We start from the raw sequence: 57,671 nt of genomic DNA, 5'->3' as shown, positions 1-57,671 counted from the left end.
AGGTTTTTCCTGCGCTTTGATCGGCCAAAATAAGCGTGATGGGCAAGTCGTGATAATTGAGTTCGAGTTTTAGGTCTGCAAAATGGGTGATGTGTCTGAAATGAACCGATGTAATTTTCATAGCGCACCTTCTGCAATTACCCCACCGCTTTGCGTAACGATGTCGGCATTTTTATTTTCAGTTGTTGTACCAAATCGTAAATATGATGAATGTTTAAACTGACTTTAGCACGTGTGCATGCCACGTACAGCAATCTTAATTCTTCATCACTAATTTTATGTTCTTTGTCGTTCAGTTTAAATTGGTAATCGTCTTCAATCTGTACCCGATTCCATTCTAAACCTTTGGCTTTATGCGCTGTCGAAATAATATAGTCGGCTTGGTCAATCGGGCTGATTTTAGCCAGCGCCTGTTTGAGCGGATTAGTGCCGTGATCATCGACCAGTTTGACTAAAGGCTTAATGTCGCTGCCATCGTTGGTTTCACAATATTCATGTACATCATGCCAGGAGTTAAACCATGCCAGTTCAGGAACATCGGTCACACGTTTGCCTTGTTTTAGCATCGCGGCAGCATCCACAAAGCGGTTTAAACGCACATGGTCGGCTTGCAGACTAACTTTATCGCCGTGCACCAAACCTGCTAGTAGTAGTTCCATGGCACGGGCGTTGGTGCGGCATAAAATGGCATCGCGCATTTTGGTATGCGGTTTGTTAACCACTTTGGAATGTAATTCTGGATTGCCTAAGAGTGGCACGGTTTCGTTTAGGCCACCCAAAATGGCATTGGCAGTCAGCGCAATTTCTTCACCAAAACGGAACGATGTGGTTAGCCGTGATTCAGGCAAAGGTAATTGCTGCATGGCATTGATTGCACCACGCCAAGCATAGATTTGCTGATGCGCATCGCCCACATAAATCACTTGAGTATTACGTTGCTTGAGTAAAATGCCCAGCATGAGCGGGTCGGCATCTTGAGCTTCGTCAAACAGCACATAATCGGCAGGAATGTTGGGTTCAGACAAGGCCCAAAGTTTCAGATAAATATCGTGTCCAATGCCTGCCTGATGATTCGGATCAATCGACTCCAGCCAGCGTCGCTCTACAGCAGGATAAAGATGCTTTTGTAAGGTGTCGATGTCATCTGGATGCAACCAACTAGGTGTTTGTAAATGTCTTGGGGCAGGGTATTGCGAACTTGTCGAGCAGAAATGACTCACGGCATTGGCCACCAAGCTGGCTAAACGACTTGGCATCAACACATATTTTTCATAGCGTCCGCCCATCATGCGTCTAAGGGTAATCGGTTCTAAACGATATTCTTTGGCAATAAAACTTGGACTTAAACGTGGCAGGCGTAATTTGTCGGTGACTCCACGTGGAACGCTACGATAAGCAAGCGAGTGAAAAGTACGACAATCGACCTGACGATGAAATTTACTTTGTGCTTCTGCGGCAATGGCTTTGTTAAATGCCAAGTACATGCCACGCCGTTCAGGCATAGCATCGCTGATCATTTGTAAGGTGGTTGTTTTACCTGTGCCTGCATAGGCAATCACTTTAAAAGATTTGCCCAGACGAGCATTATCTATAGCAGTAGCTTGCTCATAGGTCGGGCGAGGCTTGGTGATCACAGACACAGATTAGGGTTGGCTTTTAATGTCAGTGGCTACGGTTGGCTTTTTCAACCAAGCCTGATAAACCTTGACGACGAGCCAATTCATTCAATACCACTTGCGGTTCAATATCGAAATAACCCAACATGACAATGCTGTGGAACCATAAATCGGCCACTTCATAAATCAGGTCATTTTTGTTGTTGGCATTGGCTTCGGTGTTGAAATCTTTGGCTGCAATAATCGCTTCCACGCTTTCTTCACCGACTTTTTCCAAAATTTTATTCAAACCTGTATGGTACAGCTTGGCTACATAAGATGAGTCAGGGTTGGCGGTTTTACGCTCGCTCATCATTTGCCCTAAATAAGCTAAAACTTCAACCTGTTCAGCTTGTGCTTTAGATTGGCTCATGGCTAAGGTGTGGGCATTGGCGGATTGTTCACCATAGATTTGATTCGGGTCTTTCAGTTGCGCATCTACAATTTCCCAACCATTCGCGGTGAGTTTACGATAAAAACAAGATTCACGTCCCGTGTGGCAGGCAATTCCACCATGTTGTTCAATTTGTAGGATAATTACATCAGCATCGCAGTCCAGACGAATTTCATGTACGGTTTGGAAGTGTCCTGATTCTTCACCTTTGTGCCACAATTTATTGCGCGAACGTGAAAAATACACCGCCTGATTTTTTTCGGCAGTTCGTGCCAAGGCTTCACGGTTCATCCACGCCACCATCAATACACGTCCTGTTTGATGATGCTGTGCAATGGCAGGCACTAATCCTTGTTCGTTAAATTTTACTTCATCGAGCCACTGCAAGTTATTCATGAGTTGTTCACCAAAATTAATTGAAATTGTATGGACGCTATTTTCTGAGCGCACAATTTTACATCGTCCCTATAGTGTACGTGATTCAGGACAATTTACCTAAATTATCTTGCCGGATTTGTACTATGAAAGCGTTTGCATAAATTGAGGGAAGTTTTGTTTTTCCACCATTTCCAGAAATTCATCGCCCAAACGCTGACTTTCTGCCACCGATTGTTTCCATAAGCGAACGCGCTGTGCTTGATCTAAACCTTTTAAAGTGAAGTCTTTTCGATCTGGCAAACGGCCTAAAGGCAAGCTACTTAAATATTCTGCCGAAGGTGACAGCAAGAGTGTACGGGCCTGATTTTCAGGATTGGCTTTACGATGCTTCAACATTTTATCGAACCAGCCTGGGGTAATGCTGTCGGTAAAGTGTGGATACAGCACGATACCCTGACTTTGATAAGGCAAATCTAGATGGTAATCAATTAATCCACCATCCCGATAACTGCCTACGGGCGCATCAGGAATGTCACGAATTGCAGACATTACCCCAGGAATAGACGCTGAGGCGAGCAACCACGGTGTGACATTTTTTTCATTTAGGGCTTGGTAATGGGTGACAAAATCATCTTTTACCATAAACTGCTGACCTTGTGCAGGTTGGCTGATGACACGTTGCATAAATAAGCGGTTATGTTTACGCGCAATGGCATTGCTGCCAATAATTCCTGCCGCAGACGCAAGCAAAGGCAAGGCTTGGTCACTTTGGAAAATATGCTGAGCTTTGACTGAAATGACCGTAAGGTGATAGTCAGGGTGTTGAATCAGTTGTTGTTGCTGTCCCTGAATCAGTTCAAACAGCATGTTTTGACAAATCTCGGCGACTTCTTGACGCGACATTTTTTTATGAAAATACAAGTTGGTGTATAAATCGGACAGGCGTTCGGTACCTTGTTTTGCACCCCAAGCTAAAATACTGGCAAAGCGCCAACTGCCAATGGAGGAACCGACCACAGTGCGGCGTTTAGGGGCTTGGGCAAAAAACTCACCAAAAATTGCTTGATCTAACCCTTGAATGCCAATGCCTTTGGGACCACCTGCTGCGCCAGGAATAATATCGACGTGTTGGGCGTGTAAGCCTTCTTGTTCAATCAGTTGGCGTGCCAGATGTCCTGCGCGAATACTGAGTGCAGGGGCACGTTTATGCAAAATCTGAGTCATGCTTGATCTATAACGCTACAAATGTGCATTAATTGTAGGCGTGGTGATTTTTACAACAATGGCGAGAGGTGTCACTTAATGACTGGTGAGTCATGCTGTGGTTTTTAGGCTGAGTCAGGGCGAATCAGCACAAAAAAAAGCCTATTTTAAACAGGATTTTAGTGTTTTTTATCAATTTATCAATTCATTATCAATACGTATGGCTTTATTTTGCCATACGCCAAATCGCCAAGAAACTTGCCAACGCGATTAAAACAATAGAGATATACCACGGTGCAATAATCGAAATGGAGAGGAAAATTGCCATAATGCTGCCAAAAATCCAGCTGCGTTTTTGCTGATGTTCCATTTGTAGACGCATGCTTTGTAATTCATGCAATTGTTTGGAATGCCAAGCCGATTGGTTTTTTAAACCATTTAAACTGTCAATCATTAAACTTGGTAAGTCTTGCGCACCCAACAACAGGTCGGGAATTTGCTGCCCAATTTCTTTAACATTTTTGACTGGATTCATGTTGGCTTTAATCCAATCCGTTAAAATTGGTTTTGCCAGTTTCCAAATGTCCAGTTCAGGGTATAAGTCTGTACCCAAGCCTTCAACATGCACCAAGGTTTTTAGTAGTAGCATTAGTTGCGGTGGAATTTCCAAATGGAAGCGACGTGCAATATCCATGACTTGAATCAGGATGCCTGCAAAGTCCAATTCATGCATCGGTTTAGACACCATTGGCCCGACAGTGCGACGCATTTCGCGGGCGAGGGCATCTTGATCTGTGCCTGGTGGGATCCAACCTGCTTGGTGCACCACTTGAATCAGCTGCATAAAGTTGCTATTCATTACCGCCAGCAACATACGTGCTACGGTCATTTGGTCATGCTTGGACAGCTCGCCCATAATCGCACAATCTAGCGCAATAAAGCGCGGATTGTTCGGATTGATGGTTTCCACAAAGACGTTGCCAGGGTGCATATCGGCATGGAAAAAGTTGTCACGGAACACTTGGGTAAAGAAAATCGTGAGGCCTTTTTCTGCCAAATCGGCGCGATCCATACCCAAACGATCAAAGGTTGCTGTGTCGGAAATCGGCACACCTGTAATGCGCTCTGCCACCATCACATCTTTACTGTCCATATAGACTTCAGGCACGTACATCATGCTTGAGCCTGTAAAGTAGTGACGCATGCGGCGCGTGTTGTCGGCTTCTAAGGTCAAATCCAGTTCGTTGAGAATAATTTGACGATAGTCCTGAATAATTTCAGATAAATGTAGAGCGCGTGCTGCTTCTAGACGTTTTTCCAGTGCTGCGCCGAGCCATTCCAAAATTTCAAAATCTTGCAGAATTTGCTGGCGAATATCGGGTCGGGTGACTTTAACTACGACTTCACGACCATCATGCAAGGCAGCGGTATGGACTTGCGCAATAGAGGCTGCTGCTAAAGGCTGTTCATCAAAACGGGCAAACAGGGTGTTGATATCTGCCTTGAGGGATTGTTGAATTCGCATTTGTGCCACGTCAGACCCAAATGGTTTGACACGGTCTTGCAGCAACACCAATTGCTGTAAAACCTCAGGTGGGATCAGGTCGCGACGTGTAGACAACAACTGACCAAGTTTAATAGCCAGTGGTCCCATGTCCTCTAAAGCCTCTTTGAGCTTCAGCGGGTTTTTACGTTCTTTACTTGACCAAGCGGCAGGATGCATGCGAATAAAACTGAGTGCATGGCGTGCCTTTTCTGGTAGTTCTTCCGCAGGAAACAACGTGTCGAGTCTATAGTGCGCGGCAATGCGCCAAAGTTCGAGTAAACGTGAAACATGCGGAATCATAAAGACTTATTCCCTAGGGTTGGGTGGAGTTTAAGGTGTCAGCAGCGGTATCTGGCTGTGCATCAAGCTGCGCTTGTAACTGTCGAATTTTGGCTTCGGCACGGTCTAAATTTTGTTGAAAAATGCGCGTGTCTTGTTGTAAGTCATCCATTTGCCAACGTGGGGCAAATAGACCACTGTCTTCTTTTAGGGCATCTTCAGCAAAGAATAAATGACTGTGCAGACTACGTTTTAAATGTTTCGGCGCAAGCTGAATTTTGCCAATTTCATGCGCCAAAGCAGGGCCAATCCACGGGCTTAAATGTGCGGCCAAGTCTGGTTCAGCCTGTTGCATAATGCGCTGAATATCTTGCAAAAGATGATAGTCACCTTGCAGGGGAATATTGCCCACTTCATCTGACAGCAACAGTTTGAGCAATTGCACCACATTCTTCACATGCAAGGTGGCCGTTGCAGGACTGATATTTTGCGCTTGATCAAACGGGCGTTGTTCAAAAATAGAAGGCTGCTCGCTGTGACCTGTTGCAGTAGGTTCTAAACGAACTTTGTTGTCATCAAAAAAGACATCTACAGAAAGCTGTGGTGAATCGAGCACCACACGCAACATTTTGCCGTGCAGTTGGTTGAGCTGGATGCGAGTAATCGCATCCAAATCAATCATATGATGAATTAGTTTCTCAACTGCACCGAGGGCAAGAATTGACCACATTGCGGTACGCCTTAGAGTTTAAAACCACGGTGAACGGCAACAATACCAGCTGTCAAGTTGTGGTAATCACAGTTTTGGAAGCCTGCGTGTTCCATCATGCCTTTTAAGGTGCGTTGATCTGGGTGCATACGAATAGATTCAGCCAAGTATTTATAGCTTTCTGAGTCGTTTGCGACAATTTTACCCATTAGCGGCAATGCTGTGAATGAATATAAGTCGTAAAGCTTAGAGAACGGTTCAAATACTGGTTTTGAAAATTCTAAAATCAATAAACGACCACCTGGCTTGAGTACACGGTACATTGCTGCCAAAGCCGCATCTTTATCGGTCACGTTACGTAAACCAAATGAAATGGTCAGCAAGTCAAAGCTGTTGTCTTCAAATGGTTCTAAAGTTTCAGCATTCGCCAACACGAAATCGACATTGGTACAGCCTGCATCAATTAGACGGTCACGCCCAACATTCAGCATAGATTCGTTAATATCTGACAGTACCACATGACCTGTAGGGCCAACTTCACGGCTAAAGACTTTGGCTAAGTCACCTGTACCGCCTGCAATATCGAGTACGCGCTGACCACGACGTACACCAGACATATTAATCGCAAAACGTTTCCATAAGCGGTGAATACCAAATGACATTAAGTCATTCATAATGTCATATTTGTTCGCAACCGAGTGGAAGACTTCAGCGACTTTCTGGGCCTTATCTTCACTGCTAACAGTTTGATAGCCGAAGTGTGTGGTTGCACCGACATTGCCTGTATTGGCACCGCGTGGCAAATTATATTTTGGCACTGAACCTGTGACAGGTGTATCTGTTAACTTTTGTTCTAAAGATTGTTGCTGACCTTGTGGAGCGCCTTGCGGTAGAGGTTCGGTTAAGAATGGACTCACTTTGTCTGTTGGTTGTGCCGACTCGGGAGTAGCGGTAGGCGTTTGATTTTCATTCGACATTGGAGTCACTCCTCAGGATAAAAGACTTAAGGCTGCAGTGCATGCATGATGACAGATTCTAAGCACTTGTACAGTAATCATCATGCAATTGTTATGAATAATATACAGAAAAAATCAAATAGTGCGCTAGCCATGCATGGAATTGTTGGCTATTTCACAGAATGAGGAATTCTTCTGCTTGAGCTGACAGATGGCTTAAAGATCAACTGAGTAAACATGACTACTATTGAAAGGGGTGTAAGTCACCTGCATGTACTTTGGCAATAATTTCCCGCTCTGAGGCAGTAAATTGTTTCACAAATTTCTCTGCAGACTTTAATGGTTTCATGGCTAAAAAGCCATCTTGCATAAACTCATACATAATTTGAAAACTGTATTTTTGCGCTGCGCCTTTACACATTTTAAAAGCGGTATAGACCACAAAAGAGCGCATATATTTATCTAGGTTTTTACCCAGTTCATCTAACATATTTAGTTGCTTTAAGCGCGCTTCGCCCTGATCAAGCTTTAAATAAGTCAGACGCATCATCTCATCATTTAAAGGCATATTTTCAGGATAGTCTTGTAGCAATTGTATCGCGACTTGTTCATCTAACTGCACTGCTAAAATCGCCAAACTCACCCCAGATGTCCCTGTTTTGATTGCATTTTCAGGAATGATTTTTTCAGCTTTGTGTGCATATTTCAGTAGGCGGGCAATTTGACCTGCCAAAGCATCAAAATCTGGGCCGCCATATAAGCGGTTTAAGAAATATTCAGCCATCAAGACATTGTGCTTTTCGGCAAACTGTGTGGCATGGGTGCGTTGCATACGCTGCTTTTGCCATGCTTGCACATCTTGTAAGCGTTGAAAAAGCACAGGGTTTTTATGATATTCAAATTGATAATACAGTTCTAATAGCTCATCTAATGCAGCAAGTTTAGACATAGGGTGTCTCATGATTGAGTTGAATGGGCAAATCTTAATGTGAGTTTGATCTCGTCGCTATGACAAATTGCACAGAATTCCAAACGGCAAAGGTCAGTGTCTGAGATTAATCTACAAAAATATGCGAAAAGTTGTTAAAAAAAGGGTCGATATTCGTATACTGATGCAATAACACAAGAACAGAGCAGATGATGTCAAAAGCAAATACTGAATTTAAACTCATGGAAGAAGAACAACTTTCAGTCGAGCTCATTGAAGCCCAATATGCTTTAAAAAATACCAAAGGTGAAAAAAATGCCAAAAGTTTACTGATTTTAGTGAGCGGTATTGAATTGGCGGGTAAAGGTGAGGCGGTTAAACAATTAAGAGAATGGGTCGATCCGCGTTATTTAAGGGTAAAAGCCGATGCGCCACATCCGTTTAATCCCAAACAGGTATTTTGGCAGCCTTATGCACGTTTTATTCCTGCCGAAGGTCAAATAATGCTGATGTTTGGCAATTGGTATAGTGACTTATTAAGCACAGCCATGCATGTGTCCAAACAAATTGATGACACGATGTTTGATAATTATGTCGAAAAAATGCGTGCTTACGAAGAAGACTTAAAAAACAACCATGTGGATGTCATTAAAATCTGGTTCGACTTGTCGTGGAAATCACTACAAAAACGGCTGGATGATATGGAGCCGAGCGAAGTGCATTGGCATAAATTGCACGGTTTGGATTGGCGCAATAAAAAACAATATGACAACATACAGAAGCTGCGCCAACGCTTTACCGATGACTGGATTATGATTGATTGCGAAGATGAAACCATCCGTGATCAGCAATTTGCACAGCATATTTTACGTGCATTACAGCATTGTCCTGTGCATCCAACCAGCTCTGGCATTACTTGGCAGCCTGCAGAAATTCCTGAAGTTTTGCTTAATCCTGTATCTGAATCGGTCAATGATGATGACTATAAAGCAGAGTTAAAGAAACTCACTAAAAAAGTGGCAGATGCACTGCGTTTTGATAACCGTAATGTCAGCCTTGTTTTTGAAGGAATGGACGCAGCAGGCAAAGGCGGCGCGATTAAACGGATTGTAAAAAAACTGGATCCGCGTGAATACGAAATTTATACCATTAGCGCCCCTGAAGCCTTTGAAATCAGCCGTCCTTATTTGTGGCGTTTTTGGACGAAAATTCTGCCTGAAGAAAAAATCAATATTTTTGACCGTTCTTGGTATGGGCGGGTATTGGTGGAACGTGTAGAAAGTTTGATTAGTCCACTGGAATGGCAGCGTGCCTATGACGAAATCAACCGCTTTGAACAAGACTTAAATGACCATCAAACTGTCGTGATCAAATTTTGGTTAGCCATTAGTAAAGATGAGCAAGAGCTGCGTTTCAAAGCACGTCAGGAAACTGCACATAAGCGTTTTAAAATTACAGATGAAGATTGGCGTAACCGCAGCCGTTGGGATGATTATTTGGTGGCTGCGGCAGATATGCTGCAACGTACCAGTACTGAATATGCACCGTGGCACATCATTCCGAGTAATGACAAAAAAGCAGCACGTTTGGAAATTTTAAGAACTATCTTAAAACAACTCAAGGCAGAATAATCTGCCTTGAGGATGCAAAGTCTGTGTGTTGAGTCAGTTTGATTTGAAAATTAAGCATTCACAACTTTAGCTTGTTTGAGCTGAATGCTTTTTGCCAGTTTATAGCTTTCTTCAACATGCGTTTCGGCAATTTTTTTCATAATAAAATAACCTAAACCTGCAGCCACCATTTGTCCACCCAATGGAATAAACTTGGTGACTTGTTTGGCGATGTACTTGGCTGCGACATTATTCAGGGATTTTTTTACTGCAGTGCGCGCTACGACTAAACCTGAAAATTCCACACCGCGTTTACGCAATTCGCTCCAGTGGACTTTTCGGGTTTCAGGATCGTACACACTGACTTGCTCAGGAGATAAGCCAAAACGTGCATTAATTTCTGGAACCAGTTGCGACAATATGCCCACATCAATCACGACGTCCAAAAATGGCACAGGAATGACGGCTGCACCTGCAGAGAAATAGGCACGTTTTTTGACCAGTTCTAGGCATTCTGCGCGAATCATTTCCAAGTCTAGGCTTGGATCAATGCTATCTGGAATTGTCTCTCTTTTTATCATAGGTACAACCTTAAAATGGCGAATAATTGTATGCTGTTTGCTGAATAAAACCACTTTATTCAAAGCACTTTTTGAAAAAAGTAGGCAATAAAAGTATGCTTGTAAAGTGGCATATACCATTGTAAGTGTATAGCCAATAATCTTTATTTTTTGTTGTACTTGGGGCGAGTGATAGATCAACCGCCTTCTCGTACTTTCTTCTTTAAAATAAATTAAAGGACAGCTTATGGCGATTCATGTCATACAAAGCCAACGTATAGAAATTTTAGTCAATGAAATGCTGAAAACCATACGTCAACCGACATCGAATCCGCTTCAGGTACTACAAACCCAGCATTTTATTGTACCTTCGCTGGCTGTAGAAAAATGGCTAACGGAAAAAATTGCTGAACAAAAAGGCATTAGTGCAAATACTGAATTTCATCATCGTATTCGTGCCTTTCAATGGGCGGCTTATCAGGCAGTTTTAGATGATAAAGATCGGGTTCGTCAGGCAAATATTCCCCGTATTGTGATGCAATGGCGTGTGTTTTATGACTTGCAACCGTGGATTCAACATGAACAAAACCCATTGCCTGCCGAACATGATTTACATGGTTTGATCCAGCGGATTTATGACAGTGCAGAGCAACTGCCACAAGGTTTAGAAAAGCAGCTTAAAAAACAAAATATGCTGTATTGGGTGGCAGATAAAGTTTCACGTTTATTTAGCAACTACATGGTTTATCGTGGTTTTTGTCAACAAGGCTGTGAGGGTGTTTGCCAGTGCCAAAGCAATTGGTTGGCGGTTTGGGGGCAGCAGAAACGTCTGAATTTAAAGCAGCAAATTTATACCCCTAAAAACTTTGCGAGTGAAGAAGAAAAACAAGCAGCATTAGAAATTTACGCATTCACTCAAGCGCAAGCCGAAGAATTAGAGCAATGGCAAAGTTGGTTGTGGTCGCATATTTTCCATGCCGATTTCAAAAAAATGCAGGAGATTGACCAGCAATTTTGGCAAGCCTTGGGCGATCCTGAAAATCCAAATGCATGTATTAACAAATTACCCAAACAGTTGGTGATTTTTACCTTATTAGACTTGCCGCCAAGCCAGTTATTGTTTATTCGCCGTTTGGCGCAGTATATGGATATTTTTATTCTGCATTACAACCCATCGCAAGAATATTGGGCAGACATGGTCGATCCTAAATGGAAATTAAACATGGATGCGCGAATCAAAAGTCGTTTTATTCGTGAGATGGAAAGTCAAAATAAAACGGTAAGTGATGATGATATTACCGCATATATCAAAAAATATAATGGTGAATTTAATGCTGATATTCGCGAGTCACATCATCCCTTGCTAACGCGTTTTGGTAAACAGGCGCGAGATCACTTTTCATTGTTGGCGGCGTTATCGAGTGGTGACGAAGGTGAGTGGTACGATCTTTTCCCTGAAGAAGAGCCGCAACATTTACTTGGTAAAATTCAATCTGATGTGTTGAATTTGGTTGAGCCAACCGCGCAGGCGTACGACTTAGACCCTGCCGATGAGTCACTGCAGATTCATGTGTGTCATTCAAGTTTACGTCAGCTTGAGGTACTCAAAGATCGTTTAATTGCATGGCTAGGGCAAGATGACAGCCGCCAAGCCAGTGATATTTTGGTGTTGAGTCCGAAACTCAAAGAACAAGAGTCTTTAATTCGCAGCGTATTTGCTGCACCGCCAAGTGAGCGTGATCTTTATCAGAAAGGACAACACAAAGCACAGCAGAATCAAGCCGCTTTAGGGCATCAACTCAGTCAAGACAGTGTGTATTTGCCTATTCAAATTGCAGGCATCAGCTCTTTAGATATTCATAATGCATGGCGTGCAGTGGTTGGCCGTATCACGTTGGTACAAGGACGTTTTAGCTTTGAGGAATTTGGCGACTGGTTGAGTTTGGCTGCGACACAACAGCGTTATGCCTTGAATTTAAACAATATCGAGCGCATGAATGAGTTGTTAGCCAATGCAGGTTTTAAACGTGGTTTGGATGCCGAGCATTTAAAACGTAGCCTGAGTGCTGATGATCAAGATTATCGGTTTAGCTTAAAGTTTGCTTTAGATCGTTTGGCTTTGGGTGTTGCAGTGCCAGAGCATTGCGTGGTTCAGCACACTTTAAGTTATGCTGATGTGCAAAGCAGTGATTTTGAATTGATCTTTAAACTGATTCAAATTTATCAGGATTTTGCACAGCGCCGTGATTGGCTGATTCAGCATGAATTGGGGCAAGCCAAAACGGTGGAATATTGGCTCAAGCAACTGATGCAAGACTTGAGTGAGTTTCAAGATGCAGGGGTAGATGTGTTGGCATCCGTGTTTAGTTTGGTGCAAAAACATGACCGTATGTTGACCTTAGCCAGTTATTTTGATGCGCAACCGGGTCAAGATTTGCGCCATTTAAGCTTACCGCTGGATTATATTCTGCAAGAAATCTCTGCCCAGCTCGAAACCCAACTCGAACAAGCCAGTCCATCGGGTGCCATTACCTTTAGCCAAATTGGTGCAATTCGTCCACTGCCATATAAGCTGATTGTGATGTTGAATTTGGACAATGGCTTGTTCCCAAGTCGTGATCAGCAATTGGCTTTCGATTTGATGCAATTATTAAAACCACAACTCGGAGATCGTTCACGTATTGAGGATGATCAGGGGGCGTTTTTAGACAGTTTATTGTTGGCGCAAGACAGTGTTTGGTTATTTTATAACGGTTTTGATGTCAGCGATGGCGAGGTGCGTGATCCATCCGTGGTGGTGCAGGAATTTGTGCAGCATTTGGCATTGATTGTGAAACATCCCGATGGCGCTAGCGATTCACGCTTAAATTTGAATGGTGTTGAGATTCCTGCACAATTGAAATCTTTATATTATTTACATAGTTTGCAACCTTTCGATCAGCTACGTTTTGCCGAAAGCCGTGAAGTTCGCTTTAAAGATCAATGGTATCGGGTTGCCAAACAAATGCAGCAAGAAACCACACCACGTGAAGCATGGTTTGGTGAATATCCATTATTGCCGCAAGACGTGGTGGTGTTAGACAGCATGCAATGGATTCGTGATGTGTGTTTCCCTGCGCGTGCCTATTTAAAAGCGATTGGAGTCGAAAACTTACAGTCCGACACTGCAGTAATGAACCACGAACCGTTGATTTTAAATGGTTTGGAAAAATATAGTGTGCGTGATTTTTTACTGCAACACGGTGAGCAAGATGCAGAAATCTTGTTGCAAGATACCTTGCCTGTGGGCAAAACCTTAAATGCCACGTTTAAAACGGGACTGCAAGAACAGCAATATTTACGTGACACACTCCAGCAGTTTACAGATGAAGCAACCACAACAACGCAACAGCTTTGGAAAATGAATCCGCATTTGCATATTCGCATTCAAGTGCCTGAACAGCCGACAAAGCTTTGGTGTAGCGTGGTGGCAGCAAGTGCCAGACCAAAAAAATATGCCGAAGTATGGTTGGAATATCTGTTCTGGGTGGCTTATCAGAACACAGAACAGCAAGATTTAGAACGGATTGTGGTGTGTAAAGATGCAGTGATTCATTTTGCCAATATCAATGCACAGCAAGCACACGAGTATTTAGCCCAATGGTTTGAGTTCTGGAAACATGCACAGCAATATCCTGTGTTATTGCCTGCGGCTTTAGTTTTAAAAATGACAGATAAAAAAGAATTTGAAATTCAGTGGGATGAAGCTCAGCCCGATCAGGTTTTGAATATGGAAAGTTTTGTAAAATATTGGCATGGCGGCGCTAGGAGGAGCTTTATTGATGAAAATGAGAAAAATCACCCAGACTGGTCATTTATTTTTCAAGACAGTGAAACTGAACCGTTGTTGATTGAGGCGTTTCAGCAATATAGCCATCGACTGTATCAGCCCATCATTGAAAATTATGAATCTGTGAAAAATCTTCAAAAACAAGGGGAATCTGCGTGAACTCATCTTGCCCATTCCCAATTTGTTATGACCCAATTCAAGAGATGCAATTTAAAGGCTTACATTGGATTGAAGCATCGGCAGGTACGGGTAAAACCTATACTTTATCGAGTTTGATGGTGCGAATTTTCCTGAAAGATTATTTGCCTAATCAGGTGATTGCGACCACATTTACCCGTGCCGCAGCAGCCGAGCTCAAAAGTCGTATTCGTGCACGTTTACTTGAAACCCAACAATATATCGACCAGTGTTTAAACCAGTCTTTAGATCAGCGCGCCCTTGCAGAGAAAATTGCACAACTACAAGATCCTTTACTCAAACATGTTCTGCAGGAGTATCGCTTAAAACTGGACTATGCCAGTTCACGTTTGAAGTTGGTGATTGCACAACTCGATGAATTATTTGTAGGAACGTTGGATAGCTTTAGCCAAAAATTATTGCGTGAATTTTCCTTTGAAAGCGGCAAAATTGAGCGCGCCAATATTACCGACCAAGCATCGGTCTATAGCGAACAATTGCTACATGATGTGCTGCGAGAATGGATTCAGTCACAGCCTCAGCACGTTGTGGACTATATGCTGTTATGTGGGCGGTTGAAATCGGCAACCGACTACCAGGATCTGGTCAATACCAGTTTGAATTTTGCATCGGCAGAGATTCAGGGCATAGATCAGGCACAATTGGAGGTACAAGATTTAGCAGAGGCGTTGCAGAATTTAACCAGTATCACCATCACGCAAATTGAAGAATTAAAAGAATATTATGATGGTGAATATAGCTTTAATTTTTCCCATTATGTCGCGGGGAGTGACAAGAAGGGGTTGCAGCCACTATTTACAGTGACTTTGCCAAAACTGATTGAAAAAATTAAGCATAATCCTTTAGAACATTATTTTAATTCACATCTTGCTGCATTATTTAATGCGGTCTTTGCACTATATTTGAACCAAGACGGTAAGCTCAGAAAATCAATTTTTAACAAAGCGAAAGCACCATGTACGCAAGAGGTGCAAGATGCTTTTTTTGATCATCCTGTAATCCGAAAAATTAAAGCAGTGGTGGATGCCAAACTTAATTTTGAGCGTCAAATTGAATTGGTGGATACCAATTTAAAATTCTATTTGGTACAACACGTCAAACAGCGTTTACCACAACTTTTACAGCAAAAAGGGGAAACCACTTTTTCCCAACAAATACGCAGCTTAGCCGAAGCTTTGCAGGGAGAACGCGGGCAGCGTTTTGCGCAGTTTGTGCATACCCGTTATCCACTGATTTTGGTGGATGAGTTTCAGGACACCAACCAAGATCAAGACGACATGCTGGCGCAAATTTGGCGTAATCCAAAGTGGTATATGCGCGGTTGTATGATTATGGTGGGCGATCCTAAGCAGGCGATTTATGGTTTTCGCGGTGGCGATATGCTGACCTATAACAATGCCCGTGATGACGTGCTGAAAAAACAAGGTCGCATTTACTCACTCAGACAAAATCATCGTTCAGTGAAAGAGTTGGTCTGTGTGGTGGATGAGCTATTTCAACGCCAACCCGCTTTTGGTGAGAAGGTGACTTATGAACCAGTGATTGCAGGTTCACGTCCTCATCCAGCTTTAATGGATCGGCAACAGGTCAATCCTGCACCGCTGCGTTGGGTGACGGTGGAACATGATCAGGATGAATCCATTCAAATTGCATGGAAAATTCGCGCGTTATTAAATCAAGGTATTGCAGGTGATTTATATTTTGATCATGCTGCAGGCAAAGTGGCTTTGCAAGCTGATGATATTGCCATTTTATCGACCAGTCATCAAAAGCTTGATCAAGCCCAATACGAGCTTGAACGAATTGGAATTCAGGTCAATAGAAGTAGTCAGCGCAGTGTTTTTACAGGCTTTTTAGCCAAAGATGTGGCGGCAATTTTAACTGCAATTTTACATCCTTATGATGAAGCCAAGGTAAAGCGTGCCTTGCTGACACGTTTGTTGGGCTATAACCTGCAACAGTTGATTGAACTTGAGCAACAAGGTTTGGGTCAGTTTATTTATGACTTCGATTGTATTCGTGAAATGTGGGTCAATAAAGGCTTTTTAACCGCATGGAATTACTGTCTGAACTTATTTAAAGTTTGGGAAAACCTGGTGGCAAAACGCAGTTTTGACAATGAACGGCATGTGGTGAATTTACGCCATTTAACCGAATTACTGAGTCGTCAAAGTGAACGCCATCAAGGGGCTTATATGCTGTATTACTGGTATTTACAGCAAGTTGAATCTCCTGCCAAACGCGACTGGGAAATTGAGCGAAAGCTTTCCAATGCGGCAGGCGTGAAACTGATGACCATTCACCAGTCCAAAGGCTTAGAATTTAAAGTCGTGTTTTTGATGTCGGCAGATCAGCAGCCCAAATCTGACAAGTCTGCTTTGGTGTTTGCAACGCAGGAAGCGCAAGGCATTGAGCAACGCATCCTAGCCATTAAACATAAAAACATCGATGCCACAGCAACGCAGCAGCACAGTGAGCGCCGTTTGGCAGAGTTGAATCGGCTTTGGTATGTGGCATTGACACGTGCCAGCTATCGGGTCTATGCAATGCTGAAACAGCCTGCACCAGCGAAAGAAGGTAAAAAAGAGGCGGCACCCAAATCCGCTGGTTTAAATGTTTGGCGTTTAAAAGCGCCAAGTTCAGCAGAAATTGCTGCAGCGTGGAGTTGTGATGAAGCGCCTCTGCCGCAATTGGCGGTAGCATTACAGCTCGAACAAGTGCAAGAAATTAAGATTGAAGCCGCAGATTTTCCGCAGCGTCGCTTTTATCCACGGACCAAAACCAGTTTTAGTGGCTTGGCACAACATTTGCCTGCCGCTATGCGTAGCGATACTTTGGCATTGTCAAGCGAGGAGCAGGCTGCCGCTGCCGATGAAATCAATCAGGAATCTGTTGACGTGGAACAGGAAGTTGTACATGTGGCTCAACCGATTGCATGGATCAAAGCTAATTTTCAGCGGGGTACTCAAGCGGGGAGTTTTTTACATAAACTCTTCGAATATATCGACTTTCAAGCCAGTCATGACAATATTTTAGAAGAAGTTAAACGCCGTTTTCATAACGACAAAGAGTTTAATTCCGATGTGTTATTGGCAGACTTGATGGCAAAACTCGACACTGCCAAAGGCAGCGCGACTGTGCAGGAAGCAGATATTTTTGCGCACATGACCGAGTGGCTGTTGGACGTGTTGAATACTCCTTTGCACGATACTTTCCAGCTTTCAGCCTTATCTACTGCACATTATTTATCAGAGTTTCCATTCTATTTGGCGTTGGCAGATCAGCGTTTATTTATTCAAGCGATTCAGCAATTGTTTGAAGATGTGGGTCGTCCTATTCAAGATTTAAATGAAGCCGCTACTGCTCGTTATCTGACAGGTTCAATCGACTTGGTTTATTTTGATGGTCAGCGTTATCACATTGCTGACTATAAGAGTAATTATTTGGGTGCCGATCAGCGCGATTATGAAAAAACCAATCTTGAACGCAATATGACCCAATCGAGTTATTGGTTACAAGCGGCCTTGTACTTGGTGGCATTGCACCGTTATTTAGGCAGTCGTTTGCAAAATTATGATATTCGGCAACATTTGGGTGGAGCCAGCTATTTGTATTTGCGTGGTATGCAGGGGCAAGCAGGGCAAGGGGTTTGTTACTGGCAGCCAGATGCGGAATTTATTCTGCAATTAGATCAGATATTGGGTTATTTTGAACTTAAAAAATAAGGCTAAGTCAGCTTATCGACTTAATAAAACAATTGCTTATCCTGTGGATAACTTTGAGGATAACTGTGTGGAAAACAAGCATATTCACTTAAATTCAGCGCAAACGCCAATGCAAGCGTGGATGGATTACCTGTGTCAGCCACCGTTTAGCAATGTCGCTTTTGATGCTTCAGCACAAATTTTGATGCAACAGGTACTCGATGCCATCCAGCAAGGGGATAGCTGTATTCCTGCAACTGCAGAGCAAGTAGCGGCATTGCAGCATTTGCACATGAACCTGCAGCGTAGCGCTTTAAATACTGATCCACAAATTGCGCCATTTGTATTTGATGGGCAGCGTTTGTATTTGTATCGCTACTGGAAACTAGAACATCAGGTCGCCAGCGATATTTTACGTATTCAGGCGCAGTCGCCTTTGTCATTTGAATTACAAACCGAGCAGCTTAATTTATTGCAAGATCCACAGCAGCAAAAAGCGTTACAGACTGCGGCAACTCAGAGTTTAAGCATTATTACAGGCGGGCCAGGTACAGGAAAAACCTATACTTTGGCGCATATTATTGCGGTACTTAATCAAGTTTTACCCAATATTCGCATTGCGATGGCGGCACCGACAGGCAAGGCGGCACAGCGGATGCAGGAAGCCTTGCAAAATGCTTTAAATAGTCAAGCTTTACAAGCATTTAATGTTGATGCCTTGCGTCAATTACAACCTGTGACGTTGCATCGTTTATTGGGCTTGGGAAATACAGGCAAGCCACGCTTTCACGCTAAACAGCCTCTACCTTATGATGTGATTGTGGTCGATGAAGCTTCGATGTTGGATTTAAGTCTGTCACAGATGTTATTGGCCGCTATTCCTGCGCAGGCGCGTTTAATTCTGTTGGGTGATGCGAATCAATTGGCCTCAGTCGATGTTGGTACGGTATTGGCCGATTTACAGCAAGTGCCTGATTTGGCAAATAACCGTGTCAATTTAGTGACTACACGCCGTTTTGCCGAAGGGGCTAAAATTGGCGCAATGGCGAAGTTCATTCAGCAAGAGCATTCCCCTGCACAGGTTTTGGCGGCGTTTGAAAAACAGGTGGTTGCTGCAACCCAGTTGCGCAAAATCAATTTAGCACAAATACAGGTCGATGAAGTCCAGCTTCAATATCTACCAAGTCAAGACAGCACAATGTCTGCAACAGATTTGGATGGCTATTATGATCAGCTGATGTATGGTTATCAGGCTTATGTAGCGGTATTAAAAGCACTTACCTTGAGCTTGGAACAATCGAGTACAGCATTTCAAGCGTATGTTACAGATGTCGTGAATGTATTTGATGATTACCGTATTTTAACCGCAATTCGTCATGGTTATTTAGGTCTGCAACAACTGAATGTGCAGATTGAAAAACGCTTGTTGCAACAGTTAAAACAAACAAAACATGGTGACTGGTATATAGGACGCCCCGTCATGATGACCTATAACGATTATCAACTGGGATTGTCGAATGGAGATATTGGCATTTGTTTTATGCGAGCGCAGCATGATCTGCGCCAGTTCGAAGTGTATTTTCCAAGCTTAAACAAATGGGTGCCTGCAACTCGCCTGCCTAAGAATATTGAAACTGCATTTGCACTTACCATTCATAAGTCGCAAGGTTCTGAATTTACTCATACAGCTGTGGTGCTAGATGCTACGGCAAAAAACTTGCTGAGCAAGGAGCTCATTTACACTGCTATTACGCGTGCTAAAAAGGTGGTGAGTTTGTTGGTTGATGCGCAAGCTTTGCAGCAAGCTTTGACTATTCGCACCCGTCGTAGCAGTGGTTTGTTAGCTAGAATTAATGATGTTTTAGATTATTAAGATAAACTAAGCAATAGGTGACTTTGTACGAAATAGCTTACATTGATTCGAGAAATTTGCGCATAGAGATTTCAGTAACTTTTTGAGAAGATGACTTCACACAAAAAGCTCAATAAGGATTTTGAGCATAATCGCAGAATAATAATGATAATTGTCGATAGACAGCGAACTAACAGGACGTGAGTGAAAAGAGGAAACTTACAGCCGCTAAGCCTTGTAGTTTTGGGAGAGACTACAGGGCTTTTTTATGTCTATTGTTTTTGTTGGCTTGTAAAATACAGACAATGCTTAGCTGTTGTAAGAAAAAGCTTACAAATAGATACGAGAAATACGACTTCTTTCACTTTAGTATTATGGCAAAATCTACCACACAAGGACGTGAAACCAAGAACAGGAATGTTCAGAGAAGAAGACGCGAAAACGCGCAAATAATCACAATAAACAAAACAATAAGAATGATAAGACAAGAAACTACAGCGCAAAAACAGCCCGAGCTCTGCTCGGGCTGTTTTATTTTAAGGGCAAAATATTCCAGTAGACGAAAAGTGGTTGGCAAAATATGACATATTATCAATCATATACATTTGTATACTTATTTGCCTTAGATACTTTATACCTAACATGATGTGTATACCCTTAGCATAAATCATATTTGATTGGGATATCTCAAAATTAAAAGCGCTTGTTTGTCGTTCTGTTTTGCAATCGGCACGTTTTTGCCTTAAAATAATGTCCTTGCTGTAGTGATGCACGGCAGTCAATTGAGCAATCAATTGATCGGTATCAAATCTTTTTATTAAGCATCTCGGAGAAATCGAATGGCTTTAACAAACGCAGATCGCGCAGAGATCATTGCTAAATTTGCTCGTGCTGAAAATGACACTGGTTCACCAGAAGTTCAAGTAGCGCTTTTAACTGCTCAAATCAATGACTTACAAGGTCACTTCAAAGAGCACAAACACGACCACCATAGCCGTCGCGGTCTAATCCGTATGGTTAACCAACGTCGTAAGTTACTTGACTACCTTAAAGGCAAAGATGTGACTCGTTACAGCGCATTGATTGCTGCTTTAGGTTTACGTCGTTAATTCGATTTAAGCTTTTATTTTCGGACTATTGCATGTTGAATGCTGTATTACTGAAAACTAAAGTATATCTAGCCTTGGCTAGATCAGTGGAAGGGGCGAATGATTCGCTCCTTCTTTGTGTTTAAAATTCGTGTTTCATTCGAGTGAGGTCGGCTTCTAAGCTTTGTCATTTACCTAAACAATTGTGTTGTGAATGCCAAACCTTAGGGGTCTCCACGAGAATAATTGTTCACAAGAACTAGGAAAAAATAAAACATGTCGATGTTTAATATTATTCGTAAAGAATTCCAATTTGGTCAGCACCAAGTTGTACTGGAAACTGGTCGTGTAGCGCGTCAAGCCAACTCAGTGATGATTACCATGGGCGGCGTAACTGTATTAGTTGCTGTTGTTGCTCAACCAACTGCTAAAGCAGGTCAAGACTTTTTTCCACTGACTGTTAACTATCAAGAAAAACAATATGCTGCAGGTCGTATCCCTGGCGGTTATGGTAAGCGTGAAGGCCGTGCTTCAGAAGCAGAAACTTTAATTTCACGTTTAATTGACCGTCCAATTCGTCCGTTATTCCCAGAAGGTTACTACAACGAAATTCAAGTCACTGCATCAGTTGTATCTTCTGACAAAACGATGGAAGCTGACATTGCTGCAATGTTAGGTACGTCTGCGGCACTTGCGATTTCAGGTACACCGTTCCGTGGCCCAATTGGTGCGGCGCGTGTGGGTTTAATCAACGGTGAATACGTTCTTAACCCAAGTCACGAACAACTTGCTCAATCTGATCTTGATCTTGTTGTTGCAGGTACTGAAGCTGCTGTATTGATGGTTGAATCAGAAGCGAAAGAACTCTCTGAAGACCAAATGTTGGGTGCAGTTCTTTTTGGTCACGATGAAATGCAAATTGCAATTCAAGCAATCAAAGAATTCGCAGCAGCAGCGGGTGCAACAGAGTCAACTTGGACTGCTCCAGAGAAAAATGAAGACCTTCGTGCAAAATTAAAAGAAGCGTTTGAAGCAAAAATTTCTGAAGCCTACACCATTGCCATCAAGCAAGACCGTTATGCAGCACTTGATGCTCTTCATGCTGAAGCAATTGCGCAATTCGTTCCTGAAAATGACGAAACAGGTATTGCTGACGAAGTTAACGAATTATTTGAAGACCTTAAATACCGTACAGTTCGTGACAATATCTTGTCTGGTAAACCACGTATTGATGGTCGTGATACTAAAACTGTTCGTGCAATCGACGTACAAGTTGGCGTGTTAGAGCGTGCACACGGTTCTGCATTGTTTACCCGTGGTGAAACTCAAGCGTTAGTTACCACTACTTTAGGTAATACACGTGATGCCTTAATGGTCGATACTTTATCGGGTACTAAAACAGACAATTTCATGTTGCACTACAACTTCCCTGCATACTCTGTGGGTGAAACAGGTCGTGAATCTGGCCCTAAACGTCGTGAAATTGGTCATGGTCGTTTGGCACGTCGTGGTGTGCAGGCAGTTCTTCCTGCGGCAGATCGCTTCCCGTATGTGATTCGTATCGTATCGGACATCACTGAATCAAACGGTTCATCTTCTATGGCGTCTGTTTGTGGTGCATCGTTATCACTTATGGATGCAGGGGTTCCATTGAAAGCACCAGTTGCGGGTATCGCAATGGGCTTAGTGAAAGAAGGTGAGCGTTTCGCTGTGCTTTCTGACATTTTGGGTGATGAAGACCACCTTGGCGACATGGACTTTAAAGTTGCAGGTTCTGCTAACGGTATTACTGCACTGCAAATGGACATTAAGATCGAAGGCATCACTGAAGAAATCATGGAAGTTGCATTAAACCAAGCTTATGCAGGTCGTATGCATATCTTAAATGCAATGAACCAAGTGATTTCGCGTGCGCGTCCAGAAATTTCAATGCATGCGCCAACTTTCCAAGTCATCAACATCAACCCAGACAAGATTCGTGACGTGATTGGTAAAGGTGGTGCAACCATCCGTCAAATTACTGAAGAAACCAAAGCGGCAATTGATATTGAAGATAACGGTACAGTGCGCGTATTTGGTGAAACCAAAGCTGCTGCGCAAGCTGCTGTTGCAAAAATTCAGGCGTTAACTGCTGAAATCGAGCCAGGTACAATTTACACAGGTAAAGTGATCCGTATTGTGGAATTCGGTGCGTTTGTAAACATCCTGCCAGGTACTGACGGTTTACTTCACATTTCTCAAATTTCAAATGAGCGTATTGCCAACGTTGCAGACGTGTTGAAAGAAGGCCAGGAAGTGAAAGTACAGGTTGCTGACGTAGACAACCGTGGTCGTATCAAATTAACGATGAAAGACATTGAACAAGCGTAATGCTGTATTGATGATCTGAAATAGTCAAAAACCCGTATTCAATCTGAATGCGGGTTTTTTTATGCTAAAAATTTTGTTGCATCGTACTAAAAACATCTTAGACGCATAAAAGCTACATAAATTACAGCATGTATTTGTAAAGAAGCCTGATCCATGCTTAAACTGTGCACATCCTAAAATCCCAAAAAACTTACAAGAAACTGAAAATAGAGTGCCTGTTCTATGCAAAGTTATTATTTTTATCTGCATACCAATCATAAAACCAATATTTATGCGCAAAAACAGCCAATTGAAGGACTTGAGCCTGAATTTATCTGGATTGATTGCACCCGTGATAATGTGCTTAACCGTGCAGAACAATGGCAACAAGAGATTTTTCAGTACAGTCAATTATCGCTTAATGAATATCATGTGCGCGATATTTTAAATATAGAGCATCCTTGTGCGTTTGATACTTTAGATGATTATGACTTATTGATTTTTCGAAAACTGATCACACCTGAAGACCATATTGCCACAGGGCAGCAAGTCGGGGAAAAACATGAACGGGTTTTTGGACTGGCTACCACGCCAATGAGCTTTATCATGACGCCGCAGATTTTGATTACGGTGCGGGAACAGGGCAATAAAGTCATAGAAAGTTATTTGTCACGTGTGGAAGCTGCGATGCAACGCCCGATTGAAGAACAGAATAAAGCACGCAAACTGGCAGCAACACCGTTAGATTTAACGTTGCGTTTACTTAATTTGGTGGCGGATGATTACTTGGATATTCGCATGCCACTGACCCGCCGTGTGGAATATTGGCAACAAGAGTTGTTGCAGGGGCATCGTCGTTTTACCCGTTGGCATCAATTGCTGCAAGAAAATATGGCCTTTCAGCAAGTTGAAAATTTATGTGAAGAGCAAATTGAAGCCTTGCAGGAACTGCGAGATGAAATTGTCGATAACTACCCACATTTACGTGGAAAAAAACGTAATGAACGGCAGGATATTATTTTGGTACGTTTGGATGATTTGACCAGTCATATTGAACGAATTCAAAAGCATACCATTCGTTTACGTTCTGCAGTGCAAACAGCAATTGATCTGCATTTTTCTGCCATTGCCAATCAAACCAATGAAAATATGCGGATTTTAGCCATCATTACCGCAGTTTTTGCACCTTTGACTTTATTCACAGGTATTTATGGCATGAACTTTGAGTTTATGCCAGGTTTAAAACATGCACAGGCCTTCTGGATTATGCTGGGTGTAATGATCATGACCACTTTACTGTTGCTGTATTATTTCTATCGCCGTCACATGGTGGGGCGGGGTGAAAAAAGTGTGATTGATATGCTAGCGCAACAACATAGCGATCAACACATGAGTTTATTTTGGTTTTTAGATTATGAACCAATTAAGCAAACCGTGAAAGGCACTATGAAAGAAGTCGAAAAACTGACTAAACTTAAATAATCCAGAAGATCAACTTGCAGATGTGGTAAAAAATTAGGTTCTAGTCGATACAGATATCACAAGATAATTCGTTGATAAACGTTTTCCACAGACCTCAAAAGTTATCCATAGGGCTTATAAGCTTATCCACAGATTGAACGAGATAGCGGACATTTAGCTCAAGATGGCAGATTTTTGAATGGTCTCTGAACACGGCTTCAGGTTTAAATACGCCATCTTGTTTTGCTTTTTCTTGCTGTGTCCTACATTTGATTGTATTAGGATTTGCAGTTCAGATCTGTATGTGTTTTAAGCCAACTGATCATTTTGTGCATTACGCAGCAAATGATACATTTCATCTTTCAGTCTTAATTTTTTGCGTTTCAGTGCTTCAATGTCATCATTAATTTGATGCACAGGATCAAGCTCTAACTGGCTTATTTCACGGTCTAGCTGCTCGTGATCTTCAAAAATTTTTGAAAAATGTGGATTGTTGTCGCGTAATTCCTGAATTAAATCACGAAACTCAGGAAACATATTTTTAATTTTCTTGTTGCAGTCTTTGGTTTTCATTGTGTCGATCATTCTCATTAAAAAAATTTACGGGCATAGAAAGAAAAACGCTCTAGCAAGGTGATGAATCACACAACTAGAGCGTGAGGATTAACTATGTTGAAAATTCAGATGTTTAACTTGTTTGCGTAAATTTTGCACTTCATCAATCAGGTCAAGCATCATAGCAACAGCTGAAAAACTGGCATCAAAATCACGTTGCAGCCGATAGGCTTGGCGTGCACGGCTGACATCTTCACCAAAAAATTGGTGGATGCGTTCGGCAGGGCGGGAAGGCAGGATGTCATATTCTAAAAGTTGTAAGACCCATTCAGGGCTTTGCCCACACGTTTCGGCAAATTTTTTTAAATCTAACTGGGTAAATTCTTCAATAATTTCTGTGTGCTGTCCGTCTGAAGTGATTTCACGATATAAAATAGTGGTCATGGCATACTCCTTCTGATCGAATTCAAACGAGTTGGTTCGTCTGAAAATGAGGGATTACTTTACATCAATAATTGGTGGATATCCAATAAGCGACTCTCTATAATTTAGCCTGTGTACGCTGTAATAGAATATTTTATTTGTATTCCTTTGGTGAAATTCAGCCAATCCTTTGCTGTACTCGCGCCTGTTATATTGATGTGCCAATTTGGCTTGTGCGTATCGATGTTCTATAGATATTAGTCTATTTTTTGTTCAATGCCATCCATTATTTCAATTTTTTGGATTGAACGGTTGTGTGGTGTTAAAAATGATTGTTTCAAAATTTGGCAATAAAATGGTTCTTAAAAAAGAACCATGTAAATCAATATCTTAGTTTTTGGAATTAGTATTTTACCCAAGTTACACTGCGACCAATCACCGAAACACCTACATAGCCACGTAAGGTGAGGCGCTTACCGTTAGCGCTTAAACGTGCTTTACCTTTATAAACTTTACCGCCAATTGGGTCTAAAAATCATCTTCATAAAATTCAATTTGATTGCTTAGCGTCGCTTTTAAGTGACTTAATGGCACAAGACCTAACAGTGGCTTATCTTTATTTTTACCCGTACAGAGTGCGCAGTTTTCCCAACGCGATGCGCAAGGAATCACACGGAGCTCTATAATTGTAGCGGCATACGCGCCTTATTTATCTTTACTCATGACCACGTCAGACAATGAAAAACCTGTGCGGTAGTCTAATGTTTTTCATTTGCCTAAAAGTGGGTCTGCATTGGCGGTATAAGCTAAACTTGAATAGCAAATCGCGCTGATAAAGGCTAAACGAGAAAGAACAGAGTGTTCATAAAACTAATATCGCACAGAAGAAGTAGCTTAAAGGTATAAAAAATATGGGATTACTTATACCTAATTTATGCGGTATTTTCTCGTAATTTGATGGAATTTTATGAAATTAATGACATGAAAAATAATAAAATAAAAGGTTTTGACGATGGCCGTCAGGCAAATAAAAATGAGCAGCATGGACTGCTCATTTTTAATGAGTTTTTAGGATTGCATCACATATTAATCATGGCATTCACCATGCAATTTAGCTGAGATGTTCTCCAAATAAACTCAATGCTTCTTCGGCACTAAAGCTATATTGTGTGCTGCAGAATTGGCAATCCATAGTAATTGGATTCTGGTATTCCAAAGTTTCACGAACCGCAGAAACGCCAATTTGAATTAAGGCATTCGCACAGCGTTCTTTGGAGCAAGTGCAACCAAAACGCAAGGCTTCTACTTCAGGCAAACGGACTTGTTCTTCATTGTATAAACGGTACAAAATTTCATTGACATCTAAATCAGTTAATTCTTCTGCTTTTAAGGTTTCAGTCAGCATGGTCACGCGTGGCCATAAATCTTCATCGACCCGTTGTTGTTCTTCTTCACTGTTACGCGGCAACAATTGAATGAGCAAACCGCCCGCACGTTCGGCATTGCTTGCCAACACAATACGGGTTGGAATTTGTGCGGATAAATCGTAATACTGTATTAAACATTCAGCTAAATTGCCTTTGTCCAAAGGCACAATACCTTGATAACGCTCACCAAATTCAGGCTCGATATTAATAAACAGTACAGGACTGACCAAACTTTTCAGGACGGTGCTGCTGTCTTCAGCGCTTAAAAAGCGTGGGTCTTGTTCGTAGTCTGCCAACGCACGCACTTCACCCAAGTGGTTACATTCCGCCATGGCCCATTTAAATGTGCCAGATGCCTGAATTTGTAAGCTAATACGCCCTTTAATTTTTAGGGTACTGGCCAGCAGGGCAGTGGCACAAAGCATTTCTCCCAACAACACTTGTACCGCAGGCACATAATCACGTTGTTTCAAAATGGTTTGCAAAGCCTCTTCGAGATGAACTACTTCACCACGAACAGGGCTATCTTCAATAAAAAAGCGTTGGCGTAAATCAGACATAAAATTCTCCATAACCCTGTTTTAATGGTGGCAATATTGTAAAACACAAGTCAGTTTGCTGCATCACGTGTCACATCAATATGACCGTTATGCAAGCCGCGTTTTAAATCGACACCCAAGGGCATTTCACGGTTTTGTGCATCACTTTCAAACAGGTGTTCCAGTTCTGCCAAAGCGTTACGATGGGTTTCATACACTTTTTGTTCATCGGTATAAATGTGCTGCTGTTGTGCCAAGAGTTGTTCATCATAATCACGGAACAACTCAATGCTTTTATAGGCATCTTCTTCATTAATACCCAGATCACGCAAGGCCTGATATGCCATGCCTAAAGAGGATAAATACGTTTCACGCCAAATATAGTTGACGCCCAAATCCCGCAATAAATGCACATGATGCCGATCACGTGCGCGTACCAATAATTTTAGAGTTGGATAATTCAGGCGAATATGTCGTGCCACATTCATTGAATCTTCAATATCATCAATCGCAAGAATAAAGATTTTGGCATATTCGATTCCTGCGGCACGTAAAATTTCAGGTTGAGTGGCGTCACCATAATAGACTTTGCCACCGTGATTTCGCACGAAATCAATTTTATCTATATTGCTGTCGATGGCAGTAAAGTGCAGATGTTGTAAGTACGCCACACGAGCAATAATTTGTCCAAAACGACCAAAACCGGCAATAATCATAGGGTGATGTGTATCTGGAATTTCATCATATTCAGGCGATTTTTCACGTTCTAGGCGGGGAATAATTTGACTGCTCATCAACCAATAAAAAATTGGGGTTAGCACCATCGATAAAGTCACAATTAAGGTCAGTGGTTGCAGCATGGCTTGACTGAGTACGCTTTCACTTTGTGCGACACTAAGTACCACAAAGGCAAATTCACCGCCTTGTGCCAAGCAAGTCGCCAACAACAAACTATTGCGCCAGGAATATTCGAAATAACGGGCAATGGCTGTGAGGCTAATCAGTTTGATGAGCATGAGCAGCAATGCTCCGCCCACAATCAGCCAAGGCATGTTCATTAAAATTGCCAGTTCGGTGCTCATCCCGACAGTCATAAAAAATAAGCCCAGCAATAAGCCTTTGAATGGTGCAATACTGGCTTCTAACTCATGTCTAAATTCGGAATCTGCCAACAACACGCCCGTTAAAAATGCGCCTAAAGTGGTGCTAATGCCCAGCACATCCATAATGCTGACCACGCCAAGCACAATGAACAACCCGACTGCGGTGATCAGTTCATGTGCGCCACTTTTGGACACAAAGCGAAAAAATGGCCGCATGAGATAGCGACTAAATAAAAATAGACCGCTAAAGGTCGCGATGATCGCAGCAAAATAGGCAATGCCATGATGGGTTGACTCTGCACCTGCCAACATGGGAATAATGGCAATTAATGGAATGGCAGCAATATCTTGAAATAGCAGAATGGAAAAGGATTGTTGTCCATAACTGCTGCTGAGTTCCTGCTTTTCTTGCAACATCTGTAGCACAAAGGCCGTGGAGGAAAGTGCCAGTGCAAAACCGATCACCACACTTGAGGCAATGCCTTGCTGTAAGGCAAAAAAAGCCAAGATTGCAAGTAAAACCCCCGTGATCCCGACCTGTAAACTGCCCAAAACAAAAATAGGTTTGCGCATTTGCCACAGCCGTTGTGGACGCAGTTCCAAGCCAATAATAAACATTAGGAACACCACACCATATTCTGCCAAATCCTGAATATCATCGGGGTCACTGGCAATATTGAATACGCTAGGCCCTAGCAAAATGCCTGTAAACAAATAGCCCAATACAGTCGCAATGCCAAAGCGTTTTAGTAAGGGAACCAAAACCAATGATGCGCCTAGAAAAATGGTTATTTGTAACAATAAGGACATGTGGTCATCCAAAGTTTAAAGCGGTGGATTATTGAAATAAGTGCTAATACAGCCCAGTTTCAATTTAGGGTGTTAGCTGAATTCTTGCGGATCTATATCTAAACTTAGTTTCATGCTGGATGGCTTTTCATGCAACATATTTTGCCACCAGTTCCTGATATAAAAATGTAAGCGTGCTCGATCTTTAGACAACAACACCATGTGTGCATGGAAACGTCCTGCTTTACGTTCCATTGGCGCAGGAATCGGCCCCCAAATTTCAATCAATTGTTCTGAATGTTCTCTCAGCCATTGTGCATGTTGTTGTAAAAATTGCTGGTTTAATTCCTGGCTTTTAGATTCACAGCGAATCAAAGCACTGTAACGATAGGGCGGTAATTGTGCAGCTTTGCGTTCTTTTAAAGTTTGTTTGGCGAACTTGCGGTAATCTCCCTCGACCAACGTGGTGAGAAGTGGATGATCGGGACGCACACTTTGCAAATAAACATCACCTTTATGCTCACCACGCCCTGCACGTCCAGTCACTTGCACAATCAGTTGAGCAGTGCGTTCAGGTGCGCGAATATCCACACTAAGTAAGCCTGCATCAATATCTAAAATTGCGACCAAGGTCACATAGGGAAAATGATGCCCTTTGGCCAGCATTTGCGTGCCCAATAAAATCAGTGGTTCACTGCGTTGAATACGGTCATAAATTTTTTGCCAACTACCCACTCGGCTGGTCGAGTCCCGATCTACCCGAATGACATCTACATTTGGAAACAGCTCATTTAAACTGTCTTCGACTTTGGCAGTGCCCATGCCAATAGGTTTGAGCTCTGTATGATTACAGGCAGGGCATTGCTCAGGTTTACGATGAATTGTACCGCAGTGGTGGCAATGCAAATGCGTATAAGGTTGATGATGTAAGGTAAAATTGGCATCACAATTTGGGCATTTGGCTTGCCATGCGCAGCTCTCACAAATCAATACCGGTGCATAGCCGCGTCGGTTTAAAAACACCAAAACTTGTTCTTTTTTAGCCAAGCGTTTTTTGATTTCATCAATCAATTGTTGGCTAATACCGTGCTGTTTTTTGGCAATTTTTAAATCAATCAGGTGGATTTTGGGCATTAGTGCCGTGCCCGCACGTTGATTTAACTCCAGACATTGCATTTTACCTTGATCGACTAAAGCATAGCTGTCAATGCTTGGAGTCGCCGAACCTAAAATAACGGGGCAATTTTCCAGATGGGCACGATACAGTGCAACATCACGGGCATGGTAGCGAAAACCTTCCTGCTGTTTAAAAGACAGGTCGTGTTCTTCATCTAAAATAATCAAGCCTAAATTTGGCAATGGGGTATAAATGGCAGAGCGTGTGCCTAAAATAATGGATGCTTTACCCGTTTGTGCGGCTTGCCACGCTTGCAAACGCTTGGAATCATTTAAACCTGAGTGCAAGAGCGCAATGTGGCAATGAAAACGCGACTGAAAACGGCTAATGGTTTGCGGCGTTAGACCAATTTCAGGTACTAACACCAACACTTGTTTGCCCTGTTTTAGTACCTCATGCATGATGTGTAAGTAAACTTCAGTTTTGCCGCTGCCCGTTAAACCATCTAGTAAAAATGCCTTATATTGTTGTTGTACTTTAAGTACGCTGTCGATGGCTTTTTTCTGATCTGGATTAGGGGTTAAAGGCATTTGTGCCAAAGTCACTGGCATTGGGCTAAAATCTTGGGCTTCCAAAACACATGCGCAAATTTCTTTATTCGCCAAGGCTTTTAGGGTTGCCGTTTCAATGCCTGCCATATTTAAAATATTTTCAGAAGTGCCTGAAGGATGCAGCTTTAAAATTTTATAGGCTTGTTGCTGTTTTTCCGAGCGTGTAATTTTAGCTTCGGCATGTGCATCCAACAATTTCCAAGTACGCGCCAATAAATTATAGGGTTTGGCTTGGCGCAATAAACTTGGCAAGGCGCTTTGCATCACTTCACCAATCGGGAATTGATAATATTGTGCAGACCATGTCAACAAAGTTAAAACTTTAGAGTCTAAAATTGCTTGCTCATCTAACAGTCCGCTAATGGCTTTGAGTTTAAAACGAGGGTCAATTGGAGTATCGAGTGCCAGTTTTTCGACAATAATCCCGACCAAGTTTTGCCGACCAAAAGAAACCAAGACCCGCGCGCCCACCTCTGCTTGCTGATATTGAGCTGCACTGAGCATATAATCGAAGCAGTCGTAAAGATATACGGGCACAGCCACTCGAATACGATAAACAGGCTGTCGGTCTAAAGTTGAATCTGGCATAGAAAAAGTCGTATCGTCCTGTGAAAAATGGCTTCGTGCTCGACTTTGGCATGTGTTAGAGTGAGCACAGAATTTATATCTAAGAATATGAATGATTTTAGTGGTCGGACGCAACCGCGTTGCAAGAAATTTTGGAAAATTAGAGCATTACAATGCCAGCATATCAATTTACTGCCATTGACGCTTCAGGGAAGCAGCAAAAAGGTGTTTTAGAGGGTGATTCTGCACGACAAATCCGTCAGCAATTACGAGACAAAGAATGGATTCCTGTTAGTGTCGATGCCGTTGAACAAAAAGATAAACACAGTGGCAAACAATGGTTTCAGAAAAAAATCACAGCCTATGATTTGGCTTTGCTGACCCGTCAGTTATCGGTTTTAGTGGCTGCTGCGATTCCCTTAGAAGAAGCCGTTCGTGCTGTGGGTAAACAAAGTGAAAAAGCCCATGTACAAAATTTGCTGATGTCGGTACGTTCTAAAGTTCTGGAAGGTTATTCATTGGCCAATGCTTTACAACAATCGGGGCGTTTTCCAGACTTATATATTGCCACCATTGCCGCAGGTGAGCGTTCGGGGCATTTAGATTTAATTCTGGAACAATTGGCAGATTACACCGAAAACCGCTTTGCCATGCAGAAAAAAATTCAAGGGGCGATGATTTACCCCATCATTTTAATGCTGATGTCTTTTGCGATTGTGATGGGTTTAATGACTTATGTCGTACCCGATATTGTTAAAACTTTTGATCAAAGCAAAGATGCCTTGCCGTGGATCACCGTGGCATTAATGAAAGCCAGTGATTTTATTCGTGTTGCATGGCCGTTTTTACTGGTGGCTTCTGTGGTAGGGGTATTGTTGTTGGCGCGTTTTTTACGCACAACTGCAGGGCATTATGCCTTTGACCGTTTAACCTTAAAGTTGCCGTTATTTGCAAAATTATCACGTGGGATTAATGCCGCGCGTTTTGCCAGTACCTTGTCTATTTTGACTCAGTCGGGTGTGCCTTTGGTGGATGCGCTAAAAATTGGTGCTGCGGTCAGTAATAACTGGGTCATTCGTGATGCGGTCAATTTGGCGGCAGAAAAAGTCACCGAAGGTGGTAACTTGGCGACGCAATTAGAGCGGAGTGGTTATTTTCCACCGATGATGGTACAAATGATCAAAAGTGGCGAAGCCTCGGGTGAGTTAGACCGCATGTTGTCACGTGCCTCGGTGATGCAGGATCGTGAAGTGACCACGCTGATTTCAACCTTGTTGGCACTATTAGAACCGTTGATGTTGGTACTCATGGCGAGTATTGTACTGGTGATTGTGATTGCGGTCATGCTGCCAATTGTGAATATGAACAATATGATTTAAATCGTTTTGAAGCATTGTTCTTTAAACTGAACCTAAAATAAATGTCGAATTGATATAAATACATGAGAGAGATTGAATGAAACTGAAGCAACCGAGTAAACAGTCTGGTTTTACCTTGATTGAAGTCATGGTGGTGATTGTAATTTTAGGTGTGTTGGCGGCTTTAATCGTACCGAATGTAATGGGACGTGGTGAAAAAGCCAAAGTCGATACCACGGTAATTACCTTAAAGGGTGTGGCTGGTGCACTCGATCAATACAAACTTGATAATCAAAAATATCCCTCTATGCAAGATGGTGGTTTAGATGCCTTGGTGAATCAGCCTGCTTCGGCTAAAAACTGGTTGCCAGGCGGTTATGTGAAAGGAGGCTATCCGAAAGACAGTTGGGATAATGACATTCAATATGTCATTCCAGGCTCAGAAGGTCGTCCGTTTGACTTGTATTCTTTTGGTGCAGATGGTCAGCAAGGTGGTGAAGGCACCGATGCCGATATTTATTATCAGCCTTAATGGAAATGAAAGATGGGCTAAGTCTGCATATCGTGATTTGTGATTAACTTAGTCAATTTCCATAAAAAAACCGAGCAGTTAATGCTCGGTTTTTTTATGGATGGTCGTTTCTAACCACGATTGAACAGCACAATTAGCGACGTGATTTAAACGATACGTCAACCTGACGTGGTCGATATATCCACCCTAGAACTAACAACAGCAATGAAAAAATCAGCACAGGCCAATCGCTGAGTTGAGTGTACAGTGTTTGACCTTGCATGGCAGGCAGATCACCACGCAGCACAAACTCCTGATCCATTGGCGCTTGTTTGACAATATGTCCATGATGGTCAATAAATGCGGTCACACCTGTATTGGTGGCACGAATAAACCAACGTCCATTTTCTTTGGCACGCATTTGCACCATTTGCAAATGTTGCAACGGCCCTGCAGTACCCGTAAACCAAGCATCATTGGACACCGTTACCAAAAAGTCACTTTGGCTAGCATTGCGACGGGTCAGGTTTGGATAAGCCACCTCATAACAAATGGCTGCCCCTAAATGATGCTGCTTAATTGCAAGTGGTTTTTGCTCAGATGCGCCACGTGAGAAGCCACTCATGGAGGGGTCATTTTGCATCGCAGGCAATACCCAGCTGAGTAAACCTGAAAGCGGAATATATTCGCCAAAAGGCACCAGACGCTGCTTTTTATATAAGCCTTCTGCCGCATCTCCCGTTGCCATAATGCTGTTGTAATACATTGGATGTTGCTGCACTTGTGATTCAGGCAAGTCCCAATACGGAATACCTGTCACCCACGAACTGCCCGTTTTTTCAGCCTGTGTTTTCATGGCATCCAAAAACGGTTGAATATCGGTCTGGAGCATTGGAATGGATGATTCAGGCCAGACAATAATATCGCGTCCCCATTCAGTTCGGGTTAAGCGGGTATAAATTTCCAAGGTCTTGATTTGGTATTCGGTGAGCCATTTTAAGTCTTGAGGGATGTTACCTTGAATCAGAGAAACCGAGAGTGGCTTTTCAGATTTTGCAGTTACAAAACTGAGCTGTGCTGCCCCCCATGCACCCAAGAGTAAAATTGCCGATGGAATGAGCCAGAAGATACGTTTTTTGAGGACTTCAACCAGTGCACAGGCCAGTAGAATGACCACAAAAGACACTCCAAAAATACCAAACAGTGGTGCATAGCTATCCAAAAAGCGTTCAGTGAAGGCATAACCTGCAAACAGCCACGGAAAACCTGTAAAGACCCAAGTTTTTGCCCATTCAAAAAACACCCATAGCGGTGCAAAAGTCAGTGGTGTTTCAGGGAAAAACCGACGATACAACCAAGTTTGTATGGCAGTAAATAACCCCATTAACAGCGCCATAATGACAATCATTAGTACGCTCAAAAGGGCATTGGTGTCGCCATAGACGTGAATAGAGGTATAGAGCCAAAAAGCCCCGACAAACCACAGACCAATCCCATAAGACCAACCAATCAAAAAGGCCTGTTTCGGGGTGCGTTTGCTTAAGGTCGCATACAGCAAAGCCGGAGAAAGTAAGGCAATCCACCAATAATGATAGGGAGCAAGTGCCAAACTAAACACTGCACCAGCCAATAGAGCAATGATTAATGGATAAATTAAGGGTAGTTGTTGATGTTCTGCAGGATTAGACAGCTTGGAAAAAAAAGTCCTCATTGACGTACGGCTCGAATCAGATGAATAGTGCGGGCATCTGCTTCAAGAATGGTGAATTCCCAGTTGCCAATCACAATCACTTGCCCTTGCAAATCACTTACCAAACCAATTTCTTGAAGCAATAAACCGCCGACAGTTTCTACTTCATCGTCAGAAAAATCTGCATCTAAAACATTATTAAAATGTTCGATTGGTGTAAGTGCTTGTACTAACCAAGTATTTGCAGTTGTTGGATCGTTATCGGGGATGATGTATTCTGCTTCTTCGTCAATATTGTCGTGTTCATCTTCAATTTCACCGACAATTTCTTCCAAAATATCTTCTAAAGTAACCAAGCCCGAAGTGGTGCCATACTCATCAATCACTACTGCAATATGTGTTTGGGTGTTTTTGAGCATACGCAATACTTGGTCTGAACGAGCACTTTCAGGCACAAATAACGGCTGACGCATTAAGGCACGAATATCAACTTTGGGGCTTTGTTCGGTCAGTAAAGGCAATAAGTCTTTGGCTAATAAAATCCCCACCACGTTGTCGGGTTGATCAGATGAGAACACAGGAAAACGTGAATGTGCCGACTCGACCAGTACATGCAAAATATCGAGTAGCTCATCATCTTCCTGTAAGCTAATCATCGTGGTACGTGGGGTCATGACTTCACGGATTTTGGTGGCAGGTAAATCTAGAACACCTTCGAGCATTGCCACCGTATCGGGTTCTAAAAAACGACGTGAATCTTGTACTAATTTTAGCAATTCATCGCGGGTTTCTGGTGCTGTGCCTAACCATTTTCTTAGGCCACGCATACCCCACGATGGGCCTGATTCCTCGTGCATGATCTTTCCTAAAGACTCTTTATATCAAAAAAACTTAGCTTAATCATACCTTAGAAAATACAGTTGTCTATTGCTAATCTTGGTAGAAAATGACGGCAATTACGTCACGCAGGTGTGCTGCTTTGCGTATTGGGAACAGATAAAACAAGGCTGCGCTTTATGCTAAACTAGCGCGATGTTTTAATACCGAGTCTGTGCATGTCTGAACTTCCTGTCACACCTAGCATTCAACTGAATACTCGCGGTTTGCGTTGCCCTGAACCTGTGATGATGTTGCATCAAGCCATTCGCAAATCTAAGTCTGGCGATGTGGTTGAAGTATTTGCAACTGACAATTCGACGTCTTGGGATATTCCAAAATTTTGTATGCATTTGGGGCATGAATTGTTATTGCAAGAAGAACGCTTGGATGAGCAGGGTAATAAAGAATTTCATTATTTGGTGAAAAAAGGCGAATAGGCAAAAATCAGCCTCAGCATTTTTAGCACACCATGGCTTTGTTGCACAAAGATTGGAAAGGCAAAGTCCCCCGAATTGAACCCAATTTAAGGCGTAACTTGGGTAAGTGGTCGACCTAACAAAGCGTGGTGTAATCTGGCGCTGTGCAATTTAATGTGCAGAGTTTAATCAGACTTTGTGCAAAGCCTGTGACCATAGGTAAAGACAGGCGGAATAAGGATTTAATCATTAAGCAGCATTCGAGAGCTGCATCGGAGCGGGTTTGATTTCGTCCTTGTTTGCCTTTTTACGTGATCAACCGACCCTATTTATATAACAATACATAGATTCTATTGGGAAAAAAAACAGTGCCGAGGCACTGCTTTTTTGTTTTTAATTACAATTCGCAATTACATATTTGGATATGAGTTTACGCAAGATCTATCCAAATTACATATTCGGGTAGTTCGGACCACCACCCCCCTCAGGTGTTACCCAAGTGATGTTTTGTGATGGGTCTTTGATGTCACAGGTCTTACAGTGAACACAGTTGGCTGCGTTAATTTGGAAGCGTTTTGAACCATCATCATTTTCCATGATTTCATAAACACCCGCAGGGCAGTAGCGCTGTGCAGGCTCATCCCATTTCGGCAAGTTTACGTTCACTGGAATAGAGGCATCAGTTAGCTTTAAGTGCGCTGGCTGATTTTCTTCATGTACGGTATTCGATACGAACACTGAAGATAAACGGTCAAAAGTCAGCTTGCCATCTGGTTTTGGATAGTTCGGTTTAAAGCTGGTTGCATCTACAGTTTTGAGTGCGCTGAAATCAGGCACTAAATCATGCAAGGTAAACGGTACTTTAAACACATTCTGGTCGATAAAGTTGAATGCACCACCCATCCATTGACCAAACTTATGCATTGCAGGACCAAAGTTACGCGCGCTATAAAGTTCTTCTTTCAGCCAGCTGTTGTTGAATTTTTCAGTGTATGCCGTTAGCTCTTTCACAAAGAAATCTTCGCCTTCAGTTACACGAGCAATCGCCAAGTCACCGCCTTTTGCGACACCTGCAGCAATCGCTTCAAATACCGCTTCACCGCAAAGCATGCCAGACTTCATGGCAGTATGTGAGCCTTTGATTTTGGCAAAGTTTAAGAAGCCTGCATCATCACCAATTAAAGAACCACCTGGGAAAGTGAATTTTGGTAATGAGTTAAAGCCACCTTTGGTCACAGCACGCGCACCATAAGAAATACGCTTGCCGCCTTCTAGATACTGTTTAATTAGAGGGTGGGTTTTCCAACGCTGCATTTCCATAAATGGATACATATGTGGGTTGGTATAAGACAAGTCCACAATCATACCCAAAGTGACTTGGTTGTTTTCTGCGTGGTATAACCACCAACCGCCTGAAGAACCTGTTTCACTTAATGGCCAGCCTGCACCGTGCATCACCAAACCTGGTTTGTGTTTTGCAGGGTCAATTTCCCAAAGTTCTTTAATACCAATCCCGTAGTGTTGTGGATCGGCATCTTTATCCAAATTAAATTGTTGGATTAAACGCTTACCTAAATGACCACGGCAGCCCTCTGCAAAAATGGTGTATTTGGCATGTAATTCATAACCCGGTGTGAAGTTATGCGTTGGCTCGCCATCTTTACCAATGCCCATGTCACCGGTTTGGATACCTTTAACCGTACCATCGGCATGGTACAGAATTTCAGATGCCGCAAAGCCAGGGAAAATAGAAACTTCTAATTCTTCGGCTTTTTGACCTAACCAACGCACCACGTTGCCTAGCGAGATCACGTAGTTACCATCGTTATGCATGGTTTTAGGTACCATCCAATGCGGTGCTTGCTGGGCTTTTTCAGGTGACATCAAGAAGAAAGTTTTATCTTCAGTCACAGGCACATTTAAAGGCGCACCTTCTTCTTTCCAGTTAGGGAATAACTCATTGATCGCACGCGGTTCGAGCACAGCACCAGAAAGGATATGCGCACCAACTTCAGAGCCTTTTTCGACCACACAAACGGACAGATCATTTAAATTGTTTTCAATTGCAAGTTGACGAATTTTGATCGCAGCAGAAAGACCCGCAGGGCCTGCGCCTACGATGACTACGTCAAACTCCATCGATTCACGTTCGATGTGTTCCATGTAGGACTCCTCATATAATTGAAGGTGGCAACCGCATCAAGCAACGGTGCTGCCATGAGTATTTTTAGTTGCCAGACACAAATTTAATCGTGTCTTTTACAGTATGGGTAAGTATTGTGAGCTAGTATAGTTTTAAACCGAGTCTTAGCCAATTGGCTGAATCGTATTATTTTTCCGTCAGTAAGGTACTGCAGCATGAAGCATGACGACAATTCAATCAAACCGACAGAAAATGTAGCTACGGCTGATAATAAAAATTTAATGCACATTGCACAATATATAAAAACTGGACAGTCAGGTCACAAAAGATCAATCCCTCCTCTGGAGCAATGGCATCCAAAGCATTGTGGGGCAATGGATTTGCTGGTCAAAGCCAATGGAGAATGGTGGCACGAAGGTCAATTGATCAAACGACAGGCATTGGTTGATCTGTTTTCTAGTGTGTTATGGAAAGAGCAGGGCAAGTTTTATCTAAAAACTCCCGTGGAACAAATTGAAATTCAGGTAGAAGATGAGCCTTTATTCATCAATCAGGTTGATATGGTCGAAATCGGACAGCAAAATTATATTCAACTCACCAGCACGCATCAGGATATTGTGATTGTCGATGCAAAACATCCTATTTTTATGCGTGAATATGCGGGTGAGCTGCGACCTTATGTGCATGTGCGTTTTGGTATTAATGCCCTGATTCAGCGTGCGGCTTTTTTACACTTGGTGGAATTGGGCGAGCTGAGTGATAATGCGCAGGGCGAAACGATTTTATCGTTGAAAAGTGGTGATTTGCACTTGCATTTAAGCAGCTGAGGTTTAAGCTTTATTCATTCTATTTTGTATTGCTGAATCTCTTGCTATGACAGCCATTCATCCTGTTTCTCCTTTAAATCAAGCTATGCCAAAAGCACAAGCCAGTGCGCCAATTGGTATTTTTGATTCGGGCATAGGAGGCTTGTCGGTTGCTATTGAAATTGCAGAATATTTGCCTAATGAAAGCATTGTGTATTATGCCGATACAGCGCACGTGCCGTACGGCCCACGCGATGATCAAAATATTCGGGAACTCACTGCAGCCGCAATCGAATGGTTATATCGACAAGGGTGTAAAGTTGCAGTCGTGGCGTGTAATACAGCTTCCGCTTTCAGTCTAGATTATCTGCGCGATCATTACGGCGAAGATTTTCCCATTATTGGTTTAGTGCCTGCTTTAAAGCCTGCTGTATTAAATAGCCAAACCAAAACAGTGGCTGTACTTGCGACACCTGCCACTTTTCGTGGACAACTCATTAAAGATGTGATGCAGCGTTTTGCGATTCCTGCTCAAGTTCGAGTCTTGAAAGTCACCAATCTAGATTTAGTGCCTTTTGTTGAGCAAGGTGCGCAAATGAGTGAGGCGTGTTTAAGTTCCTTACAGCATAGTTTGCAACCTGTGGTCGATCAGGGTGCGGACTATTTGGTACTCGGCTGTACCCATTATCCTTTCCTAAAACCTGCGATTGAGTCCATTTTTGGTCAGAAACTGACATTAATTGACTCAGGAATTGCCGTTGCGCGTCAAACTTCCCGCATTTTAATTAAAAGTGAGTTATTATTTGACCAAAGTGTGGCAGATACATTACAAATCGCGTGTTATGTCAGCGGGAACAATGCAGAACAATTAAAACCCGTGTTGCAGCATCTTATTCCAGGCAATATTTCTTGGAGTGTCGCAAATGTGAGTACTGTGGACTGAATTTAAGATTATTTTTTTACAATTGGGGAAAGGCATTACAAGTAGACGGTGACTGACTTGTAATGGCAATAGGAGAGGAAACCAATGCTGGATAAGCGCTATCAGGTCTTTATCTCGACTTCTGGGGCAGATATGCAGCCAGAAAGAGTGGTCTTGGCACAAACATTGGTAGGAATGGGTTTTTTTTCGTGGGGGTTAGAAAAACGCACCCCACTTAGCACTGCGTTTGCACGCCGTCAAATCGATGATTGTGATTATGTGGTGATTCTATTGGGCAGCCAGTACGGTGAGCAATCGGTGTCGGGCGTGGGTTATATGCATTTAGAGTATATTTATGCATTCACCAAGCAAAAGCCGATCATTGTATTTATGCACGAAGACCCAGATTCACGAGATCCAGCTTTACATGATGAAAAACCTGAATTACGCAAAAAATTCAAAGAGTTTCGTACATTATTACAACAAGAAGTCGATCAGGTATTTTGCTACCGCACTCTACGTGATTTAGAGCTTGCTGTCCGCTTTAATATGTCGCAAATGTTGGAGCGTTATCCGACGCCTGGTTGGGTACGTCCGCAAAATACGCAAGCCTTGCATGATGAAATTGAGCGTTTAAAAAGTAAGTTAAGTCAGCTAGAAACTGATGTGGGACAGCGTCAAGCAGACCCATTTCTAAGCCTGTCTAAAGTGTCGATGAATGAATCATATCGTTTTGAATATCGCATGCATGCGTATCAGGATGGTAACTTTAGAGAGCTGAAAGTTGAGCGAAGCTTAACCTGGGCGCAGTTGTTAGCAATTTTAGGTAATACTTTTATTCATCCGACTCCTGAAGAATATTTTTCTAAACGTATGAATGAATATTTGAATGAAACAGGTTTGGATGATGCGCGTCGGATCATGCCGCGTGCGCATGCGGTTGCACGTGCTCAAATCAATATTCGAGCTTTGCATGAGATTAAAATGCAAATGTGTCAAAATGACTGGATTGTGCAAGCGGGGCGTGATGATCGTCAGCGGATGTTGTGGCAAACTACAGCAAAAGCGCAAAAACTTTTAGAGAGCAATTTGCTAGATACCGATCGGGTGAATTCATTTAAAACACCGTATTGACTCTCAATACAGAGTAAAAAACTGTTAAAGTAGTCGGGTTCAATCATCAGACACGAGGGCTGGATGTTGTCTACAGAAAAACCCAAAATAACCGTTCTTTTAGCCAATTTAGGTACGCCTGATGAACCGACTGCAGCGGGAGTTCGCCGTTTTTTAAAGCAGTTTTTATCTGATCAACGGGTGATTGAAATTCCCAAACCGATTTGGCAAATCATTTTAAATTTATTCATTTTGCCATTTCGTCCTAAGCGTGTTGCGCATGCTTATGCCATGGTCTGGCAACAAGATTCACCGATGCGTGAAATTTTGTTACAACAGGTTGATGCCTTAAAACAGCAGTTATTGCCGCTATATCCTGAGTTTGAATTGAATATTGTGCCAGTAATGACCTATGGCAATCCGGGTATTCAACAGGCTTTGGCAGCTTTGAGTCAAAATCCTCAAGATCATGTGATTTTGTTCCCTTTATTTCCACAATATTCAGCAACTTCGACTGCGCCTTTATATGATGCCGTTGCCAAATGGGTGCCACAGCAGCGTAATTTGCCGGGCTTATCCATCATTCGTGATTATTATCAACATCCTTTATACATTCAGGCTTTAGCGCAGAGTGTGCGTGAGTTTCAAGCCGAGCATGGTATGGCAGAAAAACTGTTGATGTCGTTTCATGGCATTCCACAGCCTTATGCCGATAAGGGTGATCCGTATGCAGAGCGTTGTCGGATTACAGCAAAATTGCTTGCCGATGCCTTAAATTTAAATGATGAACAATGGGCGATTAGCTTCCAGTCACGTTTTGGTAAACAGGAATGGGTCAAACCCTATACCGATGTGTTACTTGAAGAATGGGGACAGCAGGGCGTGAAGTCGGTGCAAATTATGAGCCCTGCTTTTTCTGCAGATTGTCTAGAAACCCTAGAAGAATTGGCGATTCAAAATGCAGAATTATTTTTGCAAGCAGGTGGCAAAGAATATGCCTACATTCCTGCATTGAATACCCGTGCCGATCATTTGGATTTGCTCAAGCATTTACTTCAAGCTAATCTTGATGCTGTAAAGCTTAACCTAAGCCATTAATTTTTGAGGTTCGCCATCATGTTGCAAGTCAAAATTATTCCAGTCACTGCTTTTCAGCAAAACTGCTCGATTGTGTGGGATGCAGAAAGCAAAGAAGCGATTTTGATTGATGCAGGCGGCGAGCCTGAAAAATTGAAAGCTGAAATTGAAGCGTTGGGTTTAACGGTGAAAGCTTTGTGGCTAACTCATGGGCATCTAGACCATGCGGGTGCTGTGGGCACATTGCAACATCACTGGAATGTTCCTGTGATTGGTCCACAAAAAGAAGATGCATTTTGGTTAGATCAACTGCAAGAAGTGTCTGCGCGTTATGGTTTTCCTATCCCTGAACAAGTCACGGTTACACAGTGGTTAGAAGGTGGTGAAGTGCTGCAATTGGGGCAAGAAAGCTTTGAAGTGCGTTATGCGCCTGGGCATACCCCAGGGCATGTGATGTTTTATAATGCAAAATATGGCATCTTGTGGACAGGTGATGTGCTATTTAAAGGCTCAATTGGGCGCACCGATTTTCCACGTGGCAATCATCAACAATTGCTAGATTCAATTCAGCGCGAATGTTTTAGTTTACCAGATGACACTCAGTTTATTTCTGGGCATGGTCCCATCAGTACTATTGGATTTGAAAAACAGCACAACCCGTTTGTGGCGGGGCAAGCAGGTTAGGTCTTGTGCTGTGATTTAATAGTAAAAGATCAGCTAAAAGTCAGTGTGTACTGACTTTTTTTATTTGCACAATCGTTTTTCTAAGACTGTCTGCTTTCAAGAGCAAATAGCATGGCAAAGAAAGTGAGTAAAATGCCAACACTGAGCATTAAAAGATCATGTGTGTAAAGACCTAAACCCGAGCTGCTGGTGGCGAGTAAAATACTCAGCATTAAAATTCCTTTAAGGAATGCTTCCATGGTGTTGTGTTCCTAAAATTTTGTTTTTGCTTAATTTTTTATTCAATGGCGTGTGTTCTACACGCGTCACGATTATAGTGTGTAACTCGTCTTTTTTAAGCCATGATTAAGCAATAAAATTTTGAACAATTGATTAACAAAAATGTGAAATTTTTCATGAAAGTAGTTGTATTTCCCAACGGAATTTTGAGCTGAAATTTAGGTGTACTTTTACTCTTTAAGCAGAGTAATTGTTTGATTCTATTCCTCAGAATTTTCTGCTTGTGGAGCATCTTGGGTGGGTAAACGATATTCATCACTTGCCCATGCGCCTAAATCAATCAGTTTGCAACGCTCGGAACAAAATGGACGAAAAGGATTGTCTTCCCATTGTGTAGCTTCGCCACAACGTGGGCAAGGGAAAGTACGAGGCATGCTGAACTCCTATGAAAAATGCAGGATTGGATTAGGCAAATAGCACCTGACTTGGTAGACTTGTGCCGAATTTTATAAGTTTGATCTGATTATGCCAATTCGTCAATTTCAAGCCCAGCGTATGCATGCCCCTCGTGATTTTCAAGCCATTGCCAATGAATCGGTTTGTGTTGAAATTGGTGCGGGAAAAGGCAAGCATGCTTTATTATTTAGTGGACAATATCCCGATAAAAAATTAATTGCGATTGAGCGTACCCGTGAAAAATTTGTGGCGATGCAAAAACAGCATCAACTTGAAGGTCAGCGTAACTTGCAAATAGTACATGCCGATGCAATTCCATGGATTGTACATGCTTTATTTCCTGCTCAAGTTGAGCAATTCTTTATTTTATATCCGAACCCAGAACCGCATAATGCCACCCAGCGTTGGTTGAATATGCCATTTTTTGAGTTTTTATTGTCACGCTTAAAAGCAGGCGGCAGTATTACCTTAGTAAGTAATATTCCTGAATATATTGCAGAAGCCCAGCAACAGCTGATCGAAGTGTGGAAATTGCCATTTATTCAGCAGGATGTTCCAGTAGATTCAGCACGCACTCACTTTGAAATCAAATATTTAGCACGTGGCGAGCGTTGTCAGGAATTGCAGATCAGCAAGCCAGCCGCTTATACAACCCGTTTTGATGATTTTCAGCCTTTGCAAGGACAGCAGCCAACTTTAACACCTCCTGCAGTTGAGGCGAAAGTGCCTGAAGACTCACTTGAAACTGAGTAAACAGGCATGAAACAGCGCATTGCAATTATAGGAGCAGGGCCAGCAGGTTTAATGGCTGCCGAAGTGCTGAGTCAGTTTGACTATGATGTGCATGTTTATGAGCAGAAACCTTCGGCGGCGCGCAAGTTTTTGATGGCAGGTAAAACGGGTCTGAATATTTCACATGCCGAACCAATTGCACAATTTATTCAACGTTATGATCAGGCGGAATGGTTGGCGCCGTGGATTCGACAATGGGATGCCGCTTGGATTCAAAACTGGATGCAGGGTTTAGGTATTCAGTCTTATGTAGGTTCATCGGGGCGGATTTTTCCACAAGAAATGAAAGCTGCACCTTTGCTGCGCGCATGGTTAAAACGCTTAGTGGATGCAGGTGTGCAGTTTCATTATCGGCACCAGGTATGTGATTTACATAACAATCAACTCGTCATTCAAAATCTAAGTACAGGGCAAGTGGAACAACAGCAGTTTGTCGCCATTGTGATGGCATGTGGGGCAGTGTCGTGGTCGAAATTAGGCAGCGATGGTGCATGGCAGCATTGGTTATCTGCCAATGAAATTCGGCCTTTTCAAGCCAGTAATACAGGGGTGGAGTGTGATTGGTCTAACTATATGCAGCCAGTTTTTGGGCAACCATTAAAACGTGTGCAAGCATGGGTGAAAGGTACTGAACCAAGCATGGGCGATATTGTGATTAGCCATTATGGTTTGGAAAGTGGCTTAATTTATAAGCAAGGGCGAGCGTTGCGACAGTTGCAGCTTGCACATCAACCGATGCAGCTACACCTAGATTTATTGCCCGATTTAAGCATTGAGCAACTTTGTCAAAAGTTGCAACCTTCAAAAAAACAGTCTTTAAGCAATATTTGGCGTAAGGCGGGTTTGGATGCCGTGAAGTCTGCAGTCGTGCGTGAGTTGGTGGATAAAGCTCTTTGGCAGCAGCCTATGCAATTGGCGCAGCAGATTAAAAACTTAATGGTGCCTTTGAAGGGGTTTCGCCCTATTGAAGAAGCTATTAGCTGTGCGGGTGGGGTCAAGCGCGAGGTTTTGTCTGCACAATTACAATTAAATTCTAATCCTCACGTTTTTCTTTGTGGTGAGATGCTGGATTGGGATGCACCAACGGGCGGCTATTTGCTGACAGCCTGTTTTGCGACAGGTCGTGCTGCCGCGGAAGGGGTGCATCAATATTTACAGCAGCGTCCCTAAAAATACGTTATTGATCCAGTTGTGGATATTGCCCGCGCCAATGTTCCAGTTGTTGCTGCGCCTGTAACAAGTCTGCTAAACCTTGTTGACGTTGTGCTTTACTGACAGGATAAGGTGCAGAAGTAGTGTTTTGAGCTGCCAGATATTGTGCTTGCTGTTCCCAATAATGACTCATTAAGCCTTGAATATAACGCCCTTGTGGTGTCTTTAAATCTAGTTCCTTGAGCATGCTTAAGGCAGATTGAATGTTGTCCTGTAGGCGATTTTTAGCAAATGCAGCATCGAGTTGTTTGTTTTCATGCAAGCGTGCTAACTCATCTTCCAAATCATTGCTCATTTGCTCATGGCGTTGTTCATAATCCATTAGCAATTGAATGTCATGTGGGTCATCCGCAGTCATCTCAAAGGGCTGAAGCGCGGCTTGCTCGACCTGAGTTTGCATGATTTGATCTTCAGGACTGAGTTTGTCTGCATTTTCTATCTTGCTGCGCTCACAGGCGCTGAGGGTGAAAGCCAAACAAATTGTTAAGGGAGCAATCATGTGTTTAAAGGTTATTTGCATTTATTCGCTCCAGTCATATTCAACTTTTTTGATAGACATACAAATGCGTGCAATAGGGAAATTCAATTTCATCTTGCGCATACTTATTTGTATATTCTAATACTAATTGCTCAAATTGTGTTTTGAGTTGTTGTTGCTGTTCGGTTGGCATCGCAGCAATGAAACTGGTCGAAAGCAAACGCTTGGATACTACTTGTTCGACTGTACCGACATGCGTGTGATGAAATTGCTGCTCGTGGGTGAGTTGGAATAAATCTGTATCGGCAAATACCTGACGCCAGTCTTGGTTGTGAAAACGCGGGGTATCGCCCTCAAAAGGCAAAATCATCTGTGCCAGTGCATTAACCCAATTAACCGAAATATCACGTTGATTCCAAATTAACAGCAAATAACCTTGAGGTTTTAAGATTCGGTGTATTTCCTTTAAACTTTGTAGATTGGCAAACCAATGAAAAGATTGCGCACAGCTCACCAAATCTGCACACTGGTCGGGGAGCGGTAATTGCTCACTTCGTGCCTGAATTGTCGCAACTCGCGGGTAAAGTTGCTTTAATTCGGCTAACATGCTGGCAATCGGATCTACCGCTATAAGCTGGGTTGTCAGTTTGAGCAAATGTGGCAGGAACTTTCCTGTACCAGAACCTAGGTCTACCATATTGCTATTCAGTGGAACTTGGAGCTGATCTTGTAGGAAAATATCAATTTCTTGCGGGTAACTGGGGCGAACTTGTTGATATAGGTTTGCCCCTAAAGCAAAGCCTTGTTGTGCGGCAGGGTGTAGAGATTGTGTCATATTTTGCGATTTTTAATCTGCTGTGCATCTATAAAATAACATATTCACTTTTGAACTTGTGTACAGTGTATTCAAGGTTAAATAAAGTAACAGTTTACTTCAGCGCCTTGGCGCCGGTGTGGGAATGGACAAACACATAATTTTTGAAGACGGACATATCCGCGCTATTTTCATGAAAGGCTCATCTCAGGAGCTGATTTTTTCTTTTGGCGATTTAATTACACGAGCCAAAGGAACGTCTATTAATGCTGAAAAATCACTGGAAAAGTTTCATTTTAATGTGATTGGGGTCATGCCTAAGGAAAAATCATGGTTTCCTGAAGCATCTATGCGTGCCATGTTGGCAGCCATTCAAGACCTGATTGCCCCGTTTAAAATTCGCGTGGGCTATGGCGGCTCAATGGGCGGCTATGCGGCAATTAAATATTCCAATTTGCTGGATTTAAACCGCATTGTGGCTCTAGTACCGCAGTATTCAATTGACCCTGAAGATATTCACGACCCACGTTATAACATGTTTTATCAGGCAGACTTAAATGCCAATATGCGCATTCAAGCGCAAGATGTATCGGCACAGCGTGAATATATTGTGGTTTATGACCAATATTATCCTGAAGATCGTGGGCATTATTTAAAAATTCAGCCTTTAATTCCGCATTTACATACTTTGCATTTACCATTTACAGGTCATGATGCGATTGCGATTTTAGCCAACTCTGAATTGCTGAATGACTTTTTAACGCATCCTTTTGATGCGCCGTTCTTTTACCAAAAAATTCGCAAGGTGAAAAAGAATAGCAAGTTTTACTATCGTAAAGTGATTGAAAATGTCTTGCCGAACCATCGTTGGTCTTTAGGTCGTATTTTAAAATACAATAATTTACAGCTAGACAGTAACTTCTTTGATGCCAAGTTGAAACAAAACCTGATCCGCTCCTTGCTGAGTAATAAACAGGTCGATCAGCACGATTTAAACAAACTTGGCTTACAAATTCAGCTGCCGTATGAAAATCGTAATGTCTTGCTCGACCATTTTGGTCATGGTTTGGTGTTTAACATCATCAGCCAAAAAATTGAGAGCTATGCTGCAAATGCGATTGCCTTAAATCATAAATTCCTGATTCCGATTTACGCAAAGGGTAGTGGATTGGTGCAAATTTATCTGAATGATGAGCGCTATTTGATTAGTATGAATGATCGTCATGTTATGAAACTATGCAAGGAACAAGATGCACTTACTGCAGGCATGCACCCCTTGATATTGAAAAAATATAGCGACTATTTTGTGTTGAGCTATAAAGATTTGAACTTGAGCAGCGATGAGTTCGGTGGCAATGATTTTGTAGAAAATTTGCCAGATACTGCCAAATTTACCTTAGAACTGGAACAGTAAGCTGCAAAATTTGATCCATGATTTAGATGGTCTAAATTTTAGACACTTGTATTGTTTTGCCATTGGGCTAAGATGATCTTAAAACATGCTTTTGCTGATCATTCCAAGGGTAGTATGTATGACCAAGTTGTTGATGCCTGCTGTACTTGTTTTGCTGTCTAGTTTAATTTTATCTGCGACTTTATTTGCAGATGCGCCTGAGCCGAAGGCTTATCTATTTTTCGCTTTGGGTTTGTTGGTATTGTTAGGATTAGGCACATATGTATTCCGACAAATTCAAAAATCGATACGCTATCATATGAATAAGCCTGCAGATTAAATGCAGGCTTTTTTATTTGCGCTGAGTTGTTTTTGTGCTTTTCTAGTAACCAATAAATCAAAAAAATTATAGCTTGATCACTTTAATTTCTTCTTCAGACTCTGTACTTGGCGCAGCCTGCGTCTGTGCTTCCTGAGTAGGTGCGGCAGTGGTCGCTGCAGGGGCTACATGCTGCGAAGGGGCGCTTAATGGTGCTTGATAGATAGGCACGGCATGATCACTTTGACCTGTAATCACTTCTTTGGTTTCCTGAATTTTAGTATTTACATTGTCAGCTAATCGCTGCCCTGTATGCTTGGCTTGCGCCGCACCCTGACTGCTCAATTGCTTGGCGTTGTCTAAAGCTTGATGTGCGGATGGACGAATTTTTTCAATGCCTTTTTTGGTTACTTCACCAACTTTTTGTGCAGTTTGAATCAAACCTTCCTGAGTTTTGTATGCCCAAACATGCAAAAGGTTTGGATTGTCTGCATAAGGCTGAATGGGTTTATTGCTTTGAGTTTGCGCATCACTATTTTGTGCCCACACCGAAGCACTACTGATTAATAGTCCAATACAAATGCTGCCATTGATCTTTTTCATTGTGCTGTGCCTCTTAGGATGCCGAATTCTGGTCGTTGAAAGGTTTTTGAATTGAATGTACTGCATTGTATAAAGCTTAGATGATCTGCAGTGTTTTTTTTCGCAAGTATGATCTATTTTTAGGTGTAATTTACAGTGTTTAAAACGATGGTAGCATTTTAGGCTTAAAGAAGAAGACCCACATAAAATTGTGGGTCTTGTTACTCTGGAGAGTTTTTAAAGCAGGGCAACAATGGCTACACTGCTTGTATCATCTTAGTTTGAAATATCAAGAGATGCTGCATATATATTGAAAGTCCAACAATCTTGCTACATCAAGATACATTCTAGGATGTTTTTAGTTTAGTTGCATTGTGCAAGCGCATCTTTATGGAAGTGACTGCGCAAGGTAATGAAGTTTTTTTGCACGGTTGCATCGTGTAAGTCAAAATTCTCTGCAGTGCTGGTTCCATTTTGTGCAAAGGTTGCAGAACCTGCTGAGATTAAGCTATTGCCTTTAAATGCCCATTGTTCAATAGAGCGACCTGCTTGCAGTGTGCCTGTAAATTCGATCACGCATTTATCAATAAATTTTGTGAGTTTGGCACTGTTGTTGACAGTATCTGGGTAAACTTCAATGTTTTTCACTTCTTGTAAAACACCTGCTGTGAGCTGTGGAATGACAGGTGCAGAAGTACACGCACTAAGAGAAAGGCAAGTTAAACCCGATAAAATGAGTGTTTTAAGTTTCATAAGCTCGTTTTCTTGTTGAGTGTTGTTAGGTTGAGTATAGGGAATCAGTTGGAAAATGACTATAGCTCAGTGATTAACGATTCCAATCTTGTATGCGAATACGGCCAGTTTGGTAATAAATTGAGACCAATTCGATAAAATTTTTAAAGTCTGAATTTTCATTTAAAATTCGATTTATTGATTGCCAATCCACTTCGAGTCTTCGGCGAGCAGGAAGTAAGATTTCACTTTCAGTGGGATTTTCTGGATTGAGTAAAATTACACCTATACCATGTAAAGCTGAAAGCATACGCAGTTCTTCTTCAATTTCATTGGTAGAAATTGAGGTCGCAACTAAATATCCTTCATTTGCCCAACTTGAATTACTAACAGCTTGGAAAAAGCTACTTCTAATATTTGAGTTATTTAGTTCTTTTTTTACCTCGAATGACCAAAGGCGAACATTCTGACCTGAACCATGTTTAACGCAGGTCTTCACTAGTTCATGCCACTTTTTATCAATTGGCTGTATAGCAACAATATCAGGGTGTAACCATTGATTACCATTTTGTCCTCGATTATTTGAAGACTTTTTTTCATCAATTCTCAGGCTATAGAGGTTTAGCTCTTTAGACAAATATTCGATGAGAACAGGATATAAATCATGTTCTGAGAGTACTTTATACGTTGGAGTAGATACTACTTCTTGCTCATCATCGAGAGGAATATTTTCTGAATTATCTATATCAGGTAAGGGGATGTTATTTTGTTCAAACCAATACAAGCGCGGTCTAGGCTTGTCTTGCATTTGAATTTTTGGCTCGATTTTCAGGATTGCTTTTTTATGTGCACCTATTTCAGCAATAACTTGATTTAAAAAATCTTCTTCATTCGAAAATCGTGAGTTGCTTCTTTTTTCTAGGTAGTCATTTGGATAAAGCTTTGTTATCCCTAGAGCAATTTCTCTAGCAGTGAATTTTTGAGTTGGATGTGCTTTTAAAAATTCCGCGACTTTTTGTGGTTGTGATAATTTCATTTCATCAATATGTAAAAAACCCCACTATCAAAATAGCGGGGTTTCTTTTAACTTACAAGCAATTAAGACTTTAGTGCTGCAACACACTTACATCTGCAACACGTGTAAACAAATCACGTAACTGTGCCAGTAAACGTAAACGGTTGGCTTTCAACTCTGCATCATCAGCCATCACCATGACACTGTCAAAGAAAGCATCAATAGGCGCACGTAATGCAGCCAATTGAGAAAGTGCAGTGGTGTAGTCTTTTGCTGCCAATAATGGTTCAACCACAGGTGTGATTTTTGCAAGTTCAGCGAATAATGCTTTTTCTGCATCTTCCACCAAGTTTGCTTCAACCACAGCACCTTCAGGCGCGGTTTCTTTGGCTAAAATGTTGGCAACACGTTTGTTCGCAGCAGCCAATGCAGCCGCTTCAGGCAATGCACGGAAGTGATTTACCGCATTTACACGCTTATCAAAATCTAGTGGAGATTTTGGTGATAACGCTTGAACGGCTTGAATCACATCTACCGCAACGCCTTGATCTTCGTATTTGGCACGGTAACGACCTTCAAGGAATGCAACAGCATCTGCCAAAGTCTTGTCGTGATCTTTCAATACATTGCCATAAGCAGCCAATGCCAGCTTGATCAGCTCTTCAATTGATACATCAAGCTCGTTTTCAGTCACTAGACGTAAAATACCAATTGCGGAACGACGCAGCGCAAACGGGTCTTTAGAACCTGTCGGCGCCTGACCAATACCGAAAATACCCGTGAGTGTGTCTAAACGGTCTGCAAGAGCAATGGTTGTTCCTGTTTTAGTTTGTGGAAGCACATCACCCGCAAACTTAGGTAAATACTGCTCACCTAAAGCTTCGGCAACTTCGTCATTTTCACCTTCAAGACGCGCGTAGTAAGTTCCCGCGATTCCTTGAAGTTCTGGGAATTCGCCCACCAATTCAGAGGTTAAGTCACATTTTGCAAGTAAAGCAGCTTTTTCTGCATCTTGCGGATTTGCACCCGTAATTGGCGCCAAGGCAACAGCCAGTTTAGCAATACGTTCAGACTTGTTCCACAAAGTACCCAGTTGTGCCTGGAATACCATGTTGGCCAGTTTCTCTTTACGAGAAGCTAATGGCTGTTTCTGATCTTGCAGGAAGAAGAACTCAGCATCTGACAGACGTGGACGAACCACTTTCTCATTACCTTCAATAATTTGAGTCGGATCTTTAGACTCAATGTTTGAAACGGTAATGAAGTAAGGCTGTAATTTGTTTTCAGCATTCACCAAACAGAAATACTTCTGGTTATCCTGCATGGTAGTGATCAGGGCTTCTTGAGGAACGGCAAGGAAGCGTTCTTCAAAGCTGGCACGTAAAGCTACCGGCCATTCAACCAGTGCAGTGACTTCGTCACGTAGGTCGCTTGGTACAATCGCAATTGCATTAACCTCATCTGCCAACGCTTTTACTTGTTGGTCGATAATAGCCTGACGTTCTTCAAAAGAAGCAATGACTTTAGCAGCACGTAACGCATCTAAATAGTCATTGGCGTGTTGTAGTGTGATTGCTTCAGGGGCATGGAAGCGGTGACCATAGGTTACATTCGCTGCCTGATGATCTTGAATCGTTGCTTCAATCACTTGATCATCTTTCAGCAACACCACCCATTTCACAGGACGCACGAATTCAGTACGGCTTGCCGCAGAACGCATACGTTTTGCAATTGGAAGGTTATCTAATGCTGTCTGTAAAATTTGTGGCAGTAAAGCATCAAGGCTTTGACCTTTGACATCTTTCAAGAAGCATACTTTCTCAACTTTACCTGCTTGAAATGTAGATACTTGATCTACAGTAATGCCTTGACCGCGCATAAAGCCTTCAAGTGCTTTGGTTGGCTTACCTTCAGCATCATAAGCAGCTTGAACAGCAGGGCCGTCAAAACGTTTTTGAGTATCTGCTTGAGCACCATCTACATTGATAATTTTCAATGCCAGACGACGTGGTGCTGCATACGCTTCGATTGAGTCGAAAGCCAGACCAGCATCATTTAAACCTTTTACGGTTTCTGCTTGTAGCGCATCACGCAATTTTTTTAAGCTTTTTGGTGGAAGTTCTTCACAACCCAATTCGAACAAAACGGTATGTTTAGACATTATTTGCTCTCCTTGTTGGCTTCTTTTGCTTCCGCTTCAACCTGTGCTTTTAATTGTGCCAAGACTTCATCCCGTAAATGCGGTTCAGCCATTGGGAAGCCTAATTTTGCACGTGCAGCCACATAACTTTGTGCAATAGAACGTGCCAAAGTACGAACACGTAAAATATAACGCTGACGCTCAGTCACAGAAATTGCACCGCGTGCATCGAGCAAGTTAAAGCAGTGAGATGCTTTAATCACTTGCTCATAAGCTGGTAATGGTAATTCTGCAGCAATTAAACGAGATGCTTCAGCTTCATAGAAGTCAAATAATTCAAACATTTTGTCGACTGGTGCGTATTCGAAGTTATAGGTTGATTGCTCAACTTCGTTTTGATGGAATACATCACCATAAGTGACTGTACCAAATTGACCTTTGGTCCAAACAAGATCGTAAACTGAATCGACACCTTGTAGGTACATTGCCAAACGTTCAAGACCGTATGTGATTTCACCTGTTACAGGGTAGCACTCAACACCACCCACTTGTTGGAAGTAAGTGAATTGTGTCACTTCCATGCCATTTAGCCATACTTCCCAACCTAAGCCCCACGCGCCAAGTGTTGGAGATTCCCAGTTATCTTCTACAAAGCGAATATCGTGAACTAAAGGATCAATTCCGATCGCTTTAAGTGAGTCAAGATACAACTGTTGGATGTTGTCAGGGTTTGGCTTAAGCACTACTTGGAATTGGTAGTAGTGTTGTAGGCGGTTCGGGTTTTCTCCATAACGACCATCTTTAGGACGACGAGATGGTTGTACATACGCCGCGTTCCATGTTTCTGGACCTAAAGCACGTAGGAAAGTTGCAGTGTGGAATGTACCTGCTCCCATTTCCATATCGTAAGGTTGTAAAACGACGCAGCCTTGCTCCGCCCAGTAGTTTTGTAAGGCAAGAATTAAGCCTTGAAAGGTATCAATATGCGATATGGCGCGACTCATGGTCATCCACTTAAAATTAGAGAAAAATTGTGTTCAATTATAAGGATTTTGCGGGGTGCTGGCAAAGGTTAAAGCATAACTAGCTGCTGGTTGTTTGGGGTTTTACAAATTCACTGATAAATAAAAGATATAAAACAAATACATCTTATTCCTTGATTGTCTTATAATCTTGCTCAATTGTCACCACAGGATTGTCTGCCCGTGTTTCATTCGCAACTAGACTGGCTAAATACGCTTAAACCAAATTTCAAAGTTTTGCCTTTGAAAGAAAGGTTGTTGTGTGGGTTGGGAGCGTTGCTAGGTTTAGCACTATCTTCACTGATCAGTTGGTGGGTATTGGGCGATATTAATGCATGGTATATCGCGCCAATGGGCGCATCTTCGGTATTATTGTTTGCTGTGCCTGCCAGTCCTTTGGCGCAGCCGTGGAATATTGTAGTTGGGAACAGCATTGCAGCAATTATGGGCGTGAGCTGTGCTTTATATATTCCAAATTTAACCGAAGCCTTTAGTGTGGCGGTGGCTTTATCTATTTTCTTGATGATGACGACCGATTCGCTGCATCCACCGAGTGGGGCAGTCGCAATTACTGCAGTACTGGGCGGAGAGGCTGTACGTGAATTAGGTTATCATTTTGTTTTTTATCCTGTTTTACTCAATTCTGTGCTACTGATGCTCATTGCAATTGCATTTAACCGCATGATTGGCAAACCGTACCCACAAAAATCACAATTGAATACACGTTCTCAAGACCCGACACCGACCCAAAAAGCCACCATTCAGCCGAAAGATATTCAGGATGTGTTAGATGAACAAACTCAGCTTTTGGATATTAGTGAATACGATCTGCAAAAAATCATTTTAGAAGCGCAGCACAAAGCCAGTGAACGACAAACTCAAACACTGACTTGTGCCGATATTATGAGTAAAGATGTGGTCAGTTTGCATCAAGATGATGATATTCACAGTGCTTTAGAAAAATTCAAACACATGAATTTAATGAGTTTGCCTGTGGTGGATGATGCACATCATTTGGTCGGAACTTTGGCATTGTATGAAGTGGTGGAATGGTTTAAACACGTGACCGATTTACCTTATCGCTGGCAGCATCAAGTTAAACATATTATGTTACGACAGGTCGTTACGGTACAACCGCAACAAAGTATTCAGGATTTAGTGCCTTATTTTGTTGAGCGTTCTTTTAATTATATTCCTGTGGTCGAGCAACAGCGTTTAGTGGGGATCATTAGCCGTGCCGATATGATTGCAGTATTGAATCAGCAACTTGTTGTAAAGACGAATTGATGGACTCACATTTTCGATGTGTATTCAAAACACGTCAATTCTGAAAACACCGAAATGCTGTGACATTCTAAAATACACAGCAGGCTGAAAGGCAAAAAAAAGCTACGATGCTTGGGGGAGCAATCGTAGCGAAAAAGAAATTCAAATGTATTTCAATCTGATGATATAAATGTGGTCAGTCAGTAAAATTTCAAGACCGTTTATCGGTCTTGATGAGGATTGATTGTGCGCACAGGTCTTGTGTAGCCCTGAGTATAGTTTGCTTTACTCGACTGGTTTTGTTTAGGAATCACCAACCACAACACCAAATACACCAAAATGCCAGGAAAGGCAGCGCTCATCACTGAAACAATCACAAAAATTAAGCGCAGTAAATTTGCGTTCCAACCAAAACGTTCAGCAATACCACCCATGACCCCAGCAATCATATTTGAGCGGTTTGAGCGATATAAACCAACATTGGTCATTCAATTCTCCTTAAGAGATCTAAAATTCAAAATGAATACAGGCTGATGTTAGGCTTGTCGCACATCATTTGTATATAAAATAAAGATGGTGTTGTTGTTAAATTTTTAAAGTATCTAGCCGCAAGCAATTGGTAAAGTTATGTAACTTAAGGTGTTGATTAAAGCAGCATCCCCCTAAAATATTCACTAGAAGTCGGTGGTGGTTTTAGATGATATTTCAACATTAAGGAATGAGTTGAACATAGATTCAACGTTACCTGTAGCTGATTTGAGTACGACTAAAAGCTTCAATTTTTAAGGGAAAGTGTGTCATTGGCTAAACCATATATTTGTGTAGTCTCTGTGCTGAGCGGTATGCTATTACTTGGATGTGATGGATCACAACTTGAGCAAGCTGCAGGGCAAAAATATACAGAACAGGCAGAAACTAAAAGACTAACGGAAGTGGCAGGGCAGGCCACTGCACCCATGCAAACGGTTGCAACAGAACATCATATTCCCGAGAATCATCTGTCTTATGTGGGACGCTATACCACTCAGATCAGCTGTGAAGATAAGTTTGTTATGTGTGAACGCGGAACAGTCGATTATATTCTGACCTTATTGCCTGATGGGACAGCGCATCGTATTTTTGTCAATGCGGGGCAAATCAGTTACGACAATGAAAAAAAATACCGCAAAGATTTATGGTTCTATGATGAAGAAGCGCATCAAATTGTGGTGGCACGCGCTTCTGGGGTGATCTTTTACTATAATATTGATCAAGACCATAATTTAATTATGGATAAAAACAAAATTTCGATTGCGACAGAAAACAACCGTGAATACTTTAAAACCAATCCCTTACCTTCGCAAAATTATCATTTAATCAGAGCAAGTTAATTATTGATTCAACTCAATTCTTAGCCCATTAGTGAGAAACTTTTGGGCTTTTTTTGCATCAAGTTTTTATTCGGGATGTGTGTAAAGCATGATTTATTAATGATGGCAGATCTTCCACAACTGAATTGAGCAAAGTATGGTGGATAAGAGTGTTAGTCAAATAGCGCGAAATGCGGGAATTTTATAATAAAATGAGAAACAGCATGATCCACAGAACAGTACTGTGATGACTGATAATTTAAAGATTTCTTTGAAGGAATGGTGGGTCGTCCGCGATTCGAACGCGGGACCAACGGATTAAAAGTCCGCTGCTCTACCGACTGAGCTAACGACCCAAATGAGTAAAAATGATGATGACCATTTTTATGACGCAAGAGTGTAGTGTACTTTTACGTGATCCTTTCGGAAAATGGTGGGTCGTCCGCGATTCGA

At 42.2% G+C, this 57,671-nt stretch carries 49 protein-coding genes, 1 tRNA gene and 2 pseudogenes (1 of these 52 only partly in view); 22 read left to right on the top strand and 30 right to left on the bottom strand.

The annotated features are described in order from the left end of the window. The 8 genes from B2W49_RS05125 to B2W49_RS05090 form a co-directional block, all read right to left on the bottom strand. Nucleotides 1-121, bottom strand: partial view of an AAA family ATPase gene (locus B2W49_RS05125; RefSeq protein WP_291335149.1) — the 5' portion only. The gene continues 1,253 nt to the left of window position 1, outside the view; 121 of the gene's 1,374 nt are visible here — the first part of the coding sequence; its start codon is at nucleotides 119-121; its stop codon lies beyond the left edge, outside the window. 16 nt (nucleotides 122-137) lie between these two features. Beyond that, nucleotides 138-1,640 carry a UvrD-helicase domain-containing protein gene (locus B2W49_RS05120; RefSeq protein ID WP_291335147.1) on the bottom strand — a complete coding sequence of 501 codons (1,503 nt, stop codon included), beginning with the start codon at nucleotides 1,638-1,640 and terminating at the stop codon, nucleotides 138-140. 22 nt (nucleotides 1,641-1,662) lie between these two features. Then, entirely contained in the window at nucleotides 1,663-2,445 is a 783-nt protein-coding gene (gene hisIE, locus B2W49_RS05115) for a bifunctional phosphoribosyl-AMP cyclohydrolase/phosphoribosyl-ATP diphosphatase HisIE (protein WP_291335144.1), read from the bottom strand. A 123-nt stretch (nucleotides 2,446-2,568) separates the two neighbouring features. Next, nucleotides 2,569-3,651, bottom strand: a complete 1,083-nt coding sequence (locus B2W49_RS05110) for a patatin-like phospholipase family protein (protein ID WP_291335142.1) — start codon at nucleotides 3,649-3,651, stop codon at nucleotides 2,569-2,571. Nucleotides 3,652-3,856: 205 nt separating this feature from the next. After that, nucleotides 3,857-5,476, bottom strand: a complete 1,620-nt coding sequence (locus tag B2W49_RS05105) for an ABC1 kinase family protein (RefSeq protein ID WP_291335140.1) — start codon at nucleotides 5,474-5,476, stop codon at nucleotides 3,857-3,859. A gap of 13 nt (nucleotides 5,477-5,489) precedes the next feature. Further along, nucleotides 5,490-6,185 (bottom strand): ubiquinone biosynthesis accessory factor UbiJ, encoded by a 696-nt coding sequence (locus tag B2W49_RS05100; protein ID WP_291335138.1) that lies wholly within the window; start codon nucleotides 6,183-6,185, stop codon nucleotides 5,490-5,492. Between the two features lie 11 nt (nucleotides 6,186-6,196). Then, complete coding sequence (ubiE, locus tag B2W49_RS05095; protein WP_291335136.1) at nucleotides 6,197-7,141, bottom strand: bifunctional demethylmenaquinone methyltransferase/2-methoxy-6-polyprenyl-1,4-benzoquinol methylase UbiE; 945 nt, start codon at nucleotides 7,139-7,141, stop codon at nucleotides 6,197-6,199. 223 nt (nucleotides 7,142-7,364) lie between these two features. After that, complete coding sequence (locus tag B2W49_RS05090; protein ID WP_291335134.1) at nucleotides 7,365-8,069, bottom strand: FFLEELY motif protein; 705 nt, start codon at nucleotides 8,067-8,069, stop codon at nucleotides 7,365-7,367. Nucleotides 8,070-8,260: 191 nt separating this feature from the next. On the opposite strand from B2W49_RS05090, the gene B2W49_RS05085 reads away from it, so the two are divergent. Continuing rightward, the gene (locus B2W49_RS05085; RefSeq protein ID WP_291335132.1) at nucleotides 8,261-9,679 is read left to right on the top strand and encodes a polyphosphate:AMP phosphotransferase; all 1,419 of its coding nucleotides are present in this window, start codon (nucleotides 8,261-8,263) and stop codon (nucleotides 9,677-9,679) included. A gap of 50 nt (nucleotides 9,680-9,729) precedes the next feature. Here the strand turns inward: B2W49_RS05085 and B2W49_RS05080 are convergent, their stop codons facing one another. Further along, nucleotides 9,730-10,239, bottom strand: coding sequence for a hypothetical protein (locus B2W49_RS05080; RefSeq protein WP_414630581.1), 510 nt, complete (start codon nucleotides 10,237-10,239; stop codon nucleotides 9,730-9,732). 226 nt (nucleotides 10,240-10,465) lie between these two features. Between B2W49_RS05080 and B2W49_RS05075 the strand changes: the two genes are divergently transcribed. From B2W49_RS05075 to B2W49_RS05050, 6 genes are all read left to right on the top strand, one after another. Continuing rightward, the gene (locus B2W49_RS05075) at nucleotides 10,466-14,206 is read left to right on the top strand and encodes an exodeoxyribonuclease V subunit gamma (RefSeq protein WP_291335130.1); all 3,741 of its coding nucleotides are present in this window, start codon (nucleotides 10,466-10,468) and stop codon (nucleotides 14,204-14,206) included. A 44-nt stretch (nucleotides 14,207-14,250) separates the two neighbouring features. Further along, the gene (locus B2W49_RS05070; protein WP_291335169.1) at nucleotides 14,251-17,970 is read left to right on the top strand and encodes a UvrD-helicase domain-containing protein; all 3,720 of its coding nucleotides are present in this window, start codon (nucleotides 14,251-14,253) and stop codon (nucleotides 17,968-17,970) included. Between the two features lie 67 nt (nucleotides 17,971-18,037). Beyond that, on the top strand, nucleotides 18,038-19,822 hold the full coding sequence (gene recD, locus B2W49_RS05065) for an exodeoxyribonuclease V subunit alpha (RefSeq protein ID WP_291335128.1): 1,785 nt from the start codon (nucleotides 18,038-18,040) through the stop codon (nucleotides 19,820-19,822). Between the two features lie 818 nt (nucleotides 19,823-20,640). Then, complete coding sequence (rpsO, locus tag B2W49_RS05060; protein WP_004975922.1) at nucleotides 20,641-20,910, top strand: 30S ribosomal protein S15; 270 nt, start codon at nucleotides 20,641-20,643, stop codon at nucleotides 20,908-20,910. A 261-nt stretch (nucleotides 20,911-21,171) separates the two neighbouring features. After that, on the top strand, nucleotides 21,172-23,259 hold the full coding sequence (gene pnp / locus B2W49_RS05055; protein WP_291335167.1) for a polyribonucleotide nucleotidyltransferase: 2,088 nt from the start codon (nucleotides 21,172-21,174) through the stop codon (nucleotides 23,257-23,259). A gap of 222 nt (nucleotides 23,260-23,481) precedes the next feature. Beyond that, on the top strand, nucleotides 23,482-24,720 hold the full coding sequence (locus B2W49_RS05050) for a magnesium transporter CorA family protein (RefSeq protein ID WP_291335125.1): 1,239 nt from the start codon (nucleotides 23,482-23,484) through the stop codon (nucleotides 24,718-24,720). Nucleotides 24,721-25,008: 288 nt separating this feature from the next. Here B2W49_RS05050 and B2W49_RS05045 read toward each other — a convergent pair whose 3' ends face one another. The 3 genes and pseudogenes from B2W49_RS05045 to B2W49_RS05035 all read right to left on the bottom strand — a co-directional run bounded on the left by B2W49_RS05045 (nucleotide 25,009) and on the right by B2W49_RS05035 (nucleotide 26,511). Continuing rightward, on the bottom strand, nucleotides 25,009-25,272 hold the full coding sequence (locus B2W49_RS05045) for a YdcH family protein (protein WP_291335123.1): 264 nt from the start codon (nucleotides 25,270-25,272) through the stop codon (nucleotides 25,009-25,011). A 90-nt stretch (nucleotides 25,273-25,362) separates the two neighbouring features. Next, nucleotides 25,363-25,698 (bottom strand): chaperone modulator CbpM, encoded by a 336-nt coding sequence (locus tag B2W49_RS05040; RefSeq protein ID WP_291335121.1) that lies wholly within the window; start codon nucleotides 25,696-25,698, stop codon nucleotides 25,363-25,365. A gap of 382 nt (nucleotides 25,699-26,080) precedes the next feature. Then, nucleotides 26,081-26,511 (bottom strand): annotated as a pseudogene (locus B2W49_RS05035) (DUF2147 domain-containing protein). Between the two features lie 147 nt (nucleotides 26,512-26,658). Between B2W49_RS05035 and B2W49_RS05030 the strand changes: the two are divergent. Continuing rightward, nucleotides 26,659-26,796 carry a hypothetical protein gene (locus tag B2W49_RS05030; RefSeq protein ID WP_291335119.1) on the top strand — a complete coding sequence of 46 codons (138 nt, stop codon included), beginning with the start codon at nucleotides 26,659-26,661 and terminating at the stop codon, nucleotides 26,794-26,796. Here the strand turns inward: B2W49_RS05030 and hslO are convergent. The 3 genes from hslO to B2W49_RS05015 all read right to left on the bottom strand — a co-directional run bounded on the left by hslO (nucleotide 26,789) and on the right by B2W49_RS05015 (nucleotide 31,851). Further along, nucleotides 26,789-27,664, bottom strand: coding sequence for an Hsp33 family molecular chaperone HslO (hslO, locus tag B2W49_RS05025; RefSeq protein ID WP_291335117.1), 876 nt, complete (start codon nucleotides 27,662-27,664; stop codon nucleotides 26,789-26,791). The two genes, B2W49_RS05030 and hslO, sit on opposite strands and share 8 nt — an antisense overlap. Before the next feature lie 50 nt (nucleotides 27,665-27,714). Next, nucleotides 27,715-29,556 carry a monovalent cation:proton antiporter-2 (CPA2) family protein gene (locus B2W49_RS05020; protein ID WP_291335115.1) on the bottom strand — a complete coding sequence of 614 codons (1,842 nt, stop codon included), beginning with the start codon at nucleotides 29,554-29,556 and terminating at the stop codon, nucleotides 27,715-27,717. 72 nt (nucleotides 29,557-29,628) lie between these two features. Beyond that, nucleotides 29,629-31,851 carry a primosomal protein N' gene (locus B2W49_RS05015; protein WP_291335113.1) on the bottom strand — a complete coding sequence of 741 codons (2,223 nt, stop codon included), beginning with the start codon at nucleotides 31,849-31,851 and terminating at the stop codon, nucleotides 29,629-29,631. Nucleotides 31,852-32,003: 152 nt separating this feature from the next. Between B2W49_RS05015 and gspF the strand changes: the two genes are divergently transcribed. Together gspF and gspG are read left to right on the top strand one after the other, a co-directional pair. Further along, nucleotides 32,004-33,209 (top strand): type II secretion system inner membrane protein GspF, encoded by a 1,206-nt coding sequence (gene gspF / locus B2W49_RS05010; protein ID WP_291335111.1) that lies wholly within the window; start codon nucleotides 32,004-32,006, stop codon nucleotides 33,207-33,209. A gap of 76 nt (nucleotides 33,210-33,285) precedes the next feature. Beyond that, nucleotides 33,286-33,720 (top strand): type II secretion system major pseudopilin GspG, encoded by a 435-nt coding sequence (gene gspG / locus B2W49_RS05005; RefSeq protein WP_291335110.1) that lies wholly within the window; start codon nucleotides 33,286-33,288, stop codon nucleotides 33,718-33,720. Between the two features lie 133 nt (nucleotides 33,721-33,853). On the opposite strand, the gene lnt is transcribed toward gspG, so the two are convergent. Together lnt and B2W49_RS04995 are read right to left on the bottom strand one after the other, a co-directional pair. After that, the gene (lnt, locus tag B2W49_RS05000) at nucleotides 33,854-35,410 is read right to left on the bottom strand and encodes an apolipoprotein N-acyltransferase (protein WP_291335108.1); all 1,557 of its coding nucleotides are present in this window, start codon (nucleotides 35,408-35,410) and stop codon (nucleotides 33,854-33,856) included. Then, the gene (locus B2W49_RS04995) at nucleotides 35,407-36,246 is read right to left on the bottom strand and encodes a CBS domain-containing protein (protein WP_291335106.1); all 840 of its coding nucleotides are present in this window, start codon (nucleotides 36,244-36,246) and stop codon (nucleotides 35,407-35,409) included. The genes lnt and B2W49_RS04995 overlap by 4 nt, the downstream gene beginning before the upstream one ends. A 198-nt stretch (nucleotides 36,247-36,444) precedes the next feature. Between B2W49_RS04995 and tusA the strand changes: the two genes are divergently transcribed. Then, nucleotides 36,445-36,705, top strand: coding sequence for a sulfurtransferase TusA (gene tusA / locus B2W49_RS04990; protein ID WP_070154406.1), 261 nt, complete (start codon nucleotides 36,445-36,447; stop codon nucleotides 36,703-36,705). A gap of 118 nt (nucleotides 36,706-36,823) precedes the next feature. Here tusA and B2W49_RS04985 read toward each other — a convergent pair. Together B2W49_RS04985 and B2W49_RS04980 are read right to left on the bottom strand one after the other, a co-directional pair. Beyond that, a pseudogene (locus tag B2W49_RS04985) lies at nucleotides 36,824-36,991 on the bottom strand (transposase); the annotation flags it as partial. 143 nt (nucleotides 36,992-37,134) lie between these two features. After that, on the bottom strand, nucleotides 37,135-38,847 hold the full coding sequence (locus tag B2W49_RS04980) for an electron transfer flavoprotein-ubiquinone oxidoreductase (protein WP_291335103.1): 1,713 nt from the start codon (nucleotides 38,845-38,847) through the stop codon (nucleotides 37,135-37,137). A gap of 195 nt (nucleotides 38,848-39,042) precedes the next feature. Here B2W49_RS04980 and B2W49_RS04975 point away from each other — a divergent pair, with 195 nt between their 5' ends. From B2W49_RS04975 to B2W49_RS04955, 5 genes are all read left to right on the top strand, one after another. Then, a complete protein-coding gene (locus B2W49_RS04975; RefSeq protein WP_291335101.1) occupies nucleotides 39,043-39,654 on the top strand; it encodes a DUF1285 domain-containing protein in 612 nt (203 codons plus the stop codon). Nucleotides 39,655-39,700: 46 nt separating this feature from the next. Further along, the gene (murI, locus tag B2W49_RS04970; RefSeq protein ID WP_291335099.1) at nucleotides 39,701-40,576 is read left to right on the top strand and encodes a glutamate racemase; all 876 of its coding nucleotides are present in this window, start codon (nucleotides 39,701-39,703) and stop codon (nucleotides 40,574-40,576) included. Between the two features lie 84 nt (nucleotides 40,577-40,660). Then, a complete protein-coding gene (locus tag B2W49_RS04965) occupies nucleotides 40,661-41,689 on the top strand; it encodes a DUF4062 domain-containing protein (RefSeq protein ID WP_291335097.1) in 1,029 nt (342 codons plus the stop codon). A gap of 63 nt (nucleotides 41,690-41,752) precedes the next feature. Further along, nucleotides 41,753-42,766 (top strand): ferrochelatase, encoded by a 1,014-nt coding sequence (gene hemH, locus B2W49_RS04960; protein ID WP_291335095.1) that lies wholly within the window; start codon nucleotides 41,753-41,755, stop codon nucleotides 42,764-42,766. 18 nt (nucleotides 42,767-42,784) lie between these two features. Then, nucleotides 42,785-43,429, top strand: a complete 645-nt coding sequence (locus B2W49_RS04955; protein WP_291335093.1) for an MBL fold metallo-hydrolase — start codon at nucleotides 42,785-42,787, stop codon at nucleotides 43,427-43,429. Between the two features lie 80 nt (nucleotides 43,430-43,509). Here B2W49_RS04955 and B2W49_RS04950 read toward each other — a convergent pair whose 3' ends face one another. Next, nucleotides 43,510-43,668, bottom strand: coding sequence for a hypothetical protein (locus B2W49_RS04950; RefSeq protein ID WP_291335091.1), 159 nt, complete (start codon nucleotides 43,666-43,668; stop codon nucleotides 43,510-43,512). Nucleotides 43,669-43,908: 240 nt separating this feature from the next. Further along, nucleotides 43,909-44,082: a DNA gyrase inhibitor YacG gene (locus B2W49_RS04945; RefSeq protein ID WP_291335089.1), complete on the bottom strand. Its 174-nt coding sequence runs from the start codon at nucleotides 44,080-44,082 to the stop codon at nucleotides 43,909-43,911. 85 nt (nucleotides 44,083-44,167) lie between these two features. On the opposite strand from B2W49_RS04945, the gene B2W49_RS04940 reads away from it, so the two are divergent. Both B2W49_RS04940 and B2W49_RS04935 read left to right on the top strand, forming a co-directional pair. After that, entirely contained in the window at nucleotides 44,168-44,857 is a 690-nt protein-coding gene (locus B2W49_RS04940) for an rRNA adenine N-6-methyltransferase family protein (protein WP_291335165.1), read from the top strand. 6 nt (nucleotides 44,858-44,863) lie between these two features. Next, a complete protein-coding gene (locus B2W49_RS04935) occupies nucleotides 44,864-46,066 on the top strand; it encodes a TIGR03862 family flavoprotein (protein WP_291335087.1) in 1,203 nt (400 codons plus the stop codon). A 7-nt stretch (nucleotides 46,067-46,073) separates the two neighbouring features. Here the strand turns inward: B2W49_RS04935 and B2W49_RS04930 are convergent, their stop codons facing one another. Both B2W49_RS04930 and B2W49_RS04925 read right to left on the bottom strand, forming a co-directional pair. Then, a complete protein-coding gene (locus tag B2W49_RS04930) occupies nucleotides 46,074-46,628 on the bottom strand; it encodes a hypothetical protein (RefSeq protein ID WP_291335085.1) in 555 nt (184 codons plus the stop codon). Between the two features lie 19 nt (nucleotides 46,629-46,647). After that, complete coding sequence (locus B2W49_RS04925; RefSeq protein WP_291335083.1) at nucleotides 46,648-47,421, bottom strand: class I SAM-dependent methyltransferase; 774 nt, start codon at nucleotides 47,419-47,421, stop codon at nucleotides 46,648-46,650. A gap of 124 nt (nucleotides 47,422-47,545) precedes the next feature. Here B2W49_RS04925 and B2W49_RS04920 point away from each other — a divergent pair, with 124 nt between their 5' ends. Then, nucleotides 47,546-48,814 (top strand): hypothetical protein, encoded by a 1,269-nt coding sequence (locus tag B2W49_RS04920; RefSeq protein WP_291335081.1) that lies wholly within the window; start codon nucleotides 47,546-47,548, stop codon nucleotides 48,812-48,814. A gap of 118 nt (nucleotides 48,815-48,932) precedes the next feature. Beyond that, complete coding sequence (locus tag B2W49_RS04915; protein ID WP_291335079.1) at nucleotides 48,933-49,133, top strand: hypothetical protein; 201 nt, start codon at nucleotides 48,933-48,935, stop codon at nucleotides 49,131-49,133. A 66-nt stretch (nucleotides 49,134-49,199) separates the two neighbouring features. On the opposite strand, the gene B2W49_RS04910 is transcribed toward B2W49_RS04915, so the two are convergent. From B2W49_RS04910 to glyQ, 5 genes are all read right to left on the bottom strand, one after another. Next, nucleotides 49,200-49,715 carry a hypothetical protein gene (locus B2W49_RS04910; RefSeq protein ID WP_291335077.1) on the bottom strand — a complete coding sequence of 172 codons (516 nt, stop codon included), beginning with the start codon at nucleotides 49,713-49,715 and terminating at the stop codon, nucleotides 49,200-49,202. Nucleotides 49,716-50,057: 342 nt separating this feature from the next. Then, nucleotides 50,058-50,447, bottom strand: a complete 390-nt coding sequence (locus tag B2W49_RS04905; protein WP_291335075.1) for a hypothetical protein — start codon at nucleotides 50,445-50,447, stop codon at nucleotides 50,058-50,060. A 73-nt stretch (nucleotides 50,448-50,520) separates the two neighbouring features. After that, a complete protein-coding gene (locus B2W49_RS04900; protein ID WP_291335073.1) occupies nucleotides 50,521-51,462 on the bottom strand; it encodes a COG2958 family protein in 942 nt (313 codons plus the stop codon). A gap of 70 nt (nucleotides 51,463-51,532) precedes the next feature. Then, nucleotides 51,533-53,602 (bottom strand): glycine--tRNA ligase subunit beta, encoded by a 2,070-nt coding sequence (gene glyS, locus B2W49_RS04895; protein ID WP_291335071.1) that lies wholly within the window; start codon nucleotides 53,600-53,602, stop codon nucleotides 51,533-51,535. After that, entirely contained in the window at nucleotides 53,602-54,585 is a 984-nt protein-coding gene (gene glyQ, locus B2W49_RS04890; RefSeq protein ID WP_291335069.1) for a glycine--tRNA ligase subunit alpha, read from the bottom strand. Before glyQ ends, glyS begins: the two co-directional genes overlap by 1 nt. Before the next feature lie 201 nt (nucleotides 54,586-54,786). Here glyQ and B2W49_RS04885 point away from each other — a divergent pair, with 201 nt between their 5' ends. Further along, nucleotides 54,787-55,890, top strand: coding sequence for an HPP family protein (locus B2W49_RS04885; RefSeq protein WP_291335067.1), 1,104 nt, complete (start codon nucleotides 54,787-54,789; stop codon nucleotides 55,888-55,890). Between the two features lie 200 nt (nucleotides 55,891-56,090). On the opposite strand, the gene B2W49_RS04880 is transcribed toward B2W49_RS04885, so the two are convergent. Then, the gene (locus B2W49_RS04880; RefSeq protein ID WP_291335065.1) at nucleotides 56,091-56,357 is read right to left on the bottom strand and encodes a PspC domain-containing protein; all 267 of its coding nucleotides are present in this window, start codon (nucleotides 56,355-56,357) and stop codon (nucleotides 56,091-56,093) included. Between the two features lie 312 nt (nucleotides 56,358-56,669). Between B2W49_RS04880 and B2W49_RS04875 the strand changes: the two genes are divergently transcribed. Then, nucleotides 56,670-57,239, top strand: coding sequence for a hypothetical protein (locus B2W49_RS04875; RefSeq protein WP_291335063.1), 570 nt, complete (start codon nucleotides 56,670-56,672; stop codon nucleotides 57,237-57,239). Between the two features lie 259 nt (nucleotides 57,240-57,498). Here B2W49_RS04875 and B2W49_RS04870 read toward each other — a convergent pair. Then, nucleotides 57,499-57,574, bottom strand: a tRNA-Lys gene (locus B2W49_RS04870). Between the last annotated feature and the right edge of the window lie 97 nt (nucleotides 57,575-57,671).

The organism is Acinetobacter sp. UBA801 (genome assembly GCA_002296655.1).
Taxonomy (GTDB): domain Bacteria; phylum Pseudomonadota; class Gammaproteobacteria; order Pseudomonadales; family Moraxellaceae; genus Acinetobacter.
The sequence above is the reverse complement of the archived record's forward strand: the minus strand, read 5'-3'. Positions and strand labels throughout refer to the sequence as shown.

Coding starts and splice junctions, on each gene's coding strand:
- hisIE (WP_291335144.1), bottom strand. CDS start 2,445: ATGAATAACTTGCAGTGGCTCGATGAAGTAAAATTTAACGAACAAGGA.
- B2W49_RS05110 (WP_291335142.1), bottom strand. CDS start 3,651: ATGACTCAGATTTTGCATAAACGTGCCCCTGCACTCAGTATTCGCGCA.
- B2W49_RS05105 (WP_291335140.1), bottom strand. CDS start 5,476: ATGATTCCGCATGTTTCACGTTTACTCGAACTTTGGCGCATTGCCGCG.
- B2W49_RS05100 (WP_291335138.1), bottom strand. CDS start 6,185: ATGTGGTCAATTCTTGCCCTCGGTGCAGTTGAGAAACTAATTCATCAT.
- ubiE (WP_291335136.1), bottom strand. CDS start 7,141: ATGTCGAATGAAAATCAAACGCCTACCGCTACTCCCGAGTCGGCACAA.
- B2W49_RS05090 (WP_291335134.1), bottom strand. CDS start 8,069: ATGTCTAAACTTGCTGCATTAGATGAGCTATTAGAACTGTATTATCAA.
- B2W49_RS05085 (WP_291335132.1), top strand. CDS start 8,261: ATGTCAAAAGCAAATACTGAATTTAAACTCATGGAAGAAGAACAACTT.
- B2W49_RS05080 (WP_414630581.1), bottom strand. CDS start 10,239: ATGATAAAAAGAGAGACAATTCCAGATAGCATTGATCCAAGCCTAGAC.
- B2W49_RS05075 (WP_291335130.1), top strand. CDS start 10,466: ATGGCGATTCATGTCATACAAAGCCAACGTATAGAAATTTTAGTCAAT.
- B2W49_RS05070 (WP_291335169.1), top strand. CDS start 14,251: ATGCAATTTAAAGGCTTACATTGGATTGAAGCATCGGCAGGTACGGGT.
- rpsO (WP_004975922.1), top strand. CDS start 20,641: ATGGCTTTAACAAACGCAGATCGCGCAGAGATCATTGCTAAATTTGCT.
- pnp (WP_291335167.1), top strand. CDS start 21,172: ATGTTTAATATTATTCGTAAAGAATTCCAATTTGGTCAGCACCAAGTT.
- B2W49_RS05050 (WP_291335125.1), top strand. CDS start 23,482: ATGCAAAGTTATTATTTTTATCTGCATACCAATCATAAAACCAATATT.
- B2W49_RS05045 (WP_291335123.1), bottom strand. CDS start 25,272: ATGAAAACCAAAGACTGCAACAAGAAAATTAAAAATATGTTTCCTGAG.
- B2W49_RS05040 (WP_291335121.1), bottom strand. CDS start 25,698: ATGACCACTATTTTATATCGTGAAATCACTTCAGACGGACAGCACACA.
- B2W49_RS05030 (WP_291335119.1), top strand. CDS start 26,659: ATGAAAAATAATAAAATAAAAGGTTTTGACGATGGCCGTCAGGCAAAT.
- hslO (WP_291335117.1), bottom strand. CDS start 27,664: ATGTCTGATTTACGCCAACGCTTTTTTATTGAAGATAGCCCTGTTCGT.
- B2W49_RS05020 (WP_291335115.1), bottom strand. CDS start 29,556: ATGTCCTTATTGTTACAAATAACCATTTTTCTAGGCGCATCATTGGTT.
- B2W49_RS05015 (WP_291335113.1), bottom strand. CDS start 31,851: ATGCCAGATTCAACTTTAGACCGACAGCCTGTTTATCGTATTCGAGTG.
- gspF (WP_291335111.1), top strand. CDS start 32,004: ATGCCAGCATATCAATTTACTGCCATTGACGCTTCAGGGAAGCAGCAA.
- gspG (WP_291335110.1), top strand. CDS start 33,286: ATGAAACTGAAGCAACCGAGTAAACAGTCTGGTTTTACCTTGATTGAA.
- lnt (WP_291335108.1), bottom strand. CDS start 35,410: ATGAGGACTTTTTTTTCCAAGCTGTCTAATCCTGCAGAACATCAACAA.
- B2W49_RS04995 (WP_291335106.1), bottom strand. CDS start 36,246: ATGCACGAGGAATCAGGCCCATCGTGGGGTATGCGTGGCCTAAGAAAA.
- tusA (WP_070154406.1), top strand. CDS start 36,445: ATGTCTGAACTTCCTGTCACACCTAGCATTCAACTGAATACTCGCGGT.
- B2W49_RS04980 (WP_291335103.1), bottom strand. CDS start 38,847: ATGGAACACATCGAACGTGAATCGATGGAGTTTGACGTAGTCATCGTA.
- B2W49_RS04975 (WP_291335101.1), top strand. CDS start 39,043: ATGAAGCATGACGACAATTCAATCAAACCGACAGAAAATGTAGCTACG.
- murI (WP_291335099.1), top strand. CDS start 39,701: ATGACAGCCATTCATCCTGTTTCTCCTTTAAATCAAGCTATGCCAAAA.
- B2W49_RS04965 (WP_291335097.1), top strand. CDS start 40,661: ATGCTGGATAAGCGCTATCAGGTCTTTATCTCGACTTCTGGGGCAGAT.
- hemH (WP_291335095.1), top strand. CDS start 41,753: ATGTTGTCTACAGAAAAACCCAAAATAACCGTTCTTTTAGCCAATTTA.
- B2W49_RS04955 (WP_291335093.1), top strand. CDS start 42,785: ATGTTGCAAGTCAAAATTATTCCAGTCACTGCTTTTCAGCAAAACTGC.
- B2W49_RS04950 (WP_291335091.1), bottom strand. CDS start 43,668: ATGGAAGCATTCCTTAAAGGAATTTTAATGCTGAGTATTTTACTCGCC.
- B2W49_RS04945 (WP_291335089.1), bottom strand. CDS start 44,082: ATGCCTCGTACTTTCCCTTGCCCACGTTGTGGCGAAGCTACACAATGG.
- B2W49_RS04935 (WP_291335087.1), top strand. CDS start 44,864: ATGAAACAGCGCATTGCAATTATAGGAGCAGGGCCAGCAGGTTTAATG.
- B2W49_RS04930 (WP_291335085.1), bottom strand. CDS start 46,628: ATGCAAATAACCTTTAAACACATGATTGCTCCCTTAACAATTTGTTTG.
- B2W49_RS04925 (WP_291335083.1), bottom strand. CDS start 47,421: ATGACACAATCTCTACACCCTGCCGCACAACAAGGCTTTGCTTTAGGG.
- B2W49_RS04920 (WP_291335081.1), top strand. CDS start 47,546: ATGGACAAACACATAATTTTTGAAGACGGACATATCCGCGCTATTTTC.
- B2W49_RS04915 (WP_291335079.1), top strand. CDS start 48,933: ATGACCAAGTTGTTGATGCCTGCTGTACTTGTTTTGCTGTCTAGTTTA.
- B2W49_RS04910 (WP_291335077.1), bottom strand. CDS start 49,715: ATGAAAAAGATCAATGGCAGCATTTGTATTGGACTATTAATCAGTAGT.
- B2W49_RS04905 (WP_291335075.1), bottom strand. CDS start 50,447: ATGAAACTTAAAACACTCATTTTATCGGGTTTAACTTGCCTTTCTCTT.
- B2W49_RS04900 (WP_291335073.1), bottom strand. CDS start 51,462: ATGAAATTATCACAACCACAAAAAGTCGCGGAATTTTTAAAAGCACAT.
- glyS (WP_291335071.1), bottom strand. CDS start 53,602: ATGTCTAAACATACCGTTTTGTTCGAATTGGGTTGTGAAGAACTTCCA.
- glyQ (WP_291335069.1), bottom strand. CDS start 54,585: ATGAGTCGCGCCATATCGCATATTGATACCTTTCAAGGCTTAATTCTT.
- B2W49_RS04880 (WP_291335065.1), bottom strand. CDS start 56,357: ATGACCAATGTTGGTTTATATCGCTCAAACCGCTCAAATATGATTGCT.